This is a genomic window from Thermovenabulum sp. (genome assembly GCF_049701175.1).
Lineage (GTDB): Bacteria > Bacillota > Thermosediminibacteria > Thermosediminibacterales > Thermosediminibacteraceae > Thermovenabulum.
The window spans coordinates 1-55957 of the sequence record NZ_JBNATW010000013.1 but is presented as its reverse complement, the minus strand read 5'-3'; the positions used below and the strand labels follow the sequence as shown (position 1 = coordinate 55957).

The 55957-nt window shown below is 34.4% G+C and carries 63 protein-coding genes, 1 pseudogene and 1 riboswitch; of the genes and pseudogenes, 61 read left to right on the top strand and 3 right to left on the bottom strand.

What is annotated here, in order from left to right; genetic code table 11:
• The 3 genes and pseudogenes from ACPLVF_RS06225 to ACPLVF_RS06215 all read left to right on the top strand — a co-directional run.
• Window positions 1-397, top strand: a pseudogene (locus ACPLVF_RS06225) (IS200/IS605 family accessory protein TnpB-related protein); the annotation flags it as partial.
• Window positions 398-546: 149 nt separating this feature from the next.
• Complete coding sequence (gene thiM, locus ACPLVF_RS06220; RefSeq protein ID WP_424906967.1) at window positions 547-1341, top strand: hydroxyethylthiazole kinase; 795 nt, start codon at window positions 547-549, stop codon at window positions 1339-1341.
• A gap of 355 nt (window positions 1342-1696) precedes the next feature.
• On the top strand, window positions 1697-2935 hold the full coding sequence (locus ACPLVF_RS06215; RefSeq protein ID WP_424906966.1) for an MFS transporter: 1239 nt from the start codon (window positions 1697-1699) through the stop codon (window positions 2933-2935).
• 13 nt (window positions 2936-2948) lie between these two features.
• Here the strand turns inward: ACPLVF_RS06215 and ACPLVF_RS06210 are convergent, their stop codons facing one another.
• Window positions 2949-4343 carry an MBL fold metallo-hydrolase RNA specificity domain-containing protein gene (locus ACPLVF_RS06210; protein ID WP_424906965.1) on the bottom strand — a complete coding sequence of 465 codons (1395 nt, stop codon included), beginning with the start codon at window positions 4341-4343 and terminating at the stop codon, window positions 2949-2951.
• Window positions 4344-4717: 374 nt separating this feature from the next.
• On the opposite strand from ACPLVF_RS06210, the gene ACPLVF_RS06205 reads away from it, so the two are divergent.
• From ACPLVF_RS06205 to ACPLVF_RS05920, 58 genes are all read left to right on the top strand, one after another.
• Window positions 4718-4960 carry a hypothetical protein gene (locus tag ACPLVF_RS06205; RefSeq protein WP_424906964.1) on the top strand — a complete coding sequence of 81 codons (243 nt, stop codon included), beginning with the start codon at window positions 4718-4720 and terminating at the stop codon, window positions 4958-4960.
• On the top strand, window positions 4935-5201 hold the full coding sequence (locus ACPLVF_RS06200) for a hypothetical protein (protein WP_424906963.1): 267 nt from the start codon (window positions 4935-4937) through the stop codon (window positions 5199-5201). The genes ACPLVF_RS06205 and ACPLVF_RS06200 overlap by 26 nt, the downstream gene beginning before the upstream one ends.
• Before the next feature lie 259 nt (window positions 5202-5460).
• Window positions 5461-6117 carry a GntR family transcriptional regulator gene (locus tag ACPLVF_RS06195; RefSeq protein ID WP_424906962.1) on the top strand — a complete coding sequence of 219 codons (657 nt, stop codon included), beginning with the start codon at window positions 5461-5463 and terminating at the stop codon, window positions 6115-6117.
• Between the two features lie 116 nt (window positions 6118-6233).
• Window positions 6234-7595 carry an acyclic terpene utilization AtuA family protein gene (locus ACPLVF_RS06190; RefSeq protein WP_424906961.1) on the top strand — a complete coding sequence of 454 codons (1362 nt, stop codon included), beginning with the start codon at window positions 6234-6236 and terminating at the stop codon, window positions 7593-7595.
• Between the two features lie 2 nt (window positions 7596-7597).
• Window positions 7598-7921 (top strand): DUF4387 domain-containing protein, encoded by a 324-nt coding sequence (locus ACPLVF_RS06185; protein ID WP_424906960.1) that lies wholly within the window; start codon window positions 7598-7600, stop codon window positions 7919-7921.
• An 87-nt stretch (window positions 7922-8008) separates the two neighbouring features.
• Window positions 8009-9031: a tripartite tricarboxylate transporter substrate binding protein gene (locus ACPLVF_RS06180; RefSeq protein WP_424906959.1), complete on the top strand. Its 1023-nt coding sequence runs from the start codon at window positions 8009-8011 to the stop codon at window positions 9029-9031.
• Window positions 9032-9092: 61 nt separating this feature from the next.
• Window positions 9093-9539, top strand: a complete 447-nt coding sequence (locus tag ACPLVF_RS06175) for a tripartite tricarboxylate transporter TctB family protein (RefSeq protein ID WP_424906958.1) — start codon at window positions 9093-9095, stop codon at window positions 9537-9539.
• A gap of 16 nt (window positions 9540-9555) precedes the next feature.
• Window positions 9556-11070: a tripartite tricarboxylate transporter permease gene (locus ACPLVF_RS06170; protein WP_424906957.1), complete on the top strand. Its 1515-nt coding sequence runs from the start codon at window positions 9556-9558 to the stop codon at window positions 11068-11070.
• A gap of 310 nt (window positions 11071-11380) precedes the next feature.
• Window positions 11381-12370 carry a 1-aminocyclopropane-1-carboxylate deaminase/D-cysteine desulfhydrase gene (locus ACPLVF_RS06165; RefSeq protein ID WP_424906956.1) on the top strand — a complete coding sequence of 330 codons (990 nt, stop codon included), beginning with the start codon at window positions 11381-11383 and terminating at the stop codon, window positions 12368-12370.
• A 25-nt stretch (window positions 12371-12395) separates the two neighbouring features.
• A complete protein-coding gene (gene cobO / locus ACPLVF_RS06160) occupies window positions 12396-12920 on the top strand; it encodes a cob(I)yrinic acid a,c-diamide adenosyltransferase (protein WP_424906955.1) in 525 nt (174 codons plus the stop codon).
• A 16-nt stretch (window positions 12921-12936) separates the two neighbouring features.
• Window positions 12937-14040: a DNA-processing protein DprA gene (gene dprA, locus ACPLVF_RS06155; RefSeq protein ID WP_424906954.1), complete on the top strand. Its 1104-nt coding sequence runs from the start codon at window positions 12937-12939 to the stop codon at window positions 14038-14040.
• Between the two features lie 11 nt (window positions 14041-14051).
• A complete protein-coding gene (topA, locus tag ACPLVF_RS06150; protein WP_424906953.1) occupies window positions 14052-16160 on the top strand; it encodes a type I DNA topoisomerase in 2109 nt (702 codons plus the stop codon).
• A complete protein-coding gene (trmFO, locus tag ACPLVF_RS06145) occupies window positions 16153-17463 on the top strand; it encodes an FADH(2)-oxidizing methylenetetrahydrofolate--tRNA-(uracil(54)-C(5))-methyltransferase TrmFO (RefSeq protein WP_424906952.1) in 1311 nt (436 codons plus the stop codon). The genes topA and trmFO overlap by 8 nt, the downstream gene beginning before the upstream one ends.
• Before the next feature lie 126 nt (window positions 17464-17589).
• Window positions 17590-18489: a tyrosine recombinase XerC gene (xerC, locus tag ACPLVF_RS06140; RefSeq protein WP_424906951.1), complete on the top strand. Its 900-nt coding sequence runs from the start codon at window positions 17590-17592 to the stop codon at window positions 18487-18489.
• Window positions 18490-18497: 8 nt separating this feature from the next.
• Window positions 18498-19028 (top strand): ATP-dependent protease subunit HslV, encoded by a 531-nt coding sequence (gene hslV / locus ACPLVF_RS06135; RefSeq protein WP_424906950.1) that lies wholly within the window; start codon window positions 18498-18500, stop codon window positions 19026-19028.
• A gap of 12 nt (window positions 19029-19040) precedes the next feature.
• A complete protein-coding gene (gene hslU / locus ACPLVF_RS06130; protein WP_424906949.1) occupies window positions 19041-20441 on the top strand; it encodes an ATP-dependent protease ATPase subunit HslU in 1401 nt (466 codons plus the stop codon).
• A gap of 22 nt (window positions 20442-20463) precedes the next feature.
• Window positions 20464-21249, top strand: a complete 786-nt coding sequence (gene codY / locus ACPLVF_RS06125) for a GTP-sensing pleiotropic transcriptional regulator CodY (protein ID WP_424906948.1) — start codon at window positions 20464-20466, stop codon at window positions 21247-21249.
• A 115-nt stretch (window positions 21250-21364) separates the two neighbouring features.
• Window positions 21365-21450: riboswitch (cyclic di-GMP riboswitch) on the top strand.
• Between the two features lie 248 nt (window positions 21451-21698).
• On the top strand, window positions 21699-22106 hold the full coding sequence (flgB, locus tag ACPLVF_RS06120; RefSeq protein WP_424906947.1) for a flagellar basal body rod protein FlgB: 408 nt from the start codon (window positions 21699-21701) through the stop codon (window positions 22104-22106).
• A gap of 3 nt (window positions 22107-22109) precedes the next feature.
• Complete coding sequence (flgC, locus tag ACPLVF_RS06115; protein WP_424906946.1) at window positions 22110-22550, top strand: flagellar basal body rod protein FlgC; 441 nt, start codon at window positions 22110-22112, stop codon at window positions 22548-22550.
• Window positions 22551-22576: 26 nt separating this feature from the next.
• Entirely contained in the window at window positions 22577-22870 is a 294-nt protein-coding gene (fliE, locus tag ACPLVF_RS06110) for a flagellar hook-basal body complex protein FliE (protein WP_424906945.1), read from the top strand.
• Between the two features lie 19 nt (window positions 22871-22889).
• A complete protein-coding gene (fliF, locus tag ACPLVF_RS06105; RefSeq protein WP_424906944.1) occupies window positions 22890-24449 on the top strand; it encodes a flagellar basal-body MS-ring/collar protein FliF in 1560 nt (519 codons plus the stop codon).
• Between the two features lie 10 nt (window positions 24450-24459).
• Window positions 24460-25467, top strand: coding sequence for a flagellar motor switch protein FliG (fliG, locus tag ACPLVF_RS06100; RefSeq protein WP_424906943.1), 1008 nt, complete (start codon window positions 24460-24462; stop codon window positions 25465-25467).
• On the top strand, window positions 25460-26251 hold the full coding sequence (locus ACPLVF_RS06095; RefSeq protein ID WP_424906942.1) for a FliH/SctL family protein: 792 nt from the start codon (window positions 25460-25462) through the stop codon (window positions 26249-26251). The genes fliG and ACPLVF_RS06095 overlap by 8 nt, the downstream gene beginning before the upstream one ends.
• Window positions 26232-27566 (top strand): flagellar protein export ATPase FliI, encoded by a 1335-nt coding sequence (gene fliI, locus ACPLVF_RS06090; protein ID WP_424906941.1) that lies wholly within the window; start codon window positions 26232-26234, stop codon window positions 27564-27566. Before ACPLVF_RS06095 ends, fliI begins: the two co-directional genes overlap by 20 nt.
• Window positions 27566-28018, top strand: coding sequence for a flagellar export protein FliJ (gene fliJ / locus ACPLVF_RS06085; RefSeq protein ID WP_424906940.1), 453 nt, complete (start codon window positions 27566-27568; stop codon window positions 28016-28018). The genes fliI and fliJ overlap by 1 nt, the downstream gene beginning before the upstream one ends.
• Window positions 28018-28584, top strand: coding sequence for a MotE family protein (locus tag ACPLVF_RS06080; RefSeq protein WP_424906939.1), 567 nt, complete (start codon window positions 28018-28020; stop codon window positions 28582-28584). The genes fliJ and ACPLVF_RS06080 overlap by 1 nt, the downstream gene beginning before the upstream one ends.
• 39 nt (window positions 28585-28623) lie before the next feature.
• Window positions 28624-29865: a flagellar hook-length control protein FliK gene (locus ACPLVF_RS06075; protein ID WP_424906938.1), complete on the top strand. Its 1242-nt coding sequence runs from the start codon at window positions 28624-28626 to the stop codon at window positions 29863-29865.
• Window positions 29866-29880: 15 nt separating this feature from the next.
• Window positions 29881-30270: a flagellar hook assembly protein FlgD gene (locus tag ACPLVF_RS06070; protein WP_424906937.1), complete on the top strand. Its 390-nt coding sequence runs from the start codon at window positions 29881-29883 to the stop codon at window positions 30268-30270.
• Window positions 30271-30318: 48 nt separating this feature from the next.
• Window positions 30319-30693, top strand: a complete 375-nt coding sequence (locus tag ACPLVF_RS06065; RefSeq protein WP_424906970.1) for a TIGR02530 family flagellar biosynthesis protein — start codon at window positions 30319-30321, stop codon at window positions 30691-30693.
• A 113-nt stretch (window positions 30694-30806) separates the two neighbouring features.
• Window positions 30807-32042: a flagellar hook protein FlgE gene (locus ACPLVF_RS06060; RefSeq protein ID WP_424906936.1), complete on the top strand. Its 1236-nt coding sequence runs from the start codon at window positions 30807-30809 to the stop codon at window positions 32040-32042.
• A gap of 77 nt (window positions 32043-32119) precedes the next feature.
• Window positions 32120-32314, top strand: coding sequence for a flagellar FlbD family protein (locus ACPLVF_RS06055; RefSeq protein WP_424906935.1), 195 nt, complete (start codon window positions 32120-32122; stop codon window positions 32312-32314).
• Window positions 32314-33132 carry a flagellar motor protein gene (locus ACPLVF_RS06050; RefSeq protein WP_424906934.1) on the top strand — a complete coding sequence of 273 codons (819 nt, stop codon included), beginning with the start codon at window positions 32314-32316 and terminating at the stop codon, window positions 33130-33132. The genes ACPLVF_RS06055 and ACPLVF_RS06050 overlap by 1 nt, the downstream gene beginning before the upstream one ends.
• Complete coding sequence (locus tag ACPLVF_RS06045; protein WP_424906933.1) at window positions 33104-33847, top strand: OmpA/MotB family protein; 744 nt, start codon at window positions 33104-33106, stop codon at window positions 33845-33847. The genes ACPLVF_RS06050 and ACPLVF_RS06045 overlap by 29 nt, the downstream gene beginning before the upstream one ends.
• A gap of 33 nt (window positions 33848-33880) precedes the next feature.
• The gene (locus ACPLVF_RS06040) at window positions 33881-34321 is read left to right on the top strand and encodes a flagellar basal body-associated FliL family protein (protein WP_424906932.1); all 441 of its coding nucleotides are present in this window, start codon (window positions 33881-33883) and stop codon (window positions 34319-34321) included.
• Window positions 34322-34334: 13 nt separating this feature from the next.
• Window positions 34335-35327, top strand: a complete 993-nt coding sequence (gene fliM, locus ACPLVF_RS06035) for a flagellar motor switch protein FliM (protein WP_424906931.1) — start codon at window positions 34335-34337, stop codon at window positions 35325-35327.
• Window positions 35320-36417, top strand: a complete 1098-nt coding sequence (fliY, locus tag ACPLVF_RS06030; protein ID WP_424906930.1) for a flagellar motor switch phosphatase FliY — start codon at window positions 35320-35322, stop codon at window positions 36415-36417. The genes fliM and fliY overlap by 8 nt, the downstream gene beginning before the upstream one ends.
• A gap of 20 nt (window positions 36418-36437) precedes the next feature.
• A complete protein-coding gene (locus ACPLVF_RS06025) occupies window positions 36438-36797 on the top strand; it encodes a response regulator (protein ID WP_424906929.1) in 360 nt (119 codons plus the stop codon).
• Window positions 36798-36809: 12 nt separating this feature from the next.
• The gene (locus ACPLVF_RS06020) at window positions 36810-37361 is read left to right on the top strand and encodes a FliO/MopB family protein (RefSeq protein WP_424906928.1); all 552 of its coding nucleotides are present in this window, start codon (window positions 36810-36812) and stop codon (window positions 37359-37361) included.
• Window positions 37358-38128 carry a flagellar type III secretion system pore protein FliP gene (gene fliP / locus ACPLVF_RS06015; RefSeq protein WP_424906927.1) on the top strand — a complete coding sequence of 257 codons (771 nt, stop codon included), beginning with the start codon at window positions 37358-37360 and terminating at the stop codon, window positions 38126-38128. Before ACPLVF_RS06020 ends, fliP begins: the two co-directional genes overlap by 4 nt.
• A 15-nt stretch (window positions 38129-38143) precedes the next feature.
• A complete protein-coding gene (gene fliQ, locus ACPLVF_RS06010) occupies window positions 38144-38413 on the top strand; it encodes a flagellar biosynthesis protein FliQ (protein ID WP_424906926.1) in 270 nt (89 codons plus the stop codon).
• A gap of 22 nt (window positions 38414-38435) precedes the next feature.
• Complete coding sequence (gene fliR / locus ACPLVF_RS06005; protein WP_424906925.1) at window positions 38436-39221, top strand: flagellar biosynthetic protein FliR; 786 nt, start codon at window positions 38436-38438, stop codon at window positions 39219-39221.
• Window positions 39218-40288, top strand: a complete 1071-nt coding sequence (gene flhB, locus ACPLVF_RS06000; protein ID WP_424906924.1) for a flagellar biosynthesis protein FlhB — start codon at window positions 39218-39220, stop codon at window positions 40286-40288. Before fliR ends, flhB begins: the two co-directional genes overlap by 4 nt.
• Window positions 40289-40291: 3 nt before the next feature.
• Entirely contained in the window at window positions 40292-42322 is a 2031-nt protein-coding gene (flhA, locus tag ACPLVF_RS05995) for a flagellar biosynthesis protein FlhA (RefSeq protein ID WP_424906923.1), read from the top strand.
• Entirely contained in the window at window positions 42322-43491 is a 1170-nt protein-coding gene (gene flhF / locus ACPLVF_RS05990; protein WP_424906922.1) for a flagellar biosynthesis protein FlhF, read from the top strand. The genes flhA and flhF overlap by 1 nt, the downstream gene beginning before the upstream one ends.
• Window positions 43484-44359, top strand: coding sequence for a MinD/ParA family protein (locus ACPLVF_RS05985; protein WP_424906921.1), 876 nt, complete (start codon window positions 43484-43486; stop codon window positions 44357-44359). Before flhF ends, ACPLVF_RS05985 begins: the two co-directional genes overlap by 8 nt.
• Complete coding sequence (locus tag ACPLVF_RS05980) at window positions 44360-44995, top strand: flagellar brake protein (RefSeq protein ID WP_424906920.1); 636 nt, start codon at window positions 44360-44362, stop codon at window positions 44993-44995.
• A 36-nt stretch (window positions 44996-45031) separates the two neighbouring features.
• A complete protein-coding gene (locus ACPLVF_RS05975) occupies window positions 45032-47083 on the top strand; it encodes a chemotaxis protein CheW (RefSeq protein ID WP_424906919.1) in 2052 nt (683 codons plus the stop codon).
• A gap of 2 nt (window positions 47084-47085) precedes the next feature.
• Window positions 47086-47523, top strand: a complete 438-nt coding sequence (locus tag ACPLVF_RS05970) for a chemotaxis protein CheW (protein ID WP_424906918.1) — start codon at window positions 47086-47088, stop codon at window positions 47521-47523.
• Between the two features lie 2 nt (window positions 47524-47525).
• On the top strand, window positions 47526-48161 hold the full coding sequence (locus tag ACPLVF_RS05965) for a chemotaxis protein CheC (RefSeq protein ID WP_424906917.1): 636 nt from the start codon (window positions 47526-47528) through the stop codon (window positions 48159-48161).
• Window positions 48136-48618, top strand: coding sequence for a chemotaxis protein CheD (locus ACPLVF_RS05960; protein ID WP_424906969.1), 483 nt, complete (start codon window positions 48136-48138; stop codon window positions 48616-48618). Before ACPLVF_RS05965 ends, ACPLVF_RS05960 begins: the two co-directional genes overlap by 26 nt.
• A gap of 33 nt (window positions 48619-48651) precedes the next feature.
• Entirely contained in the window at window positions 48652-49290 is a 639-nt protein-coding gene (locus ACPLVF_RS05955) for a sigma-70 family RNA polymerase sigma factor (RefSeq protein WP_424906916.1), read from the top strand.
• A 32-nt stretch (window positions 49291-49322) separates the two neighbouring features.
• Window positions 49323-49628, top strand: a complete 306-nt coding sequence (locus ACPLVF_RS05950; RefSeq protein WP_424906915.1) for a hypothetical protein — start codon at window positions 49323-49325, stop codon at window positions 49626-49628.
• Window positions 49629-49781: 153 nt separating this feature from the next.
• On the top strand, window positions 49782-50954 hold the full coding sequence (gene nifS, locus ACPLVF_RS05945; protein ID WP_424906914.1) for a cysteine desulfurase NifS: 1173 nt from the start codon (window positions 49782-49784) through the stop codon (window positions 50952-50954).
• Window positions 50955-50996: 42 nt separating this feature from the next.
• Window positions 50997-51398 carry a Fe-S cluster assembly scaffold protein NifU gene (nifU, locus tag ACPLVF_RS05940; protein ID WP_424906913.1) on the top strand — a complete coding sequence of 134 codons (402 nt, stop codon included), beginning with the start codon at window positions 50997-50999 and terminating at the stop codon, window positions 51396-51398.
• The gene (gene mnmA / locus ACPLVF_RS05935; RefSeq protein ID WP_424906912.1) at window positions 51385-52461 is read left to right on the top strand and encodes a tRNA 2-thiouridine(34) synthase MnmA; all 1077 of its coding nucleotides are present in this window, start codon (window positions 51385-51387) and stop codon (window positions 52459-52461) included. Before nifU ends, mnmA begins: the two co-directional genes overlap by 14 nt.
• 97 nt (window positions 52462-52558) lie before the next feature.
• Entirely contained in the window at window positions 52559-52735 is a 177-nt protein-coding gene (locus ACPLVF_RS05930) for a hypothetical protein (protein ID WP_424906911.1), read from the top strand.
• A gap of 28 nt (window positions 52736-52763) precedes the next feature.
• Complete coding sequence (locus tag ACPLVF_RS05925) at window positions 52764-53822, top strand: AI-2E family transporter (RefSeq protein WP_424906910.1); 1059 nt, start codon at window positions 52764-52766, stop codon at window positions 53820-53822.
• 409 nt (window positions 53823-54231) lie between these two features.
• The gene (locus ACPLVF_RS05920; protein ID WP_424906909.1) at window positions 54232-54564 is read left to right on the top strand and encodes a DDE-type integrase/transposase/recombinase; all 333 of its coding nucleotides are present in this window, start codon (window positions 54232-54234) and stop codon (window positions 54562-54564) included.
• A gap of 71 nt (window positions 54565-54635) precedes the next feature.
• On the opposite strand, the gene ACPLVF_RS05915 is transcribed toward ACPLVF_RS05920, so the two are convergent.
• Window positions 54636-55508, bottom strand: coding sequence for an IS3 family transposase (locus ACPLVF_RS05915; RefSeq protein ID WP_424906968.1), 873 nt, complete (start codon window positions 55506-55508; stop codon window positions 54636-54638).
• Window positions 55509-55549: 41 nt separating this feature from the next.
• Window positions 55550-55828 (bottom strand): transposase, encoded by a 279-nt coding sequence (locus tag ACPLVF_RS05910; RefSeq protein WP_424906908.1) that lies wholly within the window; start codon window positions 55826-55828, stop codon window positions 55550-55552.
• Between the last annotated feature and the right edge of the window lie 129 nt (window positions 55829-55957).

Below are 55957 nucleotides of genomic sequence, written 5' to 3'. Positions count from 1 at the left end.
GGACATAGCAGCTGCATACGTAATAGCAAGAAGGGGGCTTGGACTAAAAGAGCAAATTCCCGAAGGGTATATGGCAATTCTAAAAGATTTAGATGCTGACGAATTGGAAGAATTAAAAGAGCACGTAAAGAGAACGGTTAAGAACAAACAACTAAAGAAAAGGCAACTAAAGGAGATAGACAGAGCGATAAAACTGATAAAAAGCCTTGGGAGTGAGCCAGGGAAGGCACTAATACCTCTGGGTGGAACAAGTATTAGTGCCTATAGCACAAGCTATAATCTCTGGCGAGTTCTCAAGGTAGCGGTGGTAACGCCACTCTCCCCTGAGAGGGTATTAAGGGACGTCTCTGTCCTGAAGGGAGTATTACATTCAGGGCAAGTGGGGAGACCCGGTTAAGGGCGCGAGTTCCTGCTTCTTGGGGCAGGGGCTATGGTTGTCCCAAATACCGCCTGTTGGGGCTGGGACAACTTGAAAGGCGGACTACAAATACCCCAGCCGTCTAAACTTGTGCGGTTTTGCACAGTTTGGATGACCAGGATGATAAAATGATTGAGGGACTTTTAACAAAAGTAAGGAGTCAAAAACCCCTTGTCCACCATATAACTAATATAGTAACAGTCAATGACTGTGCCAACATCACGCTGGCAGTAGGAGCTTTGCCGGTGATGGCTCATGCCTTAGAAGAAGTAGAGGATATGGTCAAAGCGGCGTCTAGTCTTGTCCTTAATATAGGTACTCTGACGCCAGAACAGGTGGAAGCCATGATCAAAGCCGGTAAAAAAGCAAACGAGCTGGGAATACCCGTGGTTCTCGATCCAGTGGGGGCTGGAGCTACGCCTTTAAGGACTGAAAGTACCTGGAGGATATTAAATGAGGTCAAAGTGTCTGTAATAAAAGGCAACAGCGCTGAAATCGGAGTGCTTGCCGGTGCAGGAGGCGAGATTCGTGGAGTCGAAGCTGTAAAAAGTAGCGAAAACCTTTTAACAGCTGCTAAAAACATGGCTAAAGCCCTTAGGTCTATTGTAGTAATAACTGGGGCAACAGATATAGTTACCGATGGGCATAGGGTAGCGTATGTAGATAACGGTCATTATTTAATGGGAACGATAACGGGTACGGGTTGCATGCTGGCTTCAGTAATTGGTGGTTTTTGTGGTGCGGAAAGAGATTACTTTAAAGCTTCCATTGCAGCTCTGGTAGTTTTCGGCCTTGCTGGAGAACTTGCGGCAAAAAGGCCGGAAGTCCGAGGCCCGGCGAGTTTCAAGACGTGCTTCTTTGATGAAATTTACAATATAACAGAAGAAAAAATAAAAGGAGGCTCAAAATATAAAATTGTATAAAGGCGGGAATTTCCCGCTCTTTTTATATATTTAAATCAGTAAAAACCAATGAAGCTGCACCGATGGCGCCCGCTTCACGGCCTAATTTTGCCTTTACAACTTCCAACCGGGAAGGTTTGGAGGATTTTTTACAATACCCTTTTTTGCGTTCAAAGGACCGGGGACTCCAATTCCTAGGCATATTATAAATAAGAGTTATAATTTCGTAAATTTCATAATATAAAAGTTAAATCGTATAAATATTATATCATATAAATATATTTTCAAATCCTGCAAAAAGTGATAAAATAAAAAATTGGAGACGCTTTAAAAAGCGGCTTTATTATTTTAGTTTATTTAGGAGTATGATTAACGAATGAGTAGTATAAACAATCCATTTGCAGCTTTTAAATCAAAAAATTTCAAATATTTTTGGCTTGGCCAGTGTATCTCTCTTATTGGGACTTGGCTTCAAAATACTGCTCTTTCGTGGCTTGCTCTTACATTAACAAAATCAGCTTTTTTAGTTGGACTTTTTAATGCGGTGCAGTTTACACCCCAATTGTTTTTATCCCTTTTTGCAGGTGCGGTTGCCGATCACTTTCCTAAAAAGAAACTGTTAATTTTAACCCAAAGTTTGCTTATGTTTCTTGCATTTTTATTATCATTTTTAACATGGAGAAAAATAATAAGTTATCCTATATTGCTTGCCTTCGGTTTGTTTTTAGGAATAATAAATACTTTTGATATGCCTATAAGACAATCCTTTGTTATCGAATTGGCTGGTCATGAATTGCTTTTTAATGCCGTTGCTCTTAATTCACTAAATTTTAATCTTGCAAGGGTCATAGGGCCTGCTATTGCGGGTATGCTTCTTAAAAATGTTGGAATGAGCATTTGTTTTTTATTAAATGGATTAAGTTTTATTGCAGTTTTAATAGGTCTTTTTATGATTGATGTAGGCTTGAAACCAATGAGTGTAAAAAAGAAGGAAAAAGTATTTGCAGATATATTAGAAGGTTTAAAATATGCAAGAAAAAATAAAATTATTTTGCAAACTATTACGTTACTTCTCATAATGAACGTTTTTGTTATGAATTTTAATGTATTGATACCCTTATATACAAAATATGTTCTACATAGGGATGAAGCTGGGTATGGTTTTTTGCTTTCTTCAATGGGAATTGGTGCGCTTATTGGAGCATTTTTTGTGGCTACAACAAGTAAGAAAAAACCTACTTTAAAGAGACTTTATTTTTCGTTAATATTTTCCTCGATAATATTTGTGATAATAGGAATTAACAAAAACTACCATTTGTCATCAATTTTATTTGTTTTTGCTGGGTTTTCTGCAATACTATTTACAACAACCGCCAATTCAACTTTGCAGCTTTCTTCTTCGGATGAATATAGAGGCAGAGTTATGAGCCTTTATACGATGATTTTTGCTGGTACAACTCCTTTAGGTAGTTTGATATCCGGTTTTTTTGCCCAAATTTTTAGTGTTAATGGTGCCTTTATAGCCTGTGGGATTATTTGTCTGATATTTTACATTGTTTATTTTTTAAGTATTAGCAATTTTAAAAGAAGCTTTTCAAATGAAAAAATAGTATAACATGGCATTAAAGTTATGATAATTCTACTTTATCGAAAAGATCAGGAATCCTTATTTTAACATTCATAATTTTTTCCAACTCTTTTTTGAAGTTTTCACAAGCATTTTCTTCTCCATGGGTTATATATACACCTTTTGAAACACCGTTTTTTATGTTTTTTACCCAATTTATTAACCCGCCCAGATCAGCATGTCCGGAAAGGCCGGGAAGGTTATATATTTTTGCTTTAACAACCATTTCTTCACCGAATATTCTTACTTTTTTCGCATTATCCAGTATTTTTCGTCCCAGAGTTCCTTCTGCTTGATATCCGACAAATACTATTGAAGTGGTATCTTTCCAAATATTATGTTTTAAGTGGTGCTTAATTCTTCCCGCTTCACACATGCCGCTGGCTGAGATAATAACAATGCCTTTTTTATCGTTTAGAGCCATTGATTCTTCGGTGCTTGAAATGGTATACAGGTTGTCGAATCGCAAAATATCTATATCCTTGTTTAATAGTTCTAAAGCTTCATCATCGTAACATTCTTTATGCTTTTCATAAATTTCAAGGGATTCTTTTGCGAGGGGACTATCGAGGTAAATTTCAATATTAGAAAGTTCTTTTCTTTTTTCAATATCTATATAGTAATTAAGCAAATACAATATTTCCTGTGCGCGTCCCACTGAAAAGGCGGGAATAATTACGTTTCCTCCCCTTTTTACAGTATTTACAATAATTTCATATAAATTTTTAATATCTTCACTTTTATCATGAAATCTATCTCCGTAAGTGGATTCTATTATTAGATAATCTGTGTAATCAATATATTCATAATCTCTAATTATAGGAATATTAAAATTGCCTAAATCTCCTGTAAAGGTAAGGATAATTTCTCCATTTTTTTCCTTAATTTTTAAAATAATTATAGCAGAACCTAATAAATGACCAGCATCTTTAAACATTATTTGAATATTTTCATCAATGTTAATCCATTTGTTATAGGGATTTCTCACAATATAGTCAGGAATTTGTAAAGTATCTTCTACTGTGTACAAAGGTTTTAAAGGTATTAGGCCTTTCCTTTGTCTTTTTTTATTTTGCCACTTTGTTTCAAGCTCTTGTATATGAGCACTGTCTTTTAGCATTATTTCTAATAAATCTGCTGTTGCAGAAGTTGTATAAACACTCCCTTTAAATCCTAATTTAAATAAAAGAGGTAATCTACCGGAATGATCTATATGAGCATGGGTAATAGCTACAAAATCTATATCTGTAGGATTAAATGGAAATGGTTCAAAATTTAACTTGCTTTTTTCACCTTGAAACATTCCGCAGTCTATTAAAAATTTTCTTTTTTCTGTTTCAACGTAATAACACGAACCCGTAACTGATTTTGCAGCTCCGCAAAAAGTAATTTTCATTATTTGACCCCCTTTTTTTAATTATAACTATTATAACATATATTTATATTTAACTTTTTTCATTCAGTCTCAATTTTTTATTCAAGAAAATTACTTAAAAAATCAGGATATGGTATATGGATAAGTTTTATTGAAGGATTTGGAAAAATAATGTAAAACAAAAATAAAAAGGTTAATCTTTCTGAAAAAAGTTCTGAAAAGGTAACGTCAAACAAAAATATGAGGATTCCCTAAAAAATGGAAATAGCAGGTAGTAGTTGGCAAATTAAAAAAGCAAAAGTAGCAGATAGACGGAAGTTATAGAAAATAATAATTGAGCTTTAATGGGAAAAAAGGCATACTTCACCCTTCCGGTAAATGGAGGGGTGAAATTTATGAAATTAGAGACAAAACTTTTAACCAGAACGGCTTTTTTGTTAGCGATATCTCTTATTGTGCAATCATTAAAAATGCCCCAGCTTATTACTGGCTCTTTGGTAAATGTTTTGCTGGTGGTTTCGACTGGTACCTTAAGATTATTTTCTGGTACAATTATAGGTTCTTTAACCCACGTTATTGCTCTTATTACTTGGTATATTGAAGTTTCCGCCTATGATTCCTTTTATAATAGTATGTAATTTTCTCTACGTAGGGCTTTATTCTTCTCAAAAAAGCGCCATGATAAGGATATTACTTGCAGCGGTAATGAAATATTTTTGGCTTTCTATTTCGGTAAAATACATTCTAAAAGGTTTTGGTATTAAAATACCTGAGCCTGTTGTTCAAGCATTTATACTACCGCAGCTTTTTACAGCTACCTTAGGTGGAGCAATAGTTTTCTTGCTTGAGGGTTATTTTTCAAACGTAAAAAGTAGGTAAGAGCTTTAGGGAAAAGAATATTTAAGTAGTATAGGAAAGTTGTAAAAAATTTTTAATCTGGATTAATGTGTGAAACTGTCAGATTTCTGAATTTAACAAAATTTAAAAAAATAACTATAAAATATTGACGAAATTTGTAGATAAAATATTTTTTATTTTTTTTATTAAATAAAGAAGGATTTTTTAAAATAAGAGAGAATATTAATTATAGAAATACGGTATCCCGCATCCTATATCTCATGTTTTTGAGGTGGTAATTTTGGAGCAAATTATAGAGTTTTCAAATCTTAAGCCCATTCGCGAACTCATATATGAGTACATTCGCAAAAAGATTTTTACCGGAGAATTAAAAGAGGGAGAAAGGTTAGTAGAAAAAGATTTGGCAGAAAAGTTGAAAGTAAGCAGGACTCCGGTTAGGGAAGCATTGAGAAAATTAGAAACTGAAGGTCTCGTTGTCCATCTTCCGAGAAAAGGTGTAGTAGTGAAAGGATTTAGTAAGGAAGATGTAATAGAAATTTATTCAATAAGGAAAGCATTGGAAGCTCTTGCCATAACATTTACGGTGAAAAATATCACCCAAAGCGAAATTGAAAAATTAAAAAAGTTAAATGAAAAAATGAAAAAAGCTGCAGAAAAAGATGATACAGAAAAACTTTTTGAACTTTTAAGGGAATTTAACAAAGTTTTAATAGAATCCTGCAGGATGCCCAGGTTGATTAATCTTATAAGCACATACAGAGAGTATTTGGAGCGTTTTAGAGCTATAACAATGTCGCAAAAAGAAAGAAAACTTTCCGCTTTAAAAGAACACGATGAAATTATTGATGCTATTATAAACCGTGATGAAAAAAGAGCGCAGGAACTGGTGCAGGACCACTTACAAAGGGCATTAGAAGCTTTCCTAAAAAATTTTTAATGTAATTTTCCATATTTTTTTAACCTATGATTGCATCCCGGATACAATAATGAATATTCAAAATAAAACAAAATAAACGCAAAAAATCAAAAATTATAAAAGGAGATGGTTTTGGAATGAAGGAAGAAATCAGGGTTTTAACACCTGCGGGGATGCTAGGGTACGGCTTCCCTGTAAAGTGGTTCAAAGAGGGGCTTGAAAGAAACCCTCATGTAATTGCAATTGATTCGGGGTCTACGGATAGCGGCCCGCATAAATTAGGTACGGGTGCCATGACGTGTTCTAAAGAAGCGTATATCAAGGATATTTCTTTATTGCTGGAAGCATGTTATGAAAGAAAAATCCCCGTATTTATCAGTTCTGCAGGGGGAGATGGCAGTGATCAACATGTTGATGAATTTTTAGAAATTATAAAAAGTATAGCACAAGAAAAGGGCTATCATTTCAAAATTGCAGCTATTTACAGTGGTGTAGACAAATTATACTTAAAAAATAAATTAAAAGAAGGGAAGATAAGCCCATGCGGGCCTGTACCTGATCTTACGGAGGAAGAAATTGATAAAGCAACCACTATTGTAGCTCAAATGGGTGTAGAACCTTACTTAAAAGTATTAAAAGAGCAAAAAGACATCGATATCATTGTTTCGGGGAGGACATATGACCCAGTTCCTATAGCAGCTCTTGGTATTTTAGAAGGGTTTGATCCCGGACTTTGCTGGCATATGGGTAAAATTATGGAATGTGGTGCTATATGTGCTGAACCTGCAGGTAAAAACATTTTTGGAACATTAAGGAGGGACCATTTCATAGTTGAGCCTTTAAACCCTGCAGAAAGGTGTACGGTTGCTTCTGTTGCGGCTCATACCCTTTACGAGAAAACCCATCCCTTCCTTCTTCCGGGTCCCGGAGGAATAACCGACCTTTCGAACACAAAGTTTGAACAGATAGATGAGAGAAAGGTAAAAGTAACGGGAAGCAAATTTATTCCCGCTGAAAAATATACCTTAAAGCTTGAAGGGGCAAAAAAGGTAGGGTATAGAACGATTTTCATAGCAGGCGTAAGGGACCCGATTGAAATAGAACATATCGATGAAATTATTGAAAGGGTTAAAAAAGATGTAGAAGAGTATTTTAGCGAAATTCCTAAAGACAGCTATAAAATGATATTTCATCTATACGGCAAAAATGGAGTAATGGGTGAATTTGAACCGGTGAAAGATTTTAAACCCTTAGAACTTTGCGTGATATTGGAAGTCACAGCTCCAACTCAGGAACTTGCTACAGCCATTTGTTCAAGGGCAAGGACAGAAATGTTACATTCTCCGTATGAAGGCAGAATAGCAACTGCAGGAAATATTGCATTTCCTTTCACTCCCTTGGAGATTCCGCTCGGTATTGTATGCGAATTTAACGTTTACCACCTCTTAGAGGTAGAAGACCCCTTAGAAGTAATAAGGTTTAAATATTTGGAGGTGTGATCATGAAAAAAGTTTTTCTAAAAGATATAGCAAAAGTGCTTAGGAGCAAAAATTCCGGGCCTTTTGAAATGACTTTAGATATTATTTTTAAAAATAAAGAGGACTATGAAAAAATAAAGAGATTAGGAATTATTAATGAAGATTTAATATCAAAAATTTACAATATCGAGAAAGAAAAAATAATTACTTTCGTATATTTTGATGCTGCGAATGCAATAAAAATTACCATACCAAGGCTAAGGCCCCAGGGCACGGTAGGGGAAACCGATATGCACGCAGCACAGCAGCATGTTCCACTGATGTTTGTGGAAGTGCCGTGGGAATAAAGGAGGTGGGAAAAATTAAAAAATATTTGAAGAATTTTAATTAAAATTTCATTACCTTTTTTAATATTTTAAAAAGGAGGAAAACATATGGAGAGAATACGAAAAAGTTATGCTTATCTTAGTATTTTACTTATTTTAGTTTTATTTATAACAGCGGGATGTTCATCAAATAAATCAGCTCAAAGCAATCAAGTAAATTATCCTACAAAACCCTTTGAATTTGTAGCTCCTGCAGGACCCGGTGGCGGTTGGGATACTACAATAAGGACGGTTGCTAAGGTGCTTCAGGATACAAAAATAATCACCCAGCCCATGCCGGTTGTGAATAAACCTGGTGGCGGTGGCGCAGTAGGACTTGCGTATATGCAGGAGAAAAAAGGAGACCCCTATGAAGTCATTGTATTTTCACCACCTCTACTTTTAATTAATCTTACCGGACAAACCCAGTACTCTTACAAAGATTTGACACCGCTTGCAATGCTCATACACGATTACGGTGCTTTTGCGGTACCAAAAAATTCAAAGTTTAATAATATTAACGAAGTAATGGAAGCCCTCAAAAAGGATCCCAAAAGCGTAAAAATCGGTGGTGTATCATCACCGGGCAGCATGGACCATATTCAGTTTTTAACAGCAGCAAAAGCAGCAGGTGTTGAAAACTTAAAAGACATACAATATGTTTCTTTTCAGGGTGGAGAACACCTTGCAGCCTTAATGGGAGGCCATATTGATCTTTTATCAACGGGAATGGCTGAAGTTATAGGGCCAATGCAGAGTGGAGATATTAAAGTGCTTGCGGTTACAGCACCCGAAAGAATAAAAGAAGGGCCTCTTTCTCAAGTTCCTACGTTAAAAGAACAGGGGATAAATGCGGAATTTATAAACTGGAGAGGCCTTTTTGGACCACCCGAAATGCCTGACTATGCAGTGAAGTACTTATCTGATGCTTTATCAAAGATGGTAAATACTCCAGAGTGGGATGAAATGGTTAAAAAGTACGGCTGGACAAAAGCATATATGGGAAGCGAAGAATTTAAAGCATTCCTTGACAATACTAATGAGAGCTATAAAGAAATCTTAAAGGAAATAGGGATGTACAAGGGACAATAAGTGGTAAAAGCTCCGCGGGTTTATACCTGCGGAGCAGTTATAAAAAGGGGTGAACAAAATTATGAAAAAGGATATGGTTACCGGTATAGGCGCAATAATTTTAGGGCTTTTATACACCTTCAAAGCTTTAAGCCTGCCTAAGGCATCCATTGGTAATCCGATGGCTCCATTATATTTTCCGCTTAGCCTGGGTGTTTTGATGATTTTAATGGGGGTAATAGTAATAGTAGTAGAGAAGAATAAAAAAATTATTTCTGAAAATAAAAAAGAAGAGGAAAAGGAAAAAGGCTATCTAAAGCTTATTATTGGTACCATTATAGCTTCTCTGGTATATACCATAATTTTTGACAAAATTGGATTCATTATTTCTACAATATTATTCTTAGGATTTATCCTTTTTATGGTAAATGGCAGAGAAAATTGGCAGACCAATATAATGGTTACAGTAATTTTTACTATCGGAATATGGTATATATTTGAAAAATTAATTAATATAAGTTTACCGTAAGTGAGGTGCCGTTTTAATGGATATTTTGCATTATCTATTTTATGGGTTTAAGGTTGCTATGACCCCGGTAAATATAATTTGGCTTATCTTTGGCTCTATTTTAGGAACCGTCCTTGGAATGCTCCCCGGTATTGGACCAACAACTGGCATTGCCCTTTTACTCCCTTTAACCTTTACAATGAATCCTACAACGGCTTTAATTACTATGTGTGCTGTTTATTACGGCGCAATGTTTGGTGGGTCGCGAAGTTCAATTCTTTTAAATATCCCGGGTGATGGTGCGGCAGTAGCTTCTTGTTTTGATGGCTATCCCATGGCAAAGAACGGTCAAGCCGAGGCAGCCCTTGCTATTTCCGCGATAGCTTCCTTTATTGGCGGTATGCTTTCAACTATTGCCTTTGTATTTTTAGCTTTACCTATTGCAAGGTTTGCATTAAAATTTGGCCCTCCTGAGTATTTTGCTCTTATGGTATTTGCCCTTGCAGCAACCGCTTCTATTTCTAAGGATGAGCTTTTAAAAGGTATAATATCTTTACTTTTAGGTTTAATGATATCCACAGTAGGTATTGATTTACAGTCCGGTGTTCAAAGATTTACTTTCGGAATTCCCGAACTGCAAATGGGCATAGATTTTATTGTGGTAATTATCGGTATTTACGGAATGAGCGAGGTATTTATTAATTTTGAGACAATCTTAAAACAGGGAGCAAAGCCAATACAGACAAAATTTAAAAGAATATGGATTACAATGGAACAGTGGAAGAGAAGTATTTTACCTATATTAAGAGAGACTCCTGTTGGGTTTTTTATCGGAGTGCTTCCTGGTGCGGGCGGAACTATAGCAGCAATGATGGCTTATAATAATGAAAAGCAGCTTTCAAAAGAGCCAGAAAAGTTTGGCAAGGGTGCAATAGAAGGGCTTGCTGCACCCGAAGCGGCCAATAATGCTTGTTCCGTAGGTGCTCTCATTCCAATGCTTACCCTTGGTGTTCCGGGCTCCGGTACTACAGCAGTAATGCTTGGAGCTTTAATGATTTACGGTTTACAGCCAGGGCCGCTTCTTTTCCAACAGCACCCTGAAATAGGTTGGGGTGTTATTGCAAGTATGTTCTTAGGTAATGTAGTTTGTGCTATTATTAATATCCCCTTGGCGGGACTCCTTGTTAGGGTATTATCTATTCCGCCTAAAATTTTATATCCTATAATAATAGGAATCTGCTTTGTCGGGGTATATGCTATAAACATGAGCGTAGTAGATTTTTACCTATTAATAATTTTTGGGATAATTGGTTATTTCATGAAAAAATACGATATACCGACAGCTCCTTTAATATTAGCATGTATAGTTGGGGCAAATATCGAACAGTATTTCAGGCAATCATTAATGCTTTCAAATGGCAGCTTAAAAATTTTCTTCCGTTCGGGAATTTCAGTAACATTGCTAATCCTTGCGTTAATTTCGATTATTTATCCTTTTATATCAGATTACATTAAGTCAAAAAAGCAAAAACTCAATTATAAGGTAATGTAAATTTAGGCCCGCTTTTATTATAATAAAGCGGGCTTTTAAGTTAGAGCTCGCATTGACTTTGAGAATTACGCTAAAGTTGAGATGATTACAGAAAACTGTAAAAGTTGAATATTTTAAATAAAATAGAGTAAAAACTGTTGAAGTAAATGTTTCAAAATGGTATTATTTTACTTAGGCTTTTTATAGATAAACTTTTTAGGGGAAATGCCTAAAAACCGCCAGCTGGGAATAGGCATTTTTCAAAGGGCGGAATATAAATATCCCAGCTTCAAGCTTTTAAATTACAAAGCTTGAGTATAAAGGTTAAATTATGGAAAGATTTTTAAATCAGCCTTTTTTAAGTTTAGCTTTTCTCCCAACCCCTTTAGAATATGCAAAAGAGCTTTCAAAAATGCTGCGAATCAATTTATACATTAAAAGGGATGACGAGACCGGTCTTTCTCTTGGAGGTAATAAAGTTAGAAAACTTGAGTTTTTATTAGCTGATGCTACAAACAAAGGTGCTGACATTATAATTACGACAGGAAGTCTCCAGTCAAATCATGCAAGGCTTACTGCTGCAGCAGCAAATAAATTGGGATTGAAGGCCATTTTACTTTTAAAAGGGAAAAAACCTGAAAAGATGCAAGGGAATCTATTGCTTGACAAAATTTTAGGAGCTGAGGTTCATTTTATTGAAGCCAAAAGCTATCAGGAAATTAACGAGTTTGCCTTTGAGATGATGGAAAAACTAAAAAAAGAAGGGCATAATCCCTATTACATTCCCGTTGGGGGCTCAACTCCCATAGGAGCTTTGGGTTATGTAAAAGCCTATCAAGAGTTAATGGAACAAGCTTCAAAACAAAATTTAAAAATAGATTATATAGTAAATGCTGTTGGTTCGGGTGGTACCTCTGCAGGGCTCGAAGTAGGAAAAAGGTTATTTGAAAACAATGTAAAAATAGTGGGTATTAGCGTGGATGCGGAAAAATCCGTATTTAAAAAAGATATATCAGAAATTGCAAGTTCATGTCTAGCTAATTTAAACATTGATAAAAAGGTTTTACCGGAAGAAGTAATAGTTTTTGATGAATACATTGGTGAAGAAGGATATGGCAAGAAAAGCATGAAAGGGACAGAAGCCTTACTTATAACTGCTCGTAAGGAAGGCATCGTATTAGATCCGGTTTATACAGCAAAGGCTATGGCAGGGCTTATTGACCTTGCGCAAAAGGGCTACTTTGAAGAAGGTTCAAATGTGGTGTTTTTCCATACGGGTGGAACCCCTGCAATTTTTGACATATACGCTGATGGTATATAAAATTTTTTAATAGGGAGTGGATAAAGTGGCAGAAAAAGGGCTTGTGCTTTTATATACCGGCAACGGGAAGGGGAAAACAACAGCAGCTTTAGGACTTGCCTTAAGGGCTGTTGGGCATGGGCAGAAGGTCTTTATGATACAGTTTATGAAGGGAAGTTCTAAGTACGGAGAAATTCAAGCTTCAAAATACCTTCCCAATTTTACCATAGTGCAAAAGGGTAGGGACACATTTGTAAAAAAAGGAAATCCCGACCCTATAGATATAGAGCTTGCCAAAGAAGGTTTGAATCTTGCTAAAGAAATCTTACAAAAGGGAGAGCACGATTTAGTTATCCTTGATGAAATAAATGTAGCTGTTGATTTTGGTCTTTTAAAGGAAGAGGATGTATTAGGTTTGATACCTCTGAAAAGGCAAAATACTACTTTAGTTTTAACGGGAAGGTATGCATCTGAGAAATTGATTTCCATAGCAGATATGGTAAGTGAGGTAGAAGAAATAAAACACCATTATAAAAAAGGTATACCTGCTCAAGAAGGTATTGAATTTTAATTAATGGAGTAATAAAATGCTTGAAGAGAGAAGACAGTTGTATATTTCATTGAATTTAATCGAAAATATCGGTTATGTTAGGACAAAAAATCTTTTGAATGTGTATAATAACTTAAAAGAATTGAGAAATGCTAAAAAAGAGGAGCTTTTAAAAATTTCGAATATATCGTATAAAATTGCGGAAAAAATATTATATAGTTTAAAAAATATTAATCCTCTAAAAGAGTTAGAAAAGGCTAATAAAATAGGTGCAGAAATTATAACGATAGAAGATGAGGGCTACCCTGATTTACTAAAGGAGATTTATGATCCTCCAACTGTAATTTACGTCAAAGGCAAAAAAGATCTTTTAAAGCAAAAGGGCATTGCAATCGTCGGCACCAGAAAGCCTACTGAATACGGAAAGAAGGTTGCAGAGGAGCTTGCAAGAGAATTAGCAGAAAACAATTTAAGTATTGTAAGCGGCCTTGCAAAAGGAATCGATGCCTTCGCACACAAAGGTGCATTAAAAGCAGATGGCAATACAATTGCTGTTTTAGGCACGGGTATAGATATTATTTATCCTTTTGAAAATAAAAAGTTGTTTGAGGAAATATCAGAGAAAGGTGTTATTATAACAACTTTTCCTATAGGCACTAAACCTTTACCGTACAACTTCCCGGCAAGGAACAGAGTAATTAGCGGCCTTTCCTTAGGTGTTATTGTAGTTGAAGCAGGGGAAAAGAGCGGAGCATTGATTACTGCCGATTTTGCATTGGAGCAGGGGAGGGAGGTTTTTGCAGTGCCCGGTTTGATACATAGTCCAATGAGCAAAGGGCCTCATAAACTTATTAAGCAGGGTGCAAAATTGACAGAAAGTGCAGCAGATATTTTATCCGAATTAAATATAGATTATAATTTTTTTGATAAAAAAAGAACGATTAATAATAATAAAGAAGAATTAAATTTATCTGAAGAAGAAAAACAATTACTAAGCTGTATAGAGTTTACCCCTATTCATAAAGAAGTGCTTATTTTAAGAACCGACTTATCTCCAAGCAAGATTAATGAAATAATATTAAAATTACAATTAAAAGGTATGATTTCTCAAATCGCAGGAGGATATGTTATAAGGAATTGAGGTGATTTTTTGTGCCAAAATCGCTTATTATTGTTGAGTCTCCAGCAAAGGCAAAAACTATAAGCAAATTTTTAGGAAAGAATTTTAAAGTAGCAGCTTCAATGGGGCATGTCAGGGACTTGCCTAAAAGCCAGCTTGGTATTGATATTGATGAGGGCTTTGAACCAAAATATATAACAATTAGAGGAAAAGGTTCTATAATTGATAATTTAAAAAAGGAAGCAGCAAAGGTTGATAAGATTTATCTTGCTACAGACCCTGACAGGGAAGGAGAAGCTATTTCATGGCACTTAGCTCAACTTTTAGGTATACCACAGGATCTGCCTTGTAGAGTAGAATTTCATGAAATAACCAAAAATGCAGTGACCAATTCTATAAAATCTCCTCGTACAATAAATAAAAACTTAGTGGATGCTCAACAGGCAAGGCGCGTATTAGATAGGCTCGTAGGATACATGATAAGTCCTATTCTATGGAAGAAGATAAAAAAGGGTTTAAGCGCTGGCAGAGTGCAGTCAGTAGCTGTAAGACTTATTTGCGATAGGGAAAACGAAATCCGCAATTTCATCCCTGAAGAGTATTGGACGATAGAAGCGGAACTTTTGGAAAAAAATACAAATACTCTGTTCACAGCCAAATTATTTTCGAAAAAAGATGAAAAAATATCTATAAAGAATAAAGAACAAGCAGATGCGATTGTAAAGGATCTTCAGGGCGAGAAATTTGTAATATTGGATGTAAAAAAAGGTGAAAGAAAAAGGAATCCTTCACCTCCTTTTACAACAAGCACAATGCAACAGGAAGCCTCAAGGAAATTAGGTTTTACAGCAAAAAAAACTATGATGATTGCTCAACAACTATATGAGGGCCTTGATATTAAAGGTGAAGGTACTGTAGGTCTTGTCACATATATAAGGACAGATTCAACAAGAATATCCGAGCAAGCACAGGAAGAAGCAAGAAGATATATCAGTGAAAATTATGGTAAAGATTATATAAACGATTCTCCTATACAGCAAAAACAAAAGAAAAATGTTCAGGATGCCCATGAGGCAATAAGGCCTACTTCGGTTTATAGAACACCAGAAAGAATAAAAGATTCGCTGACAGATGACCAATATAAGCTTTATAAACTTATTTGGGAAAGATTTTTAGCAAGTCAGATGTCGCCAGCTTTGTATGATTCGGTTACGGTTGATATAAAAGCGGGAGAATACATTTTTAAGGCAACGGGTTCTCATATGAAATTTAAAGGATTTATGGTTGTATATATTGAAGGCGCCGATGAAGAGCAGGAAAGAGAAGAAAGTATGCTCCCTGATTTAATTGAGGGGCAGGAAGTCGTATTAAAAGGTATAACTCCGGAGCAGCACTTTACGCAACCGCCACCCCGGTATACTGAAGCTATGCTTGTGAAAACCTTAGAAGAAAAAGGGATAGGAAGACCGAGCACTTATGCACCTATAATTGATACCATTACAAAAAGGGGTTATGTAGAAAAAGAAAAGGGTAGATTTAAACCCACGGAATTGGGAGAAATTGTTACAGAACTTTTAAAGGAATATTTCAGCGATATTGTTGATGTAGGTTTTACTGCAGAAATGGAGGAACAGTTAGATAAAATTGAAACAGGGAATGAAGATTGGCGTAAGATAGTGGAAAATTTTTATGTACCCTTTGAAGAAAAGTTGAAAATTGCAGAAAAAGAAATAGGAAAAATAGATTTGAAAGAAGATGAAGAAACGGATGAAGTTTGCGAGCTTTGTGGAAGGAAAATGGTTATCAAAAAGGGGAGGTATGGCAAATTTTTAGCCTGTTCTGGTTTCCCCGAATGCAAAAATACAAAGCCTTTAGTTGGAGATACAGGTGCAAAATGCCCCCTTTGCGGTGGGAAAATAATAATTAGAAAATCTAAAAAAGGAAAAAAATTTTATGGATGTGAAAATTATCCCCAATGTGATTTTGTTTCGTGGTACCCCCCTGCAGATTTACCCTGTCCCAAATGTGGCGGTTTTATGATAGTTAAGACAGCAAAGGGTGCTAAGAAAGTAGTATGTGTGAATAAAGATTGTGGTTATGAAGAAATTATCCCTAATGAAGAAGGTGAAAGGGATGAATGAAGTTAAAATTATAGGAGGCGGACTTGCAGGTTGCGAAGCGGCATGGTATTTAGCAAACCATGGAGTAAAAGTAAAACTTTATGAAATGCGGCCTAAAAAAATGACTCCTGCCCATCATACTGATAAGTTAGCAGAATTAGTGTGCAGTAATTCCTTTAGGTCAAACGAAATGACCAATGCTGCTGGAGTCTTAAAAGAAGAAATGAGGATGCTTTCTTCTATAATAATAAAAAAAGCTGAAGAAAACAGTGTACCAGCTGGTGCTGCCCTTGCTGTGGATAGAGAAAAATTTTCTAATGCGGTAACCTATGAAATCGAGAATCACCCAAATATTGAGGTAATTAGGGAAGAAGTGTCGGAAATCCCGGATTCTCCTGCTGTAATAGCATCTGGCCCCTTAACCTCAGAAGGTTTATCTGAGGCTTTAATGAGACTTTTGGGAAGCGAATACCTCTATTTTTATGATGCTGCAGCTCCGATAATTACAGCAGATTCTATCGATTGGAGCATCGCTTTTTGGGGTTCAAGGTACGGTAAGGGCGATGAGGATTATGTTAATTTGCCTATGACCAAGGAAGAGTACTACGATTTTTATAATGAGCTTATTCATGCTGAAGTAGTTGAATTGAAAGAATTTGAAAAGCCGCAATATTTTGAAGGGTGTATGCCAATTGAAGTCATGGCGAAGAGGGGGCCACAAACCCTTCTTTTTGGGCCATTAAAACCGGTAGGGATTATAAATCCAAGAACGGGGGAGCAGCCTTTTGCAGTTGTCCAATTGCGAAAGGAAAATAAAGAAGGAACTTTATTTAATTTTGTAGGATTTCAGACAAGTTTAAAATGGCCAGAGCAGAAAAGGGTATTTGGAAAAATTCCAGGCTTAAAGGACCCGGAATTTATAAGATACGGTTTTATTCATAGGAATACCTTTATATTAAGCCCCAAATTCTTAAATTCCACTTTAGAATTAAAAATAAAAAAAGGGATTTTCTTCGCTGGGCAGATAACTGGTGTCGAAGGGTATATTGAATCAGCGGCTTCAGGCATAGTAGCGGGAATTAATACTTTACGGCGCATTGAAGGCCTTGAACCTCTTGTTTTCCCGAAAGAGACAATTATTGGAGCTCTATTAAATTATATATCGACTGCTGATACAAAAAATTTTCAACCAATGAAAGCCAATTTTGGAATACTTCCTCCCTTAAACGAAAAAATAAAAAATAAAAAGTTAAAATATGAAAAAATGGCAAAAAGATCCATTGAGGTTTTAGAAAAATTTATAGAAGAGAACCATTTATTTTAAGTTAATAAATGATTTTTCAAAAAAAATTAACAAAGAATTTATGAATAATTTAGAATTTAATATTGCATTAAATAATTTCATGTGGTAGTATATTATAGGTTCTTCTCAAAAAGAGGCGATGTATAATTGGAATATTTAATTGATAGCTTTTTATCTTTTTTGAAGGGGAAAAATAGATCAGAAAATACCCTTAAAGCTTATGCTGAAGACCTTTTGCAGTTTATGGAATATTTAAAAGAAAAAAAAATATCTGATATTGAATCTTTTAAAAATATAGATTATATTTTAATCAGAGGTTTTTTAGCAAATTTAAGAGAAAAGGGTTTCGAAAAGAAGACTATTGCGAGGAAAATTTCAGCAATTAGAGCTTTTTATAAATACCTTGTAACTGAAGAAGTAATAACAAATGACCCTACACTACATATACAAGGAATGAAGCTTCCTAAGAAATTACCTGAGTTTTTATATCCTGTTGAAATTTGTGAACTTTTATCCTCTCCCGATGATTCTTGTTTGGGTTTAAGGGATAAAGCCATATTGGAATTATTGTATGCAACGGGGATAAGGGTTGGAGAAATTACAAATTTAAAACTTAAGGATTTGGATATGGATAATAAAATATTGTATATACTCGGGAAAGGTTCAAAGGAAAGGATAGTTTTTTTTGGCGAAAAAGCTAAGGAGAGTCTTGAAAACTATTTGAAAAGGTCAAGGCCTGTTTTGCTTAAAGGCAAAGAAGAAGATTTTTTATTTTTGAACAAAAATGGTACTAGATTAACCGACAGGAGCGTAAGGCGCATAGTAGAAAAGTATGTAAAAAAGCTTTCATTGAAGAAAAAAGTAACTCCTCACACTTTAAGGCATACTTTTGCAACTCATCTTTTAGAAAATGGTGCAGATTTGCGGACTGTCCAAGAGTTGCTGGGGCATGTCAGCCTTTCAACAACCCAAATTTATACACATGTGACAAAAGAAAGACTGAAGGAAGTTTATGAAAAGGCATTTCCTCATAAAAAAAAGGAGTGATTATTTAAATGATAAGAGCTACCACTATAGTAGCAATGGTAAATGATAAAGGGGCTGCTATAGCTGGAGATGGACAGGTAACCTTTGGTGAGCACACCATAATGAAACATCATGCAAAAAAAATTAGGAAACTTTATAGTGGCAAGGTACTTGCCGGTTTTGCTGGTTCTGTAGCTGATGCAGTTACTTTATTCGAGAAATTTGAAGGAAAACTTGAAGAGTTCCACGGCCAGCTTATAAGGGCAGCAGTAGAACTTGCTAAAGAATGGCGTACAGATAGAATGCTGCGAAGGCTTGAAGCCCTTTTGATTGCCCTTGATAGGGAGCATATTCTTATAATTTCGGGAAATGGAGAAGTGATAGAACCTGATGACGGCATAGCTGCAATTGGATCGGGAGGTCCTTACGCATTAGCTGCAGCAAGGGCTCTTGCTAAGTTTACAGAACTACCACCAAAAAAGATAGTGGAAGAATCACTTAAGATTGCATCGGAAATATGTGTGTATACCAATGATTATATAAGCGTTGAAGAACTATAAGGAGGTGAGTAGATGGAAGAATTAACACCTAAAAAAATAGTTGAAGAATTAAACAAATACATAGTTGGGCAGGAAGAAGCAAAGAAATGTGTTGCAATTGCATTAAGAAACAGGATTAGAAGGCAAAAACTACCTCCTGAAATCCAAGAGGATATAATTCCAAAAAATATTTTAATGATTGGTCCTACAGGAGTAGGGAAAACTGAAATAGCAAGAAGGCTTGCAAAATTGGTGAATGCTCCTTTTGTCAAAGTGGAAGCAACTAAATTTACTGAAGTAGGATATGTAGGAAGAGATGTAGACTCAATGGTCAGGGATCTTGTTGAGACATCGATAAGAATGGTTAAAATGGAAAAAATCGAAAAAGTTAAGGACAAAGCCAAGGAATTAGCTGAATTAAGGATAGCAGAAATTTTGGAACCCGATCCTGCTAGGACTTCAAGTATTAAAAACCCTTTTGAAATGGTTTTCGGGACCTTTCAAAAAAGCTCTTATGAAGACGAAGAGGAGTTTGAAAAGAGGCTAAACGAAGCGAGGAGAAAAAGGAAGGATATATTAGAAAGGATAAAGTCAGGAGAACTTGATAAAGAATTGATAGAAATAGAAATTGAAGACAATAAGACCCCTTTTTTAGAGGTATTTTCCTTCACAGGCGCTGAAGATATGGGAATCAATTTTCAAGATCTTTTTGGGAACATTTTTCCCAAGAAGAAAAAAAAGAAAAAGGTAACTGTGGAAAATGCAAAGAGGATATTGATTCAAGAAGAGGCTCAAAAGCTCATTGACATGGATGAAGTTATAAATGAAGCTATTGTACGGGCTGAAGAAACCGGGATCATTTTCATAGATGAAATTGATAAAATAGCAGGCAGGGAAAAGGGCTACGGCCCAGATGTTTCGAGGGAAGGTGTCCAAAGGGATATTCTCCCCATTGTTGAAGGATGCACAGTTGTTACAAAATACGGCCCAGTAAAAACAGATCACATTCTTTTTATTGCAGCTGGAGCTTTTCATATATCAAAACCTTCGGACCTAATACCTGAGTTGCAGGGACGTTTTCCCATTAGAGTAGAATTAAAAAGCCTTTCAAAAGAAGATTTGAAAAGGATACTTATAGAACCTAAAAATTCTCTAATTAAACAATATAAGGCATTATTGGAAACTGAAGGAATAAAAATAGAATTTTCTGAAGATGCTATAGATGAAATAGTAAAGATGGCAGTTTATGTAAATGAACATATGGAAAACATTGGAGCAAGACGGTTGCACACTATAATGGAAAAGCTTTTAGAAGATATTTCCTTTGATGCTCCTGATATTGAAGAAAAAGAGATTTTGATAGATGCAAAATACGTCAATAAAAAATTAAGCAATATTATAGAGGATAAAGATTTAGGTATGTATATTTTATAAAAATCATAAAGGAGGAATTGCAATGAGTAAAGAATTACTTGAAAAAACGAGAAGGATCAACAAATTACTGCAGAGGTCTGCAGGTTATCCAGTGGACTTTAGTGAAGTTTGCAAAATTTTAACTGAAGTTCTAAATGCAAATGCTTATGTGGCAAGCAGAAAAGGGAAGGTTTTAGGTTATTCAATTCTAGAAAATTACGACTGTGATGTTGTCCAAAACAAGGTAATAGCAGAAAAAATGTTCCCTAAGGATTACAATGATAAGCTTCTTGAAATTCACGAAACTCGCCCTAATATACCGCAGGAGGAATTAGAATGTGTTTTTGATAAAGAGGTAAAATGCCCTCATCCAGAAAAACTTGTAACAATAGTTCCTATTAATGGTGGAGGAGAAAGGCTTGGGACACTGGTTCTTGCAAGATTTGGAGAAAAATTTACAGATGAAGACTTAGTTCTTGCTGAATACAGTGCAACTGTAGTGGGTATGGAAATATTGCGTTCAAAGACTGAGGAAATTGAAGAAGAAGCAAGAAAGAGAGCGGTAGTTCAGCTTGCAATAGGAACCCTTTCCTTTTCTGAACTCGAAGCAGTCCAACATATTTTTGAAGAGCTGGATGGGAATGAGGGGCTATTGGTTGCAAGCAAAATAGCCGATAGAGTAGGAATTACCCGTTCTGTTATAGTAAATGCTCTAAGAAAATTTGAAAGTGCCGGTGTTATAGAATCAAGGTCCCTTGGAATGAAAGGTACTTATATAAAAGTTCTAAACGATAAACTCATTGATGAACTAAAAAAGATGCGTTCATAAAATGCGTGAAGCAATTCACGCATTTTTTTGTACTAAAGTAGATAGCATAAGGAAAATATTGACATAAAAAATAATATATTTATAATTATAAAAGTGAAATATTAAAATCAAATTATGTCGAAAAAGGCAAACCTGTCGAAAGGCAGGGACGCAAAGCTATGGGCCTAAAGCGTAAAATGCTATGGCTGCCAGGCTGCCGACAAAAATTTTATTATATTCTATAATAGAGATTTTTAAGGCGGCCTAATTTTTTATTAGGCTGCTTTTTTTAGAAATATCCTGTTATGTAAAAAAAGTTATAATATGATATAATAAGTACAATATAGCAAGTTTTGACAAAAATTTTGTGCAATACTCAAAAATGAGGAAGGAAATTCTGCAAAAAAAGAGTAATATTTCAATTTAGGAGGATAAATAATCTAAGTTCATTTTAAAAGAGGTGTAAATTTATGGGGATTTTTGACAAAATATCCCTAATGGGAAGGGTCTTGGATGCAAAGTGGCTTCGCAATGAGGTTATAGCAAATAACATTGCTAATGCAGATACACCTAATTACAAAAAATCTAAGGTGGTTTTCGAGGATTATTTAAAAAAATTTTTAGATGATGGGACAACAAAACTTGGTTTAAAAACAACCAATGATAAACATATAAAAAATCTTTTTGAGAAAAATATATTAGGTCCAATAGTTTATCAGGAAAAAGATACTTTATATAGAAACGATGGAAATAATGTGGATATTGAAAAAGAAATGGTTGAACTTACTGGAAACAGCTTGTCGTATAATGTATTGGCAGACCAGGTTTCGAAAGAGTTCTCCCTCTTAAGGACTGTAATTAACGAAGGGAGGAAGTAATAGATGAGTATTTTTAAGTCTATGGAAATTAGTGCCTCGGCTTTGACCGCTCAAAGGCTAAGGCTTGACGTTATTTCCAGCAATATCGCGAATGTGGATACTACGAGGACCGAGACGGGGGAACCATATAGAAGGAAAATGGTGGTTTTTCAAGAGATAAAAGAAATGTCTGATTTTCGGGAATTATTGAGCAATAAAATAAATTATGACGGAGCTGGAGTAAGGGTAGCAGCTATTGTAGAAGACCAAAGGCCTTTAAAGGTTGTTTACGACCCGTCTCACCCTGATGCTGATGAAAATGGGTATGTGAGATTGCCAAATGTAAATATTGTGGAAGAAATGATAGATATGATTTCTGCTACGAGGAGTTATGAAGCCAATGTAACTGCGATAAACTCAGCAAAAAGTATGATAAATAAGGCTTTGGAAATTGGAAAAGCTTAACTTTATAACAAAAGGAGGAGAAATTTTTGGAAGTAAACAGAATTAATAATCTATCCAAAACTACATTAGATACTTTTGACAAAAAGAGTGAAAATAATTCATCGAAATTTGTAGATTTACTTAAAGAAGCTTTTGAAAAAGTAAATGACTTACAAAAGGATTACGATAAAAAGGTGAATGATTTTATTTTGGGTAAAGACATTAATGTCCATGATTTGATGATCTCTGCAGAAAAAGCTAAACTTTCATTAGAGCTTACTGTACAAATAAGAAATAAGGTAATTGAGGCTTATCAAGAAATAATGCGAATGCAGATATAAGAGCAAAGGTGGAAATTAAATGAATATCGAAGAAATTAAAACAAGAATCCTTGAATTTTGGGAAAGTAAAAATAAATCTCAAAAAGTCAGAATAATAGGCGGAACAGCAGTGGTACTACTTTTATTTATTTCCCTTTTGTATTTTGCTACAAGGCCTCAGTATTCTGTGTTATATTCCAATTTGGACATGAAAGACGCAGGAGAAATAGTAAAAAGGCTTGATGCGATGAAGGTGAGGTACAGGCTTACCGATGGGGGAAGAACCATTGAGGTAGAGTCAAAAGATGTATATAAAGTACGGCTTTCACTTGCTCAAGAGGGCCTTCCGAATGGAGGCGAGATAGGTTTTAATGATTTATTTGGCAAAATGAACCTCGGAATGACAGAATGGGAAAAACAGATGAGGTATAATCAAGCCCTTCAGGGGGAATTGACAAGAACTATAAAAGAATTAAATCAGGTAGAGGAAGCAAGGGTCCACCTTGTTATACCACAAAAGACACTTTTTATTGATCCCTCAGGACAAAAGGAAGCATCTGCAGCGGTTTTTTTAAAGTTAAAACCTGGTGAAAAATTAGGAGAAGAAGAGGTAAAGGGTATAATTAATTTAATATCTCATTCGGTTGAAGGATTAAAACCGGAGAATGTTACAATTGTTGATGAATACGGTAGGGTTCTCTCAAATTTAGCTTTATCAGAAAATGATTCCAACCAGATAGTAGATTCTCAACTTGCCGTGCAGTATAAATTTCAAAATGATTTACAATCAAAAGTTCAGTCCCTATTGGAGCAAATATTTGGGCCAGGAAATGTCGCTGTTCGCGTAAATGCGCAATTAAATTTTGATAAAAGAGTAGTTGAGAATAAATTATTTACTTCTCCTAATCCTGAGTCGGGCGAAGGAATCTTAAGAAGTGTCCAAGAAATCAAGGAATATTTTAATGGGAATTCAAATCAAGCTGTTGGAGTGCCGGGAACAACATCGCAAGTGCCCGGATATCAGGGGCAGCAAAATCAGGGAGGCTCATCAAATTATCAAAAGAGTGAGACGGTAAAAAATTATGAAGTAAATGAATCTATTGAAAATATAACTGTAGCACCTGGAGCAGTCAAAAAACTTACGGTTTCTGTTGTTGTAAACAGACAACTTACCGATGAAGAAAAAAATAAAATCGCTTCTTTGGTTGGAAGTGCAATAGGCTATGATAGCAGCAGAGATACCATTACTGTAGAAGGCATGACTTTTGAAAATTCCTTGACGGAATCCCTTGCAAGGCAAATTGAAGAGGATAAAAAACGACAAGCGAGACAGAGGATATATGTTTTGGGGTTTTCTATTATTGCAGCACTTTTGATATTCATTACTGTAAGGCGCATTTTAAATGCAAGAAAAAAGGAGATGGAAGAGAAGCTGGCACAACAACTTCTTTTACAGCAACAGGCAGCAGCTTCTTCAAAGGCGGAAGAAGATTTGCTCGCTCTTGAAGAAAAGAACAAAATGCGAGATATAGAAATGCTTGTGAAGAGTAGGCCTGAGGATGTTGCAAAAATAATTAGGTCGTGGTTGAATGAAGAGTGAGGTGTTTAATATGCCTTTGAATCGACTTACAGGAAGGCAAAAAGCAGCAATATTTATTGCTTCTCTTGGGCCTGAGCTTGCAGCAAATATTTACAAACATTTAAAGGAAGAGGAAATTGAACAACTTACTTTAGATATCGCAAGTTTACGTAAGATTACGGAAGAAGAAAAGAGAGCGGTATTTGAAGATTTTAAAACAATGTTTGTTGCAAATGATTATATAACTCAAGGTGGAATAGATTATGCAAAGGAGATATTAGAAAAGGCCTTAGGAACACAAAAAGCCTTTGAGATCATAAATAAACTTACTTCGTCGCTCCAGGTGAGGCCTTTTGATTTTATTAGAAAGGCAGATCCTGCACAATTAGTTAACTTTTTACAAAATGAAAATGTCCAAACTATTGCTCTTGTATTAACGTATCTTCATCCCGAGCAAGCAGCTAAAATACTATCAAACCTTCCACCAGAAAAACAGGTTGAGATAGCAAAGAGAATAGCCATGATGGATAGGACATCACCAGAAGTCATATTTGAAATTGAAAAAGTTTTGGAAAAGCAATTAGCATCGGTGGTTATGGAGGATTTTACTAATGTTGGCGGTGTACAAGCTATAGTAAATATTTTAAACAATGTAGACAGAACAACGGAGAAAAATATTCTTGAGGTATTAGAAATGGAAACTCCTGAGCTTGCAGAGGAAATAAAGAGAAGAATGTTTGTATTCGAAGATATTGTAACTCTTGATAACAGAACTATACAAAGAATCCTCCGTGAAGTAGATAATCAGGATTTAGTGCTTGCTTTAAAAGGTTCCAGCGAAGAGGTTAAAAACAAGATATTTGCAAATGTATCTAAACGCCAGGCTGAAATGCTCCAAGAAGACTTGCAATACATGGGCCCGGTAAGATTAAGAGATGTAGAAGAAGCGCAGCAGAAAATTGTAGCAATTATAAGAAAACTTGAGGATGCAGGTGAAATAATTATTTCCCGTGGTGGAGGAGATGAGATTATTGTCTAAGGTATTAAAAAAGATAGTTTTTTTTGATAATCCTATAAAAATAGAAAATGACCATAAGATTATAAATAAAGTTAATAAAGATTTTCCAGAATCAACAAAGGATCAAGAGCAAGATGCTTCTATAAAAATATTCGAACAGGAAAAATTAAAGAGAGAAATTTTGCAACAAGCAGAGAAGTTAAGAGAAGAGATAATCTCAAATGCTAAAAATGAAGCAGAAAAAATCATAAAAGAAGCTCAGGTTGAAAAGGAAAGGATTATTAAATTAGCACGTGAAGACGGTTTTCAAGAAGGATACAACGATGGTTTTGAAAAAGGCAAAGAAAAGGCAGAAAAGCAATTTTTAGTTTATTTTAATCAGTTCAAAGAATTGGAGCATAAGCTTTTTTCAGATTACCAAGAAAAATTAAAGCAAATAGAAAAGGAAGCATTGAAGCTATCTATTTATATTGCAGAAAAGATATTAGGTAAAGTTGTTGAAATTGATGACGAATATATAGAAGGGCTAATAGAAAAAGGATTAAGAAGGGCAAGGGAAGATAGGGAGGTAATAATTCGAGTATCCCTTTCAGATTACGAAAATTTAAAGGATAAAATTGAAAAATTAAAGGAAAAAGTAAGGAACAGAAAATTCAGTATAGTTAAAGACCCTCTATTGCGAAAAGGAGATTTAATTTTAGAAAGCTCAGGTTTTACAGTTGATGCAAGCATAAAAACCCAAATAAATAACATTGAAAAAAAATTAAAAGAGTTGGGGTTGTTCGATGATACAGGAGAATTTTAAATTTTATAAGGAGATTGTTAGCAGAATAGAAACGATAAGGCCCAAAGGGAAAATATCAAAAATAATAGGACTCACCATAGAAGCTGAAGGTCCTCCAGCTGAAATAGGAGAGCTTTGCGAAATATCTCCTCCTTATTCAAAAGGATATGGTAAGAGCATTTTAGCTGAAGTTGTGGGTTTTAAAGGTGATACTGTTATATTAATGCCCTTAGGGGATATAGAGTCGGTAGGGCCTGGTTGGGATGTAGTAGCATTGGGAGAAAAACTTACTGTCCCTGTTGGTGAAAATTTATTGGGAAGGGTGTTAGATGGGCTTGGGAATCCCATTGATGGGAAAGGTCCTATTAAGAATTTGATAAGGTACCCTCTAATTAATTCTCCACCAAATCCTATTGAAAGGAAGCCCATTGATGAACCTTTGCCGGTTGGAGTGAGAGCTATTGATGCCCTTTTGACATGCGGTAAAGGTCAGAGAATTGGTATTTTTGCAGGAAGCGGAGTAGGGAAAAGCACTCTTCTTGGTATGATTGCAAGAAACACTAAGGCAGATGTGAATGTTATAGCACTTATTGGTGAGAGAGGAAGGGAGCTAAATACTTTTATTCAAAAGGACTTAGGTGAAGAGGGGCTTAAACGATCAGTGGTTGTGGTTGCTACTTCTGATAATCCCCCACTTATCCGAACCAAAGGCGCTTTTACTGCTACGGCTATTGCTGAATATTTTAGGGATCAAGGCCTTGATGTTATGCTAATGATGGATTCAGTAACCCGATTTGCTATGGCTCAAAGGGAGGCTGGACTTGCAGCAGGCGAACCCCCTGTTAGCAGGGGCTATACTCCTTCAGTTTTTGCTATACTTCCCAAATTGTTGGAAAGAGCAGGCAAAGGCAAAATAGGTTCTATAACGGGTATATATACAGTCTTGGTGGATGGGGATGATTTTAACGAGCCTATTTCCGATGCGGTAAGAGGTATATTAGATGGGCATATTGTCCTTTCAAGAACCCTTGCTAATATGAATTTTTATCCAGCTATAGATGTTTTGGCAAGTGTAAGCAGGCTTATGAATGATGTTATAACCGATGAACACAAGGAATTATCGTCAAGAGTAAAAAATATCCTTTCAATATATAAAGAGGTTGAAGAATTAATAAACATAGGTGCATATAAGAAAGGCACAAATCCCAAAATTGATGAAGCATTAAGGTATATAGATAAGATAAACAATTTTTTGAAGCAAGATGTAGATGAAAAATCTGATTTCGAAGAAACTTTGAGTTATTTAAGGAACATATTTTCAGAGGATGAAACATAATGAAAAAATTTTCTTTTAAGTTAGAACAGCTTCTCAAGGTTAAGGAAGGGATGGAAAATTTAAAAAAAGAAGAGCTTTTTAAGGTAAAAGCAAGATTAGAAGAGGAAAAAAATATATTAGAAGGTCTTGAAACTAAAAAAAGAGAAATTTTAAATCAAAAATATGAGCGGGAGACGGATTTTGTAAAAGCTGTAGAATTTATCTATTTTGATAATTACTACAGGAAAATTTCCGAAATGATAGGTATTCAAAGACAAAAAGTCAACGAAGCGCAGAAAGAATACGAGGATTGTTTAAACAATTATTTAGAGGCTAAAAAAGAAAAAAGGACCCTGGAAATATTAAAAGAGAGAAAGTTTAGAACCTTTTTAGAAGAATACAATAGGGAAGAACAAAAGAATTTGGATGAACATGGCCTTATAGCATTTTCGAGAAGGGATGAATTAAATTAATGACATCCACGAAAGTTAAGGCTATCATAATAATTGCATTAATTTTGTTTTTAATAACGTTTGGAGCCACCTTTGTTTTTGTTTTAAAATCAGTGGATTCTTCCAAACTTAATCCGAATTTTGTAGTTTTTTTAAAGAAAATTCCTTTAACAAAAAATTTGATAAAAGAAGCTTCTTCAGACAATGCTGTTGTTTCTAAGGAAGAGATTTTAAAAAAGAAAGAGGAGGAGCTACAACAGAAAGAAGAGCTTATAAAACAAAAAGAGGCAGAAATGTTGAAAAAGGAAGAAGCGCTTTTAAAAAAAGAGGAAGAGCTTAATAAACTACAAGCGGCATTAGAAGAGGAAAAGGCTAAATTAGAAAATAACAAAAAATCAATTAAAGATATTGCTTCCTATTACGAATTAATGGAGCCTTCAAGTGCAGCAAAGATATTTGATGAAATGACGGTGGAACAAGCAGTGAAAATATTATCCAATATGAAAAAAGAGTCTATCTCCAATATTCTTTCGGCTATGCAACCTAAAAAGGCCGCAGAGATTACAAAGAAATTGGGGAATTTATAAAAATTTTTTATAAAAAAATTGAGGAAAGGAGGTGAGAATGTGGAGGGTGTAGTTTGCATTGATACACAGCAGAATACTGAAAAAATTGAACAAAAAGGCATGACGATTAACAAAGCAAAAACTAGCAAAGAAAAATCCTTTAAAAAATTGCTTGAAATAGCAGAAAGTCAAACATCAAACATAGCAGATAAAATAAATGCCCAAAATGATAGTATATTTTGGATGCTTTTATCGCCCTTTTATTTGAACTTTCCCATTGCCGATTTAAGAGATTTTCAGGATTTTATCAATTTAAATTCATCTGACATTGAAGGTTTAGAAAAAAAGACTATCCTTACGCCACTGCAATTAACTCCTTTTATCAATGAAGATATTGAAGAAAAAATATTGCCGTTATTAAATGAAATAATTTCGGAGTATAAAACAGATAAGGAAATTGATGGAGAGAAGTTTGATAAACTTTTAGAGCTCTTTAAATTAAATGATGAAGTAAAGAAGGTGGGTTTGAAAGAAAAATTACAACAGGTTATCAAAAAAGCAAATGCTGAAGCTTTTACAGAAGTTGATGTTTATAAATATTCAAAAGAAAATTTAGAAAACTTTGTTAAAAAATATGTAAATAATCCTGAAAATAGTTTAAACAGGAATGAAAAATTTGTTTTAACAGAAATCCAAAAAGATTCTAATAAAGTTTTTGTAAGCAAATCCAATGAAGATAAACCAATTATTTTACTTCCTATTGTTAATAAAGTTGAAGGATTAAAAATGGAGACCATTGATGCATTGGAAATAAGTAAAAGTCCTTTACAGAAAGATGAAATAGAAAATAACAAATTCATTGAGGAGATTGCCGAAAAGATAGTTTTTCTTGCAAAGGATAAAATAAAAGAACTACATATTAGGCTAAAACCCGATTATTTGGGCGAAATGCTTATAAAAATCGTAAATGAAGGAAAAAATCTAAAAGCTCAAATATTTGTGGAAAACTCAAATGTAAGAAAGGATTTAGAAATAGGGCTTGAAAGCATAAAAAATCACATCGAAAAACAAGGCTTTGACAACGTAAACATTGAACTTCTAAATGTTAAAGGAGAAATGGGGTTTAATAACGACCTTTTTAATAAAGACAGGGATAATTTTTATAAGGCACAAAAGCAAAAAGGTTCCTTTAGAATTGAGGAAATAAAAGAACCTTCGGATTTGGATAAAGGAATGCTAATGAATCATGGGAAAATTATTTATTCAAATTATTATCAAAACAGCATAGACTACTTTGTATAAAAAGGAGGGAATTTAATGCTGGATAAGATATCAACTTCTTACCAGCCAATAAGCTACTCAGAGATAAAAAAAGATTCTACGGTAAAATCCTTAGGCAAAGATGAATTCTTAAAGCTATTAATAACTGAGTTGAAAAATCAAAACCCATTGGAACCCTTAGACAGCAAGGAATATATAGCACAGCTTGCTACTTTTTCTCAGGTTGAGCAGATTCAGGAAATGAGAAAAGAGTTGAGCGTTTTATCCAGTATAAACTTGATTGGCAAAAGGGCTAAAGCAACTTATGAAGAAAAAGTTTTTGAAGGCGAAGTAAAAGGTGTAGTGTTTGATAAAAGTGAAATTAGTGTAATTTTAGGAGATGACGAGGCAAAAATACCGATTTCTAATATTAATGAAATAAGATAGTTTTTTGGAGATGGTGTCATGAGTGACTATATTAGAGTCTCAGATTTGATGAATTCTTTAAATACTTATATCGAGAAGGTTGACAAAAATAAAATACCGAGTCAAAGAACTGAGGAAAAAGTAAAGCATACCAGCAATTTTAAGGATATTTTAGATGAAAAATTAAAACAGGATTTAAAAATATCAGGACATGCGGCTATGAGAATGAAATTACGCAATATGAATTTGAGTCAGGAACAATGGGATAAATTGAGGGAAGCTGTGGGCAAAGCAGAAGAAAAAGGAGTAAAGGAATCGCTGATAGTGTTTGACAATATGGCTTTTATAGTGAGCATAAAAAATAAAACGGTGATTACAGCAATTGACAGCGAAAATTTAAAGGAAAATGTGTTTACAAATATCGATGGTGCTGTGATTTTGTGAGCTGGACCGCATTGTGGAGGCTCATGAAATCCCGAATGACCGAGGGATTTCCGGCACCTGAAAAAGTCAAAAAAATTATATTTAAAAAAATAATATCACGGGGGTAATAAACTATGATGCGGTCAATGTTTGCCGGAGTTACCGGCCTTAGGAATCATCAGATAAAGATGGATGTTATTGGAAATAATATCGCAAATGTGAATACAATAGGTTATAAAAAAAGCAGGGTAACCTTTCAGGAAGCTTTAGCGCAAACTATTAGAGGTGCATCTGCACCGCAAAATGCAAGGGGTGGGACCAACCCCATGCAAGTTGGCCTTGGTATGAACATAGGTGCCATTGACACCATTCATACCCCTTCAAGCCTTGAAACTACAGGGAATATGACGGATTTGGCAATTGAAGGTGATGGCTTTTTTATCGTTACCGATGGACAGGAAAGGTATTATACAAGGGCTGGAAATTTTGGATTTGATGAAGAAGGCAATCTTGTAAACACCTCAACAGGATACAAGGTTATGGGCTGGCAGAATGCCCAATCAAAAACTCCTCAAAACATCTCTACCATAACCATTAAAAAAGGGATGATGATGCCAGCAAAGGCTACGAGTAAAGTTTCTTTTGCAAAAAACTTAAATGCTGCCGATACTGATGGTGCTTCTTATGTTATACCCTTTAAGATCTATGATTCCTTAGGCAATACTCATAATTTGACAATAACTTTTACTAAAAATGGTACTGGTAGTAATGCCTGGGATTATACAATTGATAAGGATCCAAATGATAATAATTTAACTATTTCTAACAATACCGGCACCTTACAGTTTACCTCATCGGGGGGCATCGATTTACAGACAAGTAGTATTAATAATCCTGTATCAATTAATGTAACCGGTGCTGATAATATCAATATTACATTAGATTTCACCAATGTTACGCAGTACGCAAAAGAGACAACTGTTGACCTTTCTTATCAGGATGGTTATGCTGCTGGGACGCTTTTAGGAATTGCAATAGATTCATCAGGAGTTATAACGGGCGTTTTCGACAACGGTATCAATCAGGAGCTTGCCCAGATAGCTCTTTGCAACTTTGATAACCCTTCAGGGCTTATGAAAGCCGGTAAAAATATGTATAGAGAGTCTGCAAACTCTGGAGTTCCACAGATTGGACTAGCCGGAACGGGTGGAAGGGGAACTATTTCTCCCGGTTCCTTAGAAATGTCCAATGTTGATTTGGCGGAAGAATTCACCCAGATGATTATTACGCAGAGGGGTTTTCAAGCTAATTCAAGAATAATAACTGCTTCTGATGAAATGCTGCAAGATTTGGTAAATCTCAAAAGATAAAATTTAATTTTAAAAATTTTTAATGGAAAAGGCCCAGACCAGCAATGGCCTGGGCCTTTAGAAAAGAGGTGCTGCTTTTGATAGAAGTTACAAGACTAAATGGCAAAAAATTTTATATAAATGCTGAGTTAATAGAAACAATAGAATCAACTCCTGATACAGTTATAAAGCTTACCAACGAGAAAACCTATTTGGTTGAAGAACCTCCCATGGTTATTATTTCTAGGGTTATAGAATACAAAATAAAAATTTTAAAAGGATGTGAAGATTAATGGATCGTGCTACGCTGTTGGGGATGATTGGAGGTATTGCAGTTCTTACATGGGGAATTTACATGGGAGGTAGCTTATCTTCATATGTAGATATTCCATCTTTTCTAATCGTATTTGGCGGTGTTATAGGAGCAGTTTTTATCAGTTTCCCATTATCGAAAGTTATTGAAACAACAAAGATATTAAAAATAGTTTTTTTTGAAAAACAACTTGAAGCAGAAGAAGTTATTGCAACAATTGTAAATTTAGCAGATATAGCAAGAAAAGAAGGACTGCTTGCTTTGGAAGATAGTGCTTCCCAGATAAAGGATGATTTTTTGAAAAGAGGTATTTTATTGGTTGTAGATGGCACAGACCCGGAACTTGTAAAAAGTATAATGGAGACAGAACTTGCCTTTTTAGAGGAAAGGCATAAAGAAGGCCAAAGTTTATTTGAAACAATGGGCGCTTTGGCTCCGGCATTTGGTATGATTGGAACTATAATAGGTTTGATCAATATGTTGAAAAGGCTTGACGATCCGAGTGCAGTTGGACCTGGTATGGCTACAGCTTTAATAACGACATTTTACGGCTCTATTTTGGCAAATCTCTTATTTCTTCCTATTGCTGCTAAATTAAAAGTAAGGAGCAAGCAGGAAATTTTGATTAAAGAAGTGATGATTGAAGGTGTGCTTTCTATACAGGCAGGGGAAAATCCGAGAATAATTGAAGAAAAATTGAAAGCCTTTTTAGCGCCAAAGCTGAGGAAGAACATTAATGTTAAAAAAGGTGCAGAAAGTGGTGAGTTAAATGCCGGCAAACAGGCGGCGAAGGGTTGATGAGGGCACGGGAAGTGGGCCCAGCTCGCCCTTATGGATGACTACATACGGCGATCTGATTACACAAATCCTTATATTTTTTGTATTACTTTATTCTTTATCAAGTATTGATACGAGAAAATTCGATATGGCAATGACTTCTCTTCAGGGCTCCTTAGGGATTTTACAGGGTGGGAAGACTTATTTTAAAGGAGATTTTATTGAAAGCGGAACAGGGCAAAATTATGTAGGAGAACAGGAAAAAACCGAACTTGAAAAAATAGGTAATGAGATTGAAAAAATTATAGAGTCTAATAATTTAAAGGGAATTCGGGTAGACATGGATGAAAGAGGACTTATGATCAGGTTTTTAGAAGGTGCCTTGTTTGATTCGGGAAAAGCTGATATAAAGGAGGAGTCAAAAAAAGTATTAGATAAAATTGCTCCTATTTTAAAAGAAAGCAATCATCATATAAGGGTGGAAGGCCATACAGATAATGTGCCGATTCATACAAAAGAATTTCCTTCTAACTGGGAATTATCTACAACAAGGGCTGTAAATGTGGTGAGGTATTTTATTGAGATGCACGGCATAGATCCCAAAAAAGTCTCAGCAGCAGGATACGGGGAATACAGGCCTATAGCTCCTAATGATTCTGAAAAAAACAGGGCTTTAAACAGGAGGGTAGACATTATTATCCTAAAATCCAGTTATGAAAAGCAAGAGCCTAATTAAATATTTAAAACAAAATGTTGGAGGCGTTAATAGATGGCAGAATCTACGCAAAAATCAGGTATGAAAAAAATCATATTAATTGCTTCAATTATAGTGATTTTAATGATACTTTCAGCTTTTTTAGCTTATTTCTTAACAAAAAATTTTATTGTTCAAGGGCAAGCAAAAGAAGAAAAAAAAGTTCTTACAACTTATCAGGCAGGGGAATTTTTGACAAACCTTGCTGACCACGGTTATATAAAAATTTCTCTTGTTTTTTTGTTAGAAGGCAAAGACGCAGAAAAGGAAGTAAAAGAGAGGGAGTATGAGATAAACGACAGGATTTATTCAATTCTTAGGGCAAAAACTTTTGATTCAGTTAAGGACAGCAATGGAATGGAAGTTTTAAGAAGCGAGATAAAGAATAATATCAATAAATTATTAGAAAAGGGAAAGGTTGCAGATGTATTTTTTAACAGCATAATAGTCAATTGAGGAGGGGGAAAGCTTGTCTGATATTCTTTCTCAAAGCGAAATAGATGCTCTGATTGCTGCGCTGACGACAGGAGAAATAAAGGCTGAAGAGATAAAAAAGGAAACACAGGAAAAGAAAATAAAGGTTTATGATTTTAAAAAACCAAATAAATTTTCAAAAGAGCAGTTAAATACCATAAAGCTTATTCATGAAAATTTTGGAAGACAGCTTATTACCTATTTTACTACACAACTTCGCACTTTAGTTCAAATAAGTGGGTCTCATGTAGATCAAATGCCCTTTTCAGAGTTTTCGTCATCAATACCAAACCCCTCCATTATAGGAATTGTGGATTTTTCGCCTTTAAAAGGTTCAATATTGCTTGTGACAAGTGTAGAACTGGCATTTACTATAATTGACCGTTTATTAGGAGGATTAGGAGAGTATAAGGATAAACCAAGGGAACCGACTGAAATAGAAATAAACATAATAACAAAGGTTTTTTCAAGAATATTAAAATTGATAGAAGAAACATGGAAAGATATTATTGAATTACATCCTTCCTTAGAAAAAATAGAAACAAATCCACAGTATATACAGCTTGTTTCTCCTAATGAGGCAACAGCATTGGTAACTTTTAACATTAGGGTAGGAAAGACTGAAGGACTTATTAATATATGTGTGCCTTTTATTGTAATAGAACCTATTATGCCAAAACTTTCAACTAAAGCCTGGCTTTCAGCATCGAGGGAAGCTTCTGAGGATTATGCCCAAAAAATAAATAAAAAGCTTGAAAATATTTCTGTAGAGGTAAAAGCAGAACTTGGGAAGGCTATAATTTCAGTCAAAGACTTTTTGAACTTAGAAGTGGGGGATGTAATACAACTTGATAGAAATATCAAAGAAGAGATTGACATTTATGTGAAAGAAAAATTAAAATTTAAAGGGGTTATAGGCAAAAAAAATGGAAAAGTTGCTGTAAAAGTTACAAGGTTTGCTGAAGAAAGGAATGAGAATTATGGATGAAAACAAGATACTTTCCCAGGATGAGATAAATGCTTTGATAGCAAAAATGAATAATTCTCAGGAATTGCCTGATCTTTCGCAGGAGGAAAAGGATATACTTGGAGAAATTGGCAATATTTCTATAGGGACCTCAGCAACAACTCTTTATACTCTTTTGAGAAATAAAGTGGTTATTACTACTCCAGAGGTAATGGTAACGACGATAAATAAATTGAAAGAAATATATTCTATACCTTTTATTGCGGTTATGGTGGATTATACTGAAGGTCTTGAAGGAAGCAATATACTTATCATAAAAGAAGAAGATGCAAAGATAATTGCAGATTTAATGATGGGAGGGGATGGGAAAAATACAGATTTTGAACTTGATGAAATAAGGTTGAGTGCTGTTGGAGAAGCCATGAATCAGATGATGGGTTCTTCAGCAACATCTCTTTCAACAATGCTTAAAAAGTCAATTAACATTTCTCCGCCCAGGGTAAAAAGAATAATGCTTTCAGAAGATTCCTTAGAAAGCTATTTTAAAGAAGATGAGCCTATAGTTAGAATTAGTTTTAAAATGGAAGTAGGCGACTTAATAAAAAGTGAAATAATGCTCCTTATGAAAATAGAATTTGCAAAATATCTCGTTAAAGAGCTTACTTCCATATCGTTGGATGTAGGTGCAGTAGAAGAACCAAAAAAACAAGAAGTAAAAAAAGAAACACCAAGAGTTTCTTCTATTGATGAAATAAGGGAAGCAAAAGAAACTTCTCAGAAAAGAGAAAAGGTTGTGGTAAAACCGGTCGAATTAGAAGAATTTAAAAAAGATGATGAAATATCATACAAAAAGACAAGTATCGACCTTATTATGGATGTGCCTCTTGAGATTTCCGTACAGCTTGGAAAAACAGTAAAGAAAATTAAAGAAATATTGACTTTAGGGCCTGGCTCAATTATAGAGCTTGACAAATTAGCAGGTGAGCCGGTAGATATTTTAGTTAACGGCAAGCTCATAGCAAAGGGTGAAGTTGTCGTAATTGATGAAAATTTCGGGGTAAGAATTACCGAAATAATAAATTCTTCTGAAAGAGCAAGTCTCATTCAATAAGATTAGGAGGATGGTAAATTATGTCTGGAATTTTGATAGTCGATGATGCAGCTTTCATGAGAATGATGATAAAGGATATTTTACTAAAAAATGGATTTCAGGTTGTTGGAGAGGCAGAAAATGGATTGGTAGCAGTAGAAAAATACAAAGAATTAAAACCTAATTTAGTAATTATGGACATAACAATGCCAGAGATGGATGGTATTGAAGCTGTTAGAAAAATAAAAGCTATAGATCCTCAAGCAAAAATAATCATGTGCTCTGCAATGGGTCAGCAGGCAATGGTTATAGAGGCAATTCAGGCAGGCGCGAGGGACTTTATAGTAAAACCTTTTCAACCCGATAGGGTTATTGATGCAGTTAAGAAGGCTTTAGGTTAAAGGGGTTAAAAAATGAAAAAAGTTTTAAGGTCAACTGTTATTTTCTTGGCAATTTTGGCTGTGGTTTCTTTTACTCTAAATGCTTTTGCTTTACCCAATAGCGGCAAAAATTTTGATATAAAAAATTTAGAAAAATATAATTTTGACAATCAGGGGTCTCAAAAAAGCCAGTATTCTTCTGTTTTTACAGTTATAAAATTTATAGGTTTTTTAGTTCTATTTATAGTAATTTCTATTCTCGCTTATTATTTTACAAAATTTTTAGCACGTAACACTTCCTTTTTATATATAAAAAGCAAATATATGGAAGTTATTGATGTGCTACCATTAGGAAATAAAACAAACTTGTACCTTGTAAAACTTCCTACGGGATATTTTATCTTAGGTAATTCAGAGAAAGGAATTTCAATTGTAGGCAAATTGGATGAAAAAGAAGTAGAATTAATCAAAGAAGCCGAAGCCCTTAGTGCTGAAGCTGGGAAAAGGTTTGCTTCCCAATTGGAAATATATTTAAAAAAAATCAGAAATCCCTTTGGTAGTAAAGATGGAGATGAAAATAAATGAAATATTTTAAAAAAGTAAATACAGTAATCGTTTTATCCATTATTCTATCTACAATTTTTAAAATTACCGTAGCTTTTGCGGCCCCTGAAAATAATTTACCGGTATTTAATTTTATAAAGCCTTCGGGAAATCCTGCAGAAACTGCTACAACCCTTCAATTGTTAGTAGCTTTAACAATACTTTCAATTGCTCCTTCGATTTTAATCATGATGACATCTTTTATAAGGGTAGTTATTGTTCTATCCTTTGTAAGAAATGGTCTTGGAATGCAGCAAGTGCCACCCAATCAGGTGTTAATTGGCCTTGCCCTTTTTATTACATTTTTTGTAATGGCACCAGTTTTTAATGATATCAATAATAACGCTATTATACCTTATATGAATCAACAAATTTCGACAGAGGAAGCTTTAAAAAGGGCAGAAAAACCTCTGAGGGATTTCATGTTTAAACAGACGAGGGAAAAGGATCTTGCACTATTTTTACACTATGCTAAACTGCAAAAACCAGTAAATACCCTTGATGATGTCCCTACTTATGTTTTAATCCCCTCTTTTATAATAAGTGAATTGAAAACCGCATTTCAGATGGGTTTTATAATATTTCTTCCCTTTCTTGTAATTGACATGATTGTTGCGAGTGCCTTAATGTCTATGGGAATGTTGATGCTTCCACCCATTATGATATCTTTACCTTTCAAAATATTACTTTTTGTTATGGTTGATGGATGGGACTTGGTAATAAGATCTTTGATTACAGGATTTCACTGAGGGATGTGATAAAAAATGACTCAAGAAACGGTTATTTATCTGGCGAGGGAAGCTTTGGGGGTAGCGCTTTTAGTGTCTGCGCCTATATTAGGCCTTTCGATGCTTGTGGGGCTTATAATTAGCATTTTGCAGGCTACAACTCAGATACATGAACAAACATTAACCTTTATACCTAAAATTATAGCAGCAGTAATAGCACTGTTAATTTTTGGTCCGTGGATGCTGACAACATTATTGCATTTTGCAGAGACCTTATTTACAGAACTTCCCAATTTTATTAATTGATATAAACAATCGGTGGCGTAAAATGTATATTTCTATTAACATACTACCTCATTTACTTAAGTTTTTATATATATTTTTTAGAATTATGGGTTTTTTTACAGTTGCTCCAATATTTGGTAGAAGAGAAACCCCCTTACAAGCGAGAATTGGTTTTTCGGCATTATTAACTGTAGTAATTTTTCCTCTTGTCGAATCCCCTGAGTTTGATTTTAATACAATGGAATTTTTGTACTTTGTCGTTAAAGAGGTCTTTACAGGAATAATTGTGGGGTTTACTGTATTTATGATTTTTTCCCTATTTTTTATAACAGGCCAAATTATAGATTTACAGATGGGTTTTGGCATAGTTAATGTAATCGATCCCCAAAGTAATACTCAAATTCCACTAATAGGAAACCTATATTATATTATGGCTACTTTAATTTTCCTGACTATAAATGGACATCACACTTTGATTTCATCCTTAATAGAAAGTTATAAAATTGTTCCATTAGGAGCTGGAAATTTACTCTCACAAAATTTACTCAAAATTATTACTGATATTTTTGAAAATATGATTTTAATTGGCATAAAATTAAGCCTTCCTATAATTGGAATGATTTTTATAGTAGATTTTATACTTGCAATAATAGCTAAAATTGCCCCCCAAATAAATGTGTTTATAGTTGGCTTACCGTTAAAGATTTTTGTAGGCATTTTTGCACTCATAATTGTGCTTCCGTCTTTAATAATAGCCCTTGATGTAATTTTTAACGGCATGTATGAAGGAATTTATAATGTATTAAAGGGAATGTTGAGTATACAATGAATTTACAGCGTTTTGCTCAAGAAAAAACTGAAAAGGCGACACCGCGAAGGCGGCAAAAGGCACGCCAGCAAGGTCAAGTTTTTTCAAGCAAAGATTTGACCACTGCATTAATACTTATTGCCTCATTATTTATAATGAAGTTTTTTACAAAATATGCTGTTGCCAGAATAATGGAGTTTATCATAGATAATTATACCTATTTCTTTAACCAAGAATTAACAATGCAAAATACCACTGTTATTATTATTCGTTCTATTAATTTAATATTTTTTGTAATAGCCCCTTTGGCTTTTGTGCTGTTATTAGTCGGTGTTTTTTCAAGTGTTCTTCAAACAGGCCTTGTATTTAACTTTGGGCTTATTGCTCCTAAACTTGAGAGAATAAATCCTATAGAAGGTTTTAAGAGAATATTTTCCAAAAGAAGCCTAATAGAACTTTTGAAAGTTATTATTAAAGTAACAGTTATAGCTTTTTTTTCCTATGATGGGATAAAAACCGTAAAGAACGGTATTGATGAAATGATGGATATGGGGATAGAACAGAACATAGCATTTTTCGGAGATGTCTTATTTAAAGTGGGGATAAAAATTTCTTTTGTATTATTAGGGTTATCCATTTTTGATTATTTTTATCAATGGTATGAGTACGAAAAAAGCCTTATGATGTCAAAAGAAGATATAAAAGAAGAGATTAAAGAAATAGAAGGAAACCCTCAAATAAAGGCAAGAATCAGACAAATTCAAAGACAAATGGCAAGAAGGCGCATGATGCAGGATGTAAAAAAAGCTGATGTGGTAATAACAAACCCTACACACATAGCAGTAGCTTTGTCCTATGATGCAGAAAAACATGATGCTCCGGTAGTAGTTGCAAAAGGTGCAGGAGAAATAGCCTTAAAAATAAAAGAAATAGCAAAAGAAGAAGATGTCCCAATTGTGGAAAATCCGACACTTGCTCGAACATTGTATAAATCCGTTGAAATTGGGGAAAGCATTCCCCAAGAGCTTTATCAAGCCGTTGCAGAAATTTTAGCCTTTGTGTACAGTTTGAAGGGAAGGAGGGTTTAATATATGAAAATAGGAGATATAGCTGTTGCATTAATTTCAGTCCTGGTAGTAGTAATGATGATTATCCCCCTTCCTTCTGCACTCCTTGACATTTTACTTTCATTAAACATCACCCTTTCTTTGGTAATATTGCTTGTCTCAATGAATACAGAAAAACCTTTAAATTTTTCGGTTTTTCCTACTCTTTTACTTTTAGCTACTTTGTTTAGGCTTTCTTTGAATATTTCTTCTACGAGGCTCATTTTATTAAACGGCTATGCTGGCAGGGTCATTGAGGCCTTTGGAAATTTTGTAATAAGAGGTAATGTGCTGGTCGGGTTAATTATATTTTTAATAATAGTAATAATACAATTTATAGTTATAACACGTGGAGCAGAGCGTGTTGCTGAAGTAGCAGCTCGATTCACTTTGGATGCAATGCCAGGTAAGCAGATGAGTATTGATGCAGATTTAAACGCTGGATTGATTACTGAGGCTGAAGCACGGAAAAGGCGTCAGGACATTCAAAGAGAAGCCGATTTTTATGGAGCGATGGATGGTGCTAGTAAATTTGTAAAAGGTGATGCGATTGCAGGGATTATTATAACTGCTATTAATATAATCGGTGGCCTTATAACCGGTATGGTTTTCCAACAAATGAGCTTTTTGGAAGCTATAAATAGATATGCTTTGCTGACAGTAGGGGATGGTTTGGTAAGTCAATTGCCAGCATTGCTTATTTCTACGGCAACTGGCATTATCGTTACTAAAGCTGCAAGTGAAGGCAATTTAGGTAATGATCTGGTAAGACAGCTTACAGCATATCCTAAGATACTCTTAGTTGCAGCAGCTTTATTGGGATTTTTTTCGATAATACCTGGTCTGCCCCATATACCTTTCATGATTCTGGCGGGTATTTTTAGTTATTTGGGTTTTTCCATACAAAACGCATACAAAAAAGAAACCTTAAAAGAAAAAGAAGTAGAGAAAGAAAAAGAAATTGAAGAAATGAGAAAGCCGGAAAATATTTATTCATTACTTCAGGTAGACCCAATAGAGGTGGAATTTGGCTACAGTTTAATCCCACTTGCCGACAAAAACCAAGGTGGAGACTTAATGGATAGAATTGTGATGATTAGGAGACAGTGTGCTTTAGATTTAGGCTTTGTTGTCCCTATGATAAGGTTGAGGGATAATATCCAGTTAAATCCAGGGGAATATGTGATAAAAATTAAAGGTGTCGAAGCGGCAAGGGGTGAGATAAAAATAGACCATTATCTTGTTATGAATCCGACAGGTGGTCCGATCGAAGTAGAAGGAATTGACACCAAGGAACCGGCCTTTGGGCTCCCAGCAAAGTGGGTGCCTCAGGAAAAACGAGAAAAAGCAGAAATCTTGGGTTATACTGTTGTCGATGCTTCTTCAGTGATAGCTACTCACCTTACCGAAATAATAAAGACTTACGCCCATGAGCTTATCGGAAGACAGGAAGTAAAAAATTTGCTGGACGCTGTAAAAGAACATTCTCCTTCTCTGGTGGAGGAGCTTACACCTAAGCTGTTAAGCTTAGGAGAGATTCAGAAAGTTTTATCTAATCTTTTAAAGGAAAATGTGCCTATAAGAGATATGGTTACAATATTAGAAGCCCTTGGAGATTACGCGGTTTTAACAAAGGATACAGATATGCTTACCGAGTATGTAAGACAAAGGCTGAAAAGGGTAATTACAAATAGATTTTTCCCAGATAAAAGAGGAAATGTGATAACTGTGGATAAACAAGTAGAAGATGCTATATTAAATGCGATTTCAAAAATGGAAAATGAGGCTTATTTATCCTTAGAACCCCAAATAGCTCAAAAAATAATAAATTCGACGGTGGAGAATGCAAAAAAAGCATATAAATTAGGGATGCAACCAATTATTTTAACAAGTCCATTTGTCAGAAGATATTTTAAGAATTTAATAGAAAACAACCTACACGGGGTTCCAGTTTTATCATATGCAGAATTGGAACCAAATGTGGAAATTAAAGCCATCGGGATGGTGAGGTTATAGTGAAAATAAAAACTTATATTGCTGATAATGTTCAAGAGGCTTTATATAAGGTAAAAAGTGAAATGGGAAGGGATGCTATCATACTTCAAACAAGGCAGATTAAGAAGGGAGGAATTTTCGGGTTATTTGCGAAAACCAAGGTAGAAGTTATTGCTGCATGTGACATAGAGCCTAAAAAATTTGCAGAACCTTCACTTAAATTAACATTTCCCAAAATTAACCTGCAACCTCCCGAAAATTTAAACAAAAAGGTTGAGTATAATAATAAATCTTTGATTGATGAACAGCAAATTGAAAGAATAAAAAGTGATTTGCAAGAGGTAAAGCGCTTGGTAAAAGAAATTTATGAGAATAAAGAATCGTTTTTGAAGGCCAGCGACATAAAAACAGAAAGCATGCAAATTATCTTAGACAGGTTAAATTCAATGGAAGTGAAAAAGGAAATTATAAAAAAATTAATCGAAAATATCAAACAGGAATCAACTAATTCTACACATAAAAACTTAATGGAAAGTGCTAAAAATGAAATAATAAAAATCATAAAAGAACCTGAACCCATAAAAATAGAAAAGATACCTGCTAAAGTAGCCTTTATAGGGCCTACAGGTGTGGGTAAAACAACAACCATCGCAAAATTGGCTGCGAAGTATTCTTTAGATGAAGGTAAAAAAGTTGCTTTGATTACTTCTGATACTTATAGGGTTGGAGCTGTAAGCCAATTAAAAACATACGGTGAACTTTTAGAAATACCAGTAGAAGTTTTATATGAGCCTAAAGAAGCGTCAAATATTTTAAAGAAATTAGATGGTTTTGATATAATTTTTTTAGATACTCTTGGGACGAGTCCTAAAAATAAGATTTTCTTAAAAAAAATTAAGAACATATTGGAAGAAATTGAGCCATCAGAACTACATTTAGTGATAAGTGCTACTACAAAGACCAATGAAGTTGATTTCATTTTAGATAATTATAAGGATTTAAATTACAATAAAATTTTGTTTACTAAACTTGATGAGACTAATATTTACGGACTAATATTAAATGCGGTTTATTATACAAATTGTCGCCTTTCCTATATAACTACAGGTCAAAATGTACCAGATGATATCGAATTAGCATATCCTTTTAAAATCGCAAATCTTTTGTTGGGAGAGAGCGAGGATGTTTGATCAGGCATATAAATTAAGGGAATTAGTAAAAAAGAAAGTGGAGACCTCAAAACCTTTGAGGATAATTGCGATTTCCAGTGGGAAAGGCGGCGTAGGAAAGACAAATTTTTCGGTAAATATCGCGATAGTTTTGAAAGAGCTCGGGAAAGAAGTGTTACTTATAGACGCCGATTTTGGACTTGCAAATGTAGATGTGATATCAGGCATATTCCCTAAATACAATCTATCTCACGTAATTTCTAAGGAAAAAAGTATAGAGGATATCATTTTTGATGGACCATTAGGAATAAAGATTATTCCAGGTGCGACTGGGCTTTACGAGATGGCAAACCTTTCCGAAGAAGAATTAAATAATCTTATATTGGCATTTGAGACTATAAAATCGGAATTTGATTTCGTATTGATAGACACCGGTGCAGGCATTCATAAAAATGTTGTAAACCTTTTGCGTTCTTCGGATGAGGTAGCGGTAATTACAACTCCCGAACCTACTGCATTAACTGATGCCTATGCGGTAATAAAACTTATACACAAAGATGTAAAAAGAATCCATATTGTAGTAAACCGTACTGACAATTATAAAGAAGCTGAGCTTACAGCTCAAAAAATGATTAATGCTGCAAAAAAATTTTTAAACATTGATTTAAACTATTTGGGATATATATTGGAAGACAAAGTGGTTTCAAAAGCTAATAAAGAACAAACCCCGTTTTATTTAAGGTATAAGGACAGCTTATCATCCAAATGTATATTAAATATTGGAAAAAAGTTGATATATGAAGAAATAGATTTACCAACTGTAAAGCCTTCTTTTAGCTCATGGTTTGAAAAATTGATTTCTAATTTTATTCCTGCTGGGGGAAAATAAATGAAGTATAGATTTGCTGTGGGTATGAAGGTAGAATTGGAAGTAGAAAGAGAAAATGAAAAATACAATTTTCTAACCAAGATAGAAGAAATAAAAGATAAGACAATTTTACTTGGAATGCCAATGTATAGAGGAAATTACTTTTTTTTAAACGTTGATGAAGAAGTATTTATATTCTATTGTGTAAATGATTTGTATTACGGAGTGAAAGGTAAGGTAATAGCCAAAAGTTATTTGCCCTTTCCTGTTATAGAAGTGGAACTATTGGAAGAACCTAAAAGAATTCAAAGGAGAAGTTTTTTTAGAATCCCAGTTACCATAAAGATAAAAATAAAAAAGTTGGATTCAAATAACTGGAATATAGCTTATATAAAAAATATAAGTGGAGGCGGTGCGCTTATAAATACGCATTTGGGATTTGATAAGGGAGAAATTTTAGAAATGCAAATTCCTATTGAAAATGAAATCTATGAAATTAAAGCAAAGGTTGTAAGGGTAATAAAAGATAATATGAGATTAATATATCCCTTTGAAGTAGCTGTGGAATATTGTGATATTCCCGAAAGGATTAGGGATAAAATAATAAAATTTATCATGGAAGAACAGCGAAAATTAAGGAAAAAGGGATATTATTAAATTTAATTTATAATTGAATAGAGTAGGGGTGTGATTATGGACAGTAAATACTTAAGCGTTTTTATTGAAGAATCCAATGAATATATACAAAAATTAAATAATGAATTATTGGAATTAGAGAAAAACAAAGAGAAGAATGTGGACGAGATATTCCGCTATATGCATACGTTGAAGGGTATGGCTGGTACAATGGGATTTGAGAAATTTACAGAACTCTCCCATCAATTAGAAGATCTTTTAGATGCTATTAGATCCGAAAAAATAATTGTTAACTCAGATGTTGTAGATATACTGTTGGAAGGTGTAGATATACTTCAGGAACTTGTCGAAGAAATTTCTGAATCAGGACAAGAAGGAGAAAAAGACATATCTAAAATTTTAGAAAAGATAAAAAGAATAATGCAAATCGAGAATTTAATGAAAAGCAAAGAAAAGGATACAGAATTTAAGGTAGGAAAAGAAAATGAGAAGATAGTTGAACATCCTCTTAATGAATACGAATTGAGAATATTTGAAGAAGCCTATAAGAAAGACTTAAATGTATATCAAATAAGGGTTGAAATTCATCAGGACTGTCTATTAAAATCAGCGCGTGCTTTTTTAGTTTTTAAAGCTGTAGAAAATTTTGGAGAGGTTGTAAAAACAGTACCTGAGGTTAAGGATATAGAAGATGAAAAGTTTGATAGAGAATTTTTTATTTACTTGATATCAAACTCTAATATAGATACAATAAAAAAATCTATAGAATCTATCTCAGAAATAAATAAAGTTACAATAAGAGAAATTGATGTAGAAAAAATACTCCAGACAAGTAAATTTTATGTTAAACCTCAAAAAAATGAAGAAATTAATAAAAAATTTGTTGAAGCTGCCAATAAAGAAAACAAAGAAAATGTTGAAGAAAAAGATTTAAAAGATGCAAAGAAAAAGTTGGGAAAAACTTTACGAGTTGATATAGATAGGCTTGATAATTTAATGAATTTAGTGAGCGAATTAATAATAATAAAAACGAGATTGGAAGAATTAGAAGGCGATCTTGATAGGGATCAGAATAAGAGGGAAGCAATTGAATACCTTTCAAGGGTTACCTCTAATCTTCATGATGCTGTTATGAAAGTAAGAATGGTACCTATTGAAAATGTTTTTAATAGATTTCCAAGGATAGTTTATGATTTATCAAAAGAACTTAATAAAAAAGTAAAATTAATCATCGAAGGTGCAGAAACAGAACTTGACAGAACAGTAATTGATGAGATTGGTGATCCTTTGCTTCATATTGTAAGAAATGCTATTGACCACGGGATTGAAACACCTGAAGAAAGAGTAAAGTATGGAAAAGCCGAAGAAGGTATCTTAAAAATGAAGGCATACCATGACGGCAATAATGTGGTGATTGAAATAAGCGATGATGGGTCTGGTATAGACTGCGATAAAGTTGTTAGAAAAGCAGTAGAAAAAGGAATTATAGATGAATCTAAAGCTTTACGGATGAAGGAGACAGAAATAATATCCATCATTTTTGAACCGGGGTTCAGTACTAGTGAAAAGGTAACCGATATTTCAGGAAGAGGTGTTGGACTTGATGTAGTAAAATCTAAAATAGAGTCCTTAGGAGGAAATGTTGAAGTTTATACCAAAAAAGGAGAAGGAACAAAGTTTTTAATAAGGTTGCCACTTACCCTTGCTATTATTCAGGCTTTAATGGTAAAGGTTAATGAAGAAAAATATGCAATACCTTTAAATGCAATTAGGGAAACAGTCATAGTTTCAAAAGAAGAAATAAAAAAGGTTTACAAGAAAGATGTTGTTGTATTAAGGGGTAAAGTGATTCCTTTAATTCGGCTTCATGAAATTCTTGATGCGGAATTTGATGAAAAACAAAGAGATAAATTTATTGTAGTGGTGGTAAAAAGAGGAGAGAAAGATATAGGTTTGATTGTCGATGATTTAATAGGTGAACAGGAGATAGTTATCAAATCCCTCGGCAATTACTTAAAAAGCCTTAAATTTATAGCAGGTGCAACAATATTAGGCGATGGCCAAGTAGCTCTAATACTTGATATTAATTCTTTGTTTGAGGAGGAATAAAAATGGATAATTTGAATCAGTATGTAATTTTCAGATTGGGTGATGAAGAATACGGTATTAACATACTGCAGGTAAAAACCATTGAAAAAGTTCTGCCTATTACTCGTATCCCGAGGGCTCCTTATTATGTAAAAGGAGTTATAAACCTGAGAGGAGAAATAATACCTGTAATAGATTTAAAAAAGAAATTCAACTTACCTGAAAGGGAATTAACCCCAGATGCAAGGATAATAATAGTATCGGTTTCTGATGTTACTATAGGAATGATTGTGGATTCGGCAACAGAGGTCATTCAACTGCCTCAAGAAGCTGTGGAACCAGCAAATTCTGTAAATGTTGGAATAAATTCTGATTTCATCGAAGGTGTTGGTAAATTAGAAGATCGATTGCTTATTATCTTGAATTTAGAAAAACTACTTTTGGATGTGAGGGTAAGCTAATTATGTATTCAAACTTTGAATTAGATGTTTTAAAAGAAATAGGGAATATAGGAGCTGGAAATGCTGCTACTGCACTTTCTGTGATAATATCCAAAAAGGTTCTGATAAAAATACCAGAGGTATTGATTGTACCTCTCGGTGAAGTAATAAATATAATGAAAAGCCCTGAAAGTTTTGTTACAGGTATCTTTTTTAGGATAGAAGGAGATTTGAAGAGCAATTGTGTATTAATTATTCCTGAAAAAGAGACGAAAAACCTTTTAGCGCTTCTTTTAAAGGAAGAAGTAAAAGACTTGTTAGACCTAAGTGAAATAGAAAAATCAGCTTTGATGGAAGTTGGAAATATTTTAGTAAGCTCTTTTATCTCAGCCCTTTCTGATTTTACAAAACTTAATTTAAAAATATCAGTCCCAAGTCTTGCATTGGACATGGCAGCGGCAATATTGAGTTTTCCATTAACCATATATGGAATAATGGGAGATACTGCTCTCTTATTATCTACTGAATTTTTTGGAGATTCGGATGGGGTTGTTATAGATTTTTATTTGATTCCTGATGATGATAAATCATTCAAAAAACTTTTAAAAGCAATTGGAGTTGATTTTATTGACGATGATGATACGAGTGGGAATAGGTGAATATAAAGCTGCAAAATCACCTGCGGTAATTTCTACTTTGGGCCTGGGGTCTTGTGTTGGAGTTTGCCTTTGGGATGGGGTAACTAAAATTGGCGGTCTTGCTCATATTATGCTACCTGATAGCACTATAAGCTCAACTAATAGTTTTAATCCTGGAAAATTTGCAGATACGGCTTTGCCTTTACTTGTTTCACAAATGGAGGATTTAGGCGCAAACAAAAAAAGAATGGTTGCCAAAATGGCCGGTGGAGCTCAAATGTTTGAGACAAAATTTGAATTAGAAATGATGAAAATAGGAAAACGCAATGTTGATGCTGTGAGAAAAATTCTTTATCAATTAAACATCAAGATAGTAGCTGAGGATGTAGAAGGAAACTACGGTAGATCAATAGAGTTTTCTTGCGAAACAGGCTTGCTTACAGTCAAATCTGTGGGACGAGGAGTAAAGATTATATAATTTTGAGGTGGTAAAGTGCGGGATGAAGAACTGATGGAAAAGTTGCTAAATGAATACAAAACCTTGAAAAGTAAGGAAGCTCTTGAAAAATTGATAGAATCCTATATCCCGCTTGTTAAATACATAGCAGGAAGGCTTGCTATAGGCCTTCCATCTTTTATAGATTATGATGACCTTGTTAGCCTTGGGCTTTATGGGCTTTTGCAGGCTTTAGAGAGGTTTGACACAAGTAAAGGGGTTAAATTTGAGACTTTTGCTTTTCCAAGAATAAAAGGTGCAATAACTGATGGACTTAGGAAAATGAATCCTGTTAAAGGCAAAGGTATTGACTATTTATCGCAAGAGGAAGTTTTGGGTAAAAATGAGGAATTTTTTGAGGAACAAAATAGTTACAGTACAACCCTATGGGATTTGATAGATATAAATAAGGATTTAACAAGCGACCCCCAATATCAGATTGAAATTCAGGAGACAAAAAGAATTTTAAGTGAAGCCATAGAGAAGCTACCGGAAAAAGAAAAACTCGTAATATCTCTTTACTATTATGAGGGGCTCACTCTTAAAGAAATTTCACAGGTTTTAGGCCTTACTCCTGCCAGAATATCTCAACTTCATTCTAAAGCAATTCGTAGATTAAGGGGTTTTTTGAGTAGGAAGAAAAAGTATTTGTAAAAAATAATAAAAAAAGGCCGAGGAGTGATTTTATGTCATTAAAACCAATTGATTTTCAAATTTCTGTACCTCGGGTATATGAAAATTCAAAGAACATACAAAATCTAAAAGAGGTTGTTGATAATCAAATGCTTATAATATCAAACAATGTTAAAAATGAAGCTGAAATATCCAAAAAGAAAGTAAATGTACCCAAAAATGCTGAAGGAGTTAAAGTTGAAAGGGAAAAGGAAAGAGGAAAAGATAATAGGAAAGAAAATAGGAAGAAAAAGAACGGCAAAAATAATTTTTCATCTTCCCAAAATAATAAGACTTTACATATTGATATTAGAATCTGAAAAAATTTTTATACAGATGTTTAAATCAATGCTTGACACATCCCAATGAATTAAGATATATTATATATGAATCCCTACTAAATTAGTAGGAATTATGGAGTAAGAAAGAAGTTACAATAATATTAAACTAAAAATGATAGGAGATGAATTTTTATGAAAAGAATATATATGGACCATGCGGGGACAACTCCTACCAGAAAAGAAGTAGTTGAAGCCATGCTTCCTTATTTTACGGAAAAGTTCGGCAATGCCTCAACAATATATTCTTATGGAAGGGAAGCAAGAAAGGCAATCGAAGAAGCAAGAGAAAAAGTTGCAGCGCTCATTGGAGCCGAACCGAGGGAAGTGTATTTCACATCGGGTGGTACGGAAGCAGATAATTGGGCTTTAAGAGGCATTGCTTATGCAAATGCCGATAAAGGAAATCATATTATAACAAGCGCTATTGAGCATCATGCAGTACTCCATACCTGTGAAGATTTAGAGAAAAAAGGATTTAAGGTTACTTACTTACCCGTTGATAAGTATGGCAAGGTGAGAGTGGAAGATGTGTTGAATGCTTTAACCGATAAGACTATTTTGGTATCAATAATGCATGCAAATAATGAAATTGGAACTATAGAGCCCATCGGAGAAATAGGGCAAGCCCTTAAAAATTTGAACCGAAAAATTTACTTCCATACCGATGCAGTCCAAACTGTAGGGAAGATTCCGGTAGATGTTAATAAACTCAATGTAGACCTTTTAAGTATTTCTTCACATAAAATTTATGGACCAAAAGGCATAGGCGCCCTTTATATTAAAAAAGGCACAAAAATACAATCCTTCATGACTGGCGGAGGGCAGGAGTTTGGGAAAAGGGCTGGCACGGAAAATGTTGCAGGTATAGTAGGCTTTGGAAAAGCAGCCGAGCTAATAGCCTTGGAATTGGAAGAACAATATAAAAAACTTTCCTATTTGAGGGATAAATTGATTAAGGGTATTATAGAAAATATTCCCGAGGTAATATTGAATGGCCATCCTGTGGATAGATTGCCGCATAATGTCAATGTATGCTTTAGATATATAGAAGGTGAATCACTACTTTTAAATTTGGATTTAAGGGGTATATGCGCCTCAAGTGGATCTGCTTGTACTTCAGGCTCCCTTGAACCTTCTCATGTGCTTTTAGCAATTGGGCTTCCCCACGAAATTGCTCATGGTTCATTAAGGCTTACTCTTGGGAGAGATAATACTGAAGAAGAAGTAGATTATGTGATTGAATCTCTTAAAGAGATTGTAAATAAATTAAGGCATATGTCCCCACTTTATAATGAGAAAAAATAAATATTTTAAGAAATGAGGAAAAGTTGAAAGGGGAAAATAAAAATGTACAATGAAAAAGTAATGGATCATTTTACAAACCCTCGAAATGTTGGAGAAATTCCCGATGCTGATGGGATTGGAGAAGTGGGAAATCCTGTCTGTGGGGATATGATGAAAATTTATATAAAGGTAAAAGATGATGTAATTGTGGATATAAAGTTTAAAACCTTCGGTTGTGGTGCAGCAATAGCAACAAGCAGTATGGTTACTGAAATGGTTAAAGGAAAAACTATTGAAGAAGCTATGAAAATCACCAATAAAGCGGTAGCGGAAGCCTTAGGAGGGCTTCCGCCCATAAAAATGCACTGTTCAAATCTTGCTGCTGATGCCCTTCATGCTGCGATAAAAGACTATGAAGAGAAAAAAGCAGAAAAATCAGGTAGGGAACAATATGAACAAAAATAAAGTTGTTGTTGCTATGAGCGGTGGTGTAGACAGCTCAACTGCTGCATTTCTTTTGAAGAATAAAGGGTATGAAGTTATTGGCGTTACCATGCAAATTTGGCAAAACCCTGATGAAGATTACGTATTAAAAGAAGGGGGTTGCTGCTCCTTAGGAGCAGTTTATGATGCAAGAAGGGTAGCAGATAAATTGAACATACCTTATTATGTGGTGAACTTTAGAGAAGAATTTAAAAATAGGGTAATAAATTATTTTATAGAAGAATATGTAGCGGGGAAAACACCAAATCCATGCATTGTTTGCAATAAAACAATGAAATTTAATTTGCTTTTAAAAAAAGCTTTGGAGATGGATTCTTTTTACCTTGCTACCGGACATTACGCAAAAATTGAATTTGACGAGAAAAGAGGGAGATATTTATTAAAAAAAGGTAAGGATAAGACAAAGGATCAATCCTATGTTTTGTATAATTTAACTCAATTTGAATTAGAACATATCCTCTTTCCTTTGGGGGATTACACTAAGAATGAAATAAGAGAAATTGCTGAAAAAGCAGGGCTCCCGGTTGCAAAAAAACCCGAAAGTCAGGAGATATGTTTCGTAAATGGAGACTATAAAGATTTTATTAAAGATAAAGCCCCTCAAAGCATAAAACCGGGTTTTTTTATTGACTCTAAGGGAAATATTTTGGGAAAACACAAGGGAATAGCTTTTTACACGATAGGTCAAAGGAGGGGATTGGGTATATCTTCAAATAAACCCCTCTATGTTATAAAAATGGACCCACAAACCAACACTATCGTTGTTGGAAGTGAAGAAGAACTTTTAAGAAAGGAATTTACAGTAAATAATTTAAATTGGATTTCAATTGAGAAATTGTATGAAGAGAAACGGGTAAATATTAAAATAAGATATAATTTTGAAGAAAAACCTGGAATTATATATCCTTTAAATAATGGAAGGATAAAAGTCGTTTTTGATGAACCACAAAAAGCGATAACGCCCGGTCAATCAGCTGTATTTTATGAGGAAGATATTGTGGTAGGCGGAGGAGTAATAGAATAATAGACCTTGGCAATGTTGCCAGGGTTTTTAATTTTTGCGTATAAAAATAATGTTTGGGAAAAATAATAAAAAAAGATAAATATTGGAAGGTGGTATAGTGAACTGCCCCTTATGCGGAAAGAATGAAATAGGAAGGGTAGGAACAAACCAATACTTTTGCTGGGAATGTTTGGTAGAGTTTTCAGTAAATAATAATAGAGTTGTGGTTTTTGAAGTTGCTGATGATGGAACCCTTGTGCCATTTTTAGAAAAAATCTTAGTGGCTGAAGGATAATTATAATGATTTCTAAAATGGAGGAGAAATGGAAGTAAATTTAGGGTTTAAAAAATATAGAAAAAAATTACTATATTTTTTTTTGATCATTAGTAGTGTTGTTGTTTTTTTATTATTTAGAAAAAAAATAAAAATAATCATACTACCTTTTATTATAGGCATAGTTATAGCCTATGTCTTAAACCCAGTTGTAAATTTTCTTGTAAAGAAAGGAATTAAAAGAACAGTCGCTGTTGCTATAATTTATTTTATTTTAATAGGTTATACTGTCGTAACACTATTTTATGTAATACCTGTTTTAATAATTGAGTTAAATAAGATAATAGAATTATTGCCTAATTACTCAAAGGATGTTCAAAGGTATTTTACATTGATTAAAGGAAATATTGGAGATAATATACCTCCAAGCATTAGAAGCGTTATAGAAAATCAAATATTGAGGTTTGAAACCCAGATTGTTATCCTTTTACAAAACACAATGAATATGATTATTCAAAGTTTTTCAAGTTTTTTTAGTACAGTAATTTTAGGCCCAATTGTAGGATTTTATTTGTTGAAGGATTTAGAAAAAATAAAGAAGAACATAGAGCTTTTATTACCAGAAAAGTATAGAAGCAATATATTAGTTTTTTTAAAAAAAGTAGATCTTGCATTGGGAAAATATATTCGTGGACAACTGATTGTATGTTTTATTATTGGAGTTCTTACTTCATTTACTCTTTATCTTTTAAAAGTGGATTTTGCTCTTTTAATAGGGATTTTGGCAGCTGTGACAGACATAATTCCGTATTTTGGTCCTATTATTGGGGCTTTTCCTGCTCTCGCAATCGCACTTATTAAATACCCTCAAAAAATACCGTGGATTGTTATTTCGCTTGCAATTATTCAACAGGTTGAGAGTGGTATTATATCTCCTTATATTGTAGGAGAAAATCTTGACCTTCATCCTTTAATTGTAATATTTTCTTTACTTTTTGGCGGTACTTTTTTTGGTATCTGGGGCCTTATTTTTGCCGCCCCTATAGCTGCCGTAATTAAATTATTAATAATTTCCTATATAAAAAAGAAAGGCAGGGTAAAATTTTAAATGGGTGCCAAAGAAGGAAAAAGGTGTCTTAACGTAGAAAAAAGACCTCACCGCATTTTTTAATCTAACATGCATAAAATATGGTATATCAAAAAGGACCCTTGATTATTGGAAAAAACAGCTCCTAAACAATGAAGATAACTCATAAAGCGCAGGGGCAAAACTCAGAAAACAAAATGTTATGCTTCGTTCAATAATAGGTGATAAAGACCTCGGAATAGCTTATCTCAAGGAGCTGTTAAAAAAACGAGCCGAAATTAACAGATAAACTTGAGATAATTTAAAACTTGATACCCCAGAATATAAATTTAGGCTTTCTTTTGCCTATTGAGAAACACACTATCGGCCAGAGAAAAAACCGATAGATTTCAAAAAGGTTGCTGTGAATGCACCAAATAGCCATTAGCAAATGGATATCACATACGTAACATTGTTTCCGAGGATAATATTCGTTTTAGGGATTATAGATACATATACACTCAAGATGGTAGGGTATAAAGCAGGTTTTTCTATAACATTCAGAGAGGTTGCAAAAAAGTTTATAAATCAAATGATTGCGAGAGGTATTCAAGTTAACCTTACTATACGAACAGATAACGGTCTTCAGTTTAAATCAAAGGAATTTGAAAAATTCTGTAGGCATAAGGGCATATTCCACGAGCGTATAAAGCCCCATCAATTGCTGGAATATATGCCACCGAGCAAATTTTACGAAGAAATTTTACGAAATAATTTGAATTGAGAAGTTTTGGTCGTTTAAGTCTAAATAAACGGGGGCCAGTACATGTTGTACTGGCCCCCGGTTATTTGGACTTAAACGACTAGTACTCCCCGGCTCGCATTATTTCTTAAAAATTCTTCGTAAAATTTGCTTGGCGTCATATATCCCAGCGATTGATGGGGCCTTAAAGTATTGTATTCCATCATAAACTTATCAAGTCCTTTTATAAACGAGCCATACCCAACAAATTCATTTAGCTCCACAAACTCCTCCTTCAATGTCCTGAAAAATCGCTCTATGTTCGGATTTCTCTCCGGTGATCTCACGGGTATGCGCTCGTGTAATATACCCTGGCGTTTGCAAAACTCTTGAAATTCCTTGGATTTAAACTGAGGGCCATTATCTGTCCGGATTGTGAGATTTCCTTGAATATTCCTTGTGACCATGGATTTTAAAATTGTTTTTACAACATCACGACCTGTTATCGAAAAACCTGCCTTATATTCCACTATTTCCAGGGTATATGTATCTATGATACCTGGAACGAAAATAATCCTTGGAAAGAGGGTTATGTATGTGATATCCATCTGCCAGTGGCTATTTGGCGCATTTACGGCAACTTTTTTGAAGGCTATTGGACATTCCTTAGGCCTATGGTACCTTTCTATTGGCAAGAGAAGGTCCATTTCCTTACATAGCCTGTAGACCTTCTTCTTGTTAATCATTATGCCAAACTGAAATCTCAAGAGAACCGTAAGTTTCTTGTATCCATATCGTGGATATTCTTCGGCGAGGTCAAAAAGTAGCGTCTTTATTGCTTCGTCAGTTACAATTTCGCCATTTTTGGTCCTTGAAAAGCCAGGAATAAAGAATCCTCGGCTTGAACTACATTTTTCTTCATGAGGTTTGTAAAAGAACATACTTTTCGGAACACCCGCAATCCTAAGGAGAAAGTCTAGATTTATACCCTGAGCTCTGAACTTCTCGATGATCTCGATTTTTTCATTTAACTCCGGCTCGTTTTTTTTAATAATTCCTTTAAATAAGCGATTTCCAAGTCTTTATCAACAATTATTGAGCGTAGCATAACGTTTTCTTTTCTGAGTTTTGCAAGTTCATCTTCGGGATAATTTTCAGTGTTCAGGAGATGTTTTTTCCAGTAATCTAGGGTGCTCTTTGATATGCCATACTTCCTACATACAGCAATTTTGGTAGTAGAAGAGCTTTCAGCCTCGGCAAGGATAGCAAGTTTTTCTTCGAGGGTAAAGTTTTTATGTGCTGCCATTGCCTTTGACCTCCCCCAAGAGAAATTTTAGCATGTTGTACGTTTTAGTCCAATTCTCTTGAGGGGCCAGCAAGGAGAAACACTACATCAGAGGAAAAAAGAAAATGGAAATAAAATGCGGTATAGCCC

What these genes read in the sequence shown, in the direction of transcription:
- thiM (WP_424906967.1), top strand. Translation starts at nt 547, where the DNA reads ATGATTGAGGGACTTTTAACAAAAGTAAGGAGTCAAAAACCCCTTGTC.
- ACPLVF_RS06215 (WP_424906966.1), top strand. Translation starts at nt 1,697, where the DNA reads ATGAGTAGTATAAACAATCCATTTGCAGCTTTTAAATCAAAAAATTTC.
- ACPLVF_RS06210 (WP_424906965.1), bottom strand. Translation starts at nt 4,343, where the DNA reads ATGAAAATTACTTTTTGCGGAGCTGCAAAATCAGTTACGGGTTCGTGT.
- ACPLVF_RS06205 (WP_424906964.1), top strand. Translation starts at nt 4,718, where the DNA reads ATGAAATTAGAGACAAAACTTTTAACCAGAACGGCTTTTTTGTTAGCG.
- ACPLVF_RS06200 (WP_424906963.1), top strand. Translation starts at nt 4,935, where the DNA reads ATGATTCCTTTTATAATAGTATGTAATTTTCTCTACGTAGGGCTTTAT.
- ACPLVF_RS06190 (WP_424906961.1), top strand. Translation starts at nt 6,234, where the DNA reads ATGAAGGAAGAAATCAGGGTTTTAACACCTGCGGGGATGCTAGGGTAC.
- ACPLVF_RS06185 (WP_424906960.1), top strand. Translation starts at nt 7,598, where the DNA reads ATGAAAAAAGTTTTTCTAAAAGATATAGCAAAAGTGCTTAGGAGCAAA.
- ACPLVF_RS06180 (WP_424906959.1), top strand. Translation starts at nt 8,009, where the DNA reads ATGGAGAGAATACGAAAAAGTTATGCTTATCTTAGTATTTTACTTATT.
- ACPLVF_RS06175 (WP_424906958.1), top strand. Translation starts at nt 9,093, where the DNA reads ATGAAAAAGGATATGGTTACCGGTATAGGCGCAATAATTTTAGGGCTT.
- ACPLVF_RS06170 (WP_424906957.1), top strand. Translation starts at nt 9,556, where the DNA reads ATGGATATTTTGCATTATCTATTTTATGGGTTTAAGGTTGCTATGACC.
- ACPLVF_RS06165 (WP_424906956.1), top strand. Translation starts at nt 11,381, where the DNA reads ATGGAAAGATTTTTAAATCAGCCTTTTTTAAGTTTAGCTTTTCTCCCA.
- dprA (WP_424906954.1), top strand. Translation starts at nt 12,937, where the DNA reads ATGCTTGAAGAGAGAAGACAGTTGTATATTTCATTGAATTTAATCGAA.
- trmFO (WP_424906952.1), top strand. Translation starts at nt 16,153, where the DNA reads ATGAATGAAGTTAAAATTATAGGAGGCGGACTTGCAGGTTGCGAAGCG.
- hslV (WP_424906950.1), top strand. Translation starts at nt 18,498, where the DNA reads ATGATAAGAGCTACCACTATAGTAGCAATGGTAAATGATAAAGGGGCT.
- hslU (WP_424906949.1), top strand. Translation starts at nt 19,041, where the DNA reads ATGGAAGAATTAACACCTAAAAAAATAGTTGAAGAATTAAACAAATAC.
- codY (WP_424906948.1), top strand. Translation starts at nt 20,464, where the DNA reads ATGAGTAAAGAATTACTTGAAAAAACGAGAAGGATCAACAAATTACTG.
- flgB (WP_424906947.1), top strand. Translation starts at nt 21,699, where the DNA reads ATGGGGATTTTTGACAAAATATCCCTAATGGGAAGGGTCTTGGATGCA.
- flgC (WP_424906946.1), top strand. Translation starts at nt 22,110, where the DNA reads ATGAGTATTTTTAAGTCTATGGAAATTAGTGCCTCGGCTTTGACCGCT.
- fliF (WP_424906944.1), top strand. Translation starts at nt 22,890, where the DNA reads ATGAATATCGAAGAAATTAAAACAAGAATCCTTGAATTTTGGGAAAGT.
- fliG (WP_424906943.1), top strand. Translation starts at nt 24,460, where the DNA reads ATGCCTTTGAATCGACTTACAGGAAGGCAAAAAGCAGCAATATTTATT.
- fliI (WP_424906941.1), top strand. Translation starts at nt 26,232, where the DNA reads ATGATACAGGAGAATTTTAAATTTTATAAGGAGATTGTTAGCAGAATA.
- fliJ (WP_424906940.1), top strand. Translation starts at nt 27,566, where the DNA reads ATGAAAAAATTTTCTTTTAAGTTAGAACAGCTTCTCAAGGTTAAGGAA.
- ACPLVF_RS06080 (WP_424906939.1), top strand. Translation starts at nt 28,018, where the DNA reads ATGACATCCACGAAAGTTAAGGCTATCATAATAATTGCATTAATTTTG.
- ACPLVF_RS06070 (WP_424906937.1), top strand. Translation starts at nt 29,881, where the DNA reads ATGCTGGATAAGATATCAACTTCTTACCAGCCAATAAGCTACTCAGAG.
- ACPLVF_RS06065 (WP_424906970.1), top strand. Translation starts at nt 30,319, where the DNA reads ATGAATTCTTTAAATACTTATATCGAGAAGGTTGACAAAAATAAAATA.
- ACPLVF_RS06060 (WP_424906936.1), top strand. Translation starts at nt 30,807, where the DNA reads ATGATGCGGTCAATGTTTGCCGGAGTTACCGGCCTTAGGAATCATCAG.
- ACPLVF_RS06050 (WP_424906934.1), top strand. Translation starts at nt 32,314, where the DNA reads ATGGATCGTGCTACGCTGTTGGGGATGATTGGAGGTATTGCAGTTCTT.
- ACPLVF_RS06045 (WP_424906933.1), top strand. Translation starts at nt 33,104, where the DNA reads ATGCCGGCAAACAGGCGGCGAAGGGTTGATGAGGGCACGGGAAGTGGG.
- ACPLVF_RS06040 (WP_424906932.1), top strand. Translation starts at nt 33,881, where the DNA reads ATGGCAGAATCTACGCAAAAATCAGGTATGAAAAAAATCATATTAATT.
- fliY (WP_424906930.1), top strand. Translation starts at nt 35,320, where the DNA reads ATGGATGAAAACAAGATACTTTCCCAGGATGAGATAAATGCTTTGATA.
- ACPLVF_RS06025 (WP_424906929.1), top strand. Translation starts at nt 36,438, where the DNA reads ATGTCTGGAATTTTGATAGTCGATGATGCAGCTTTCATGAGAATGATG.
- ACPLVF_RS06020 (WP_424906928.1), top strand. Translation starts at nt 36,810, where the DNA reads ATGAAAAAAGTTTTAAGGTCAACTGTTATTTTCTTGGCAATTTTGGCT.
- fliP (WP_424906927.1), top strand. Translation starts at nt 37,358, where the DNA reads ATGAAATATTTTAAAAAAGTAAATACAGTAATCGTTTTATCCATTATT.
- fliQ (WP_424906926.1), top strand. Translation starts at nt 38,144, where the DNA reads ATGACTCAAGAAACGGTTATTTATCTGGCGAGGGAAGCTTTGGGGGTA.
- fliR (WP_424906925.1), top strand. Translation starts at nt 38,436, where the DNA reads ATGTATATTTCTATTAACATACTACCTCATTTACTTAAGTTTTTATAT.
- flhB (WP_424906924.1), top strand. Translation starts at nt 39,218, where the DNA reads ATGAATTTACAGCGTTTTGCTCAAGAAAAAACTGAAAAGGCGACACCG.
- flhA (WP_424906923.1), top strand. Translation starts at nt 40,292, where the DNA reads ATGAAAATAGGAGATATAGCTGTTGCATTAATTTCAGTCCTGGTAGTA.
- ACPLVF_RS05985 (WP_424906921.1), top strand. Translation starts at nt 43,484, where the DNA reads ATGTTTGATCAGGCATATAAATTAAGGGAATTAGTAAAAAAGAAAGTG.
- ACPLVF_RS05980 (WP_424906920.1), top strand. Translation starts at nt 44,360, where the DNA reads ATGAAGTATAGATTTGCTGTGGGTATGAAGGTAGAATTGGAAGTAGAA.
- ACPLVF_RS05975 (WP_424906919.1), top strand. Translation starts at nt 45,032, where the DNA reads ATGGACAGTAAATACTTAAGCGTTTTTATTGAAGAATCCAATGAATAT.
- ACPLVF_RS05970 (WP_424906918.1), top strand. Translation starts at nt 47,086, where the DNA reads ATGGATAATTTGAATCAGTATGTAATTTTCAGATTGGGTGATGAAGAA.
- ACPLVF_RS05965 (WP_424906917.1), top strand. Translation starts at nt 47,526, where the DNA reads ATGTATTCAAACTTTGAATTAGATGTTTTAAAAGAAATAGGGAATATA.
- ACPLVF_RS05960 (WP_424906969.1), top strand. Translation starts at nt 48,136, where the DNA reads ATGATGATACGAGTGGGAATAGGTGAATATAAAGCTGCAAAATCACCT.
- ACPLVF_RS05955 (WP_424906916.1), top strand. Translation starts at nt 48,652, where the DNA reads ATGGAAAAGTTGCTAAATGAATACAAAACCTTGAAAAGTAAGGAAGCT.
- ACPLVF_RS05950 (WP_424906915.1), top strand. Translation starts at nt 49,323, where the DNA reads ATGTCATTAAAACCAATTGATTTTCAAATTTCTGTACCTCGGGTATAT.
- nifS (WP_424906914.1), top strand. Translation starts at nt 49,782, where the DNA reads ATGAAAAGAATATATATGGACCATGCGGGGACAACTCCTACCAGAAAA.
- nifU (WP_424906913.1), top strand. Translation starts at nt 50,997, where the DNA reads ATGTACAATGAAAAAGTAATGGATCATTTTACAAACCCTCGAAATGTT.
- mnmA (WP_424906912.1), top strand. Translation starts at nt 51,385, where the DNA reads ATGAACAAAAATAAAGTTGTTGTTGCTATGAGCGGTGGTGTAGACAGC.
- ACPLVF_RS05925 (WP_424906910.1), top strand. Translation starts at nt 52,764, where the DNA reads ATGGAAGTAAATTTAGGGTTTAAAAAATATAGAAAAAAATTACTATAT.
- ACPLVF_RS05920 (WP_424906909.1), top strand. Translation starts at nt 54,232, where the DNA reads ATGGATATCACATACGTAACATTGTTTCCGAGGATAATATTCGTTTTA.
- ACPLVF_RS05910 (WP_424906908.1), bottom strand. Translation starts at nt 55,828, where the DNA reads ATGGCAGCACATAAAAACTTTACCCTCGAAGAAAAACTTGCTATCCTT.